The sequence below is a fragment of the Anaerobium acetethylicum genome (genome assembly GCF_900096945.1).
GTDB lineage: Bacteria > Bacillota > Clostridia > Lachnospirales > Lachnospiraceae > Anaerobium > Anaerobium acetethylicum.
Window position 1 is genome coordinate 57,672 of record NZ_FMKA01000004.1, and the last position, 57,671, is coordinate 115,342.

Below are 57,671 nucleotides of genomic sequence, written 5' to 3' on the forward strand. Positions count from 1 at the left end.
CAGATCAGGGATTCCGAATCCAGAGCCAGGCCGATGGTCTTCCCCTTGTCCAGGATGTCGTACATCTGGTCCAGCTTCTTATGGTTTTCAAGAATGGGATGGAATCTCACGAACTCGCTTACGATCTTCTTCTCCCTGCAGAGCCTGATGTATTCTTTATCGAGAAGCCTGATCTCTTCTTCTGATGTATTTCCCTCCAGGAGGAACCCGCCGTATCCATAGGGGGTCGCGATGTCATAGCATTCCCGGGGCTTCAGCACGTCGCAGAGCTCACTGCATGCCCAAAGCTCCCTGAGCATGACCACGTTGATTCCCTTTAGCCTGCCGTTGTTGTAGTAGAACAGACAGGGGTTTCCATCGCCGTGGAGCATAAATGCCTTTACATAGCCGCTGAAATAATAGATATCATGGTTTTTGAATGACCTTACCGTATCATCCCATATATCGCTCTCCTCTATGGAAATCATCTTTATATTCTGCATCTTCTCAACCCCTCTTGAATTTCTTCAAAACCTCAGCAAAATACACCATCTCCTCGTCGCCATATCTCTGGTCGCACACGAGGGACAGTTCCATCTCATAAAGCCCAAGAGCTTTTTCCGAATCGAACCTGTGGTATCCGGTCAGAGGCCAGTGCTGGGGGCAGTATATGCCCTTCTCGATCAGGTAGCGGCTCAGCTGCTTTCTCGTTTCGCTTTCTGCCAGGACCGGAAGGAACAGGGGACAGTCGTTTTCACGGATCTCCCCGAACAGAGGCCTGATTCCATCCAGCTCCCTGACGGCCTCCAGCAGGATGCCTGCATTCCGTCTCCTGCGTTCTGCCATCTTTTCCGTATCCGTATTGGCAAAGATGGACCTGGATTCCCGGTCCGCCCCGTAATTTTTGTAGTCCTTGTCCAGTATGGCCGTTGCTTCGCCATACAGCTTCAGATATGCCTCTTTTTCTCCCCTGGCGTCTTCTATAAAGGCCTGTTTTGCCCTTGCAGCCGCTTCCCGCTTCTCCACGTATTCGTGGTTGACGGCTTCCGGTTCTTCCAGACAGAAGGCCCCTGTATGCTTCCTTGCTGTTGCCAGCCCAGGCAGGTACATCCATTTTCGCAGGCTTGAAAAGCTGTAGTCCGGCTGGACTTCCATCCTGCTGCCCGTGAAGCAGGAATGGGTGGTGTCTTCGATGACGGCTCCCGCCTTCCGAAGCTTCTCATTCTGAAGCTTCTCCTTGTGCTGCTCTTCCTTGTGCTGCTCTTCTTTATGCAGCTCTTCCCCGGCAGCCGCCTGGCCGAATCCGAAATAGGTCATGACCAGGATGCCGTCATCACCGCCCAGGTCGGGATATTCCTGCACCAGATGTCCGCCTTCCACGTACACCGGATAAAATTTGATGCCGGCCCTGTTCTCCATAAAGGGAATCACCATCCACTCGCAGCAGTAGGTGGGAAGGTAGAACCTTTTGATATGCCTGTACCGTTCATCCTGCTTCATGTCCCGGAGTATGAAGTCAAGGGCCGTCCTTCCGGACAGCAGGCAGAAGGAATCAGGTGCAGAATGCATCTCTGCGCTTCCATCCTGCTTTATTCTCCAGAACTCACTTCCGATCTCCCTCATCATGCCACCTCCCCGATTCTTTCCTGTACAGGTCGAAATCCACATTGACCCCTTCGCCGCGTACAAGGATGTTGCTTCTCTTAAGCACTTTCAAAGCCGTCTGCAGGATGATCTTCATGTCCATCAGAAAGGACATGTTCTCTATGTATTTGAGGTCGTATGCAAACCGCTGGTCCCAGTCGATGAGGTTCCTTCCGCTGACCTGGGCAAGGCCCGTAAGACCCGACCTGACGTCATGCCTGCGCTTCTCGTCTTCTGTGTAATAGGGCAGATATTTGAGCAGGAGAGGCCTCGGCCCGACAATGCTCATGTCTCCCTTCAGTATATTGAGGATTTCAGGAATTTCGTCAAGGCTTGTGTTTCTCAGAAAGTATCCTAATTTTGTTATCCTCCTGTCGTCAGGCAGGAGCTCGCCCTTTTCATCCCTCTGATCCGTCATGGTCCTGAACTTATAAAGCCGGAACTCCTTCTCTCCCATTCCAAGCCTCTTCTGCCTGAAGAATACTGGGCTTCCCATATCCACCCTGACAAGGGCTGCCACCACCAGGAGCACCGGGCTCAGCAGGATGATTGCAGCTGCCGACAGCAGGATGTCAAAAGGTCTTTTTCCGAACCGGCTGTATATGCCGTCCTTGCCTTTCCAGATGGATTTTCCGATTTTATTTTGTTTTGCAGGTTGTTCTGTACCTGGTTTTACATGCGGTTCTGTATCTTGTTTTACATATGACTCTGTACCTGGTTTTACATATGATTCTGTACCTGTTTTCATATTTATCTCCACACCCCTTTTATGATGCCGGCGACCCTGTCCATCTGCTCTCCGGTCATCTTCGTATCGCTTGGCAGGCAGACGCCGTTCTCAAACAGCTGTTCCGCCACATGGCTTCCTACGAAGTCATAGCTGCGGAAGAAGGGCTGCATGTGGAGCGGCTTCCATACGGGCCTGGACTCGATGTTCTCCTTCTCGAGGGCTGTCATGATATCCAGGGGCCTTACCTTTCCACGGAGGGTAATGCAGCTCAGCCAGCAGTTCGGCTCATCCCAGTCATTTTGAGGCATGAAGCCTACGCCTTCAAGTCCTCCCAGTTCCTTCCGGTAAAACTCACAGATCGCTTTCTTCTTCGCGACCCTTTCCTCCAGGACCCTGAGCTGCCCCCTGCCGATTCCTGCGACGACGTTGCTCATCTTATAGTTATATCCAAGCTCCTCATGCTGATAATGTCTGGCCGGCTCCCTGCTCTGGGTCGCCCAGAACTTCACCTTTGCGATCCGCTCCTGGTCGTCCGACACCAGCATCCCGCCTCCGGAACTGGTTATGATCTTATTTCCGTTAAAGCTGAATATCCCGTAGTCTCCTATGCTCCCCGTGTATCTTCCCTTGTACAGGGATCCCAGGGATTCCGCCGCATCCTCGATCATCACGGCATTGTGTCTCCTGCAGATCTCTCCGATCCTGTCCATATCTGCGGAAAGGCCGAATATGTGGACCACGATCACGGCTTTTACATTCCTGTGGGTCTGGAAGGCCCTCTCCAGGGCTTCCGGGTCCATGTTCCAGGTCTCGTAGTCGCTGTCTATGAAGACAGGCACTGCATTCTGATAGATGATGGGATTTACGGTTCCTGCGAAGGTCAGGCTCGAGCAGAAGACGATGTCCCCGCTTCCCACTCCGGCCGCCTTCAGGGCCATATGGATGGCTGCCGTGCCGGAAGTCAGCGCAGCCGCATATTTCACGCCTGTCTTTTCCGACATCTCTTTTTCAAATTCGTCCACGTTCTTTCCAAGCGGCGCGATCCAGTTGGATTCGAATGCCTCGTGGACATACTGAAGCTCATAACCCTCATCGCTCATATGAGGCGACGATAAAAAGATTCTCTCTCCCATATCCATACCCCCCTTGTGGCCATCAGGATTCCATGCTGTGCAGGCAGATCTGCCTGCCATGGCCTCTGATGCCCGGCTAATACTGTCCGTAGTATTTTCCGTAATATTTTCCATAGATTCCCTTGTCTTTGTGCTCCACCTTGTTCAGCACGGCCCCAAGAATCCTGCAGTTGCTCTTTTCGAGCTGCTCCACGATCTTCTGGGCAAATTTGTAGCTGATGGCATTGGATTCGATGACGAGCACGGCTCCGTCGCTCTGTCCGGCGATTACCGCCGCATCGATGACCCTTCCCAAAGGAGGCGTATCGATTATGATATAGTCATACATCTCCCTGAATTCCGCTATCATGCTCTGGTATCTGCTGTTTCCAAGCAGCTCTGCCGGATTTGGCGGAACCTGGCCTGAAAATATGACTTGCATATTCTCCGCACTTGTAGTGCAAATTATGGAATCCAGGCTTTCCTGGCCCGACAGATAATGGGAGAGCCCTTTTAAGGACGTCTCCACTTTGTAGCGTCCTACCAGCACGGATTTCCTCAGGTCTGCATCTATGAACATGACTTTTTTCCCTGCCTCAGCCATAGAAACAGCCAGCCTAAAGGAGATTTCCGTCTTTCCTTCATTGGGCGTGCAGCTGGTAATGGCAATCACCTTGATATCGCTGCCGCAAAACAGGATATTGGTCCGCAGCCCCTTATATGCTTCATTACTTAGATAATCCATCTTCCGGTCGATATCTATCTTCACGTTCTGCATAGCCATCCTGTCCTTTCTCATATCGGGCGTCTTTGACTCTGGTATATTTCTCCTTGCTATACTTGTCCTTGATTTTTTTCGTCTTCCTGTCATGCTTCTCTTCCTCTTCCGCTATTGGAATCAATCCCAGAATGCTCAGATTCAGATACTCTTCAATATCGTTCTCATTCTTGATTGAGTCATCAAACATGTAGACCAGCAGGATGACAAAGCACGAAAGAACGATGCCTGCCATTCCGCCTATGGCCACGTTCATAAGGACATTAGGGCTCACCGCATAAATAGGAAAATTCCCTTCTTCCACCGTCTTAACCTTTTCAATGTCCATGATCGCAGCGATTCTTGCAGCGGATACATCAGCCAGGGCATCGGCAATACTTTTTGCCATTTCCGGATCCTTGTTTCTGACTGTGATCTGCAGGATGCGCGTATCCGGCAGTTCACTTACCGATACCATCTGCAGCACTTCCTCAACACCGTAGGACAGACCCAGCTTATGGATCACCTTTTCTATAACGGGCCGGCTCTGCACCATGACCTGGTAGTCCTTGGTCAGCTGGGCCGAGGTCTGAAGGTCGCTGAAGGTGGTCGTGGCTGTGTCCTCCCGGTTCAGCACATAGATCTTTGTGCTGGATTCATACACCGGATCGATCATGACCTTGGTGAAAATGTACATGAATAGCGCCATACCCACGGCTGCGAGCATGATGATCCAAAATTTTTCAAAGAGTATGAAAAACAGCTGCTTCAAATCGTAATTGTCCTCTGTCTTCTTTTTCTTCTCTCGCTCCATATCTCTCCCCCATTTATACAGAGTCGTCGCAGCGATTCAGCCCTCACGGCCAAAAGTTACAAGTCATCCTCTAATATTTTTCCCGGGTTGTCGATCAATAATGTTCTTACGTAGTCTTCTCCGTATTTCTTCTCTATTTTTCTGATGCACCTGTCCAGTTTCGGAGGCCTTGATTCTATGCCGTGGGCATCCGTAGCGACATAATGGACCAGATCCTCCCTCATCAGCCTGTTTACGAAAAGCTGTTTGAACAAGCCTCCCCCACCGCTGATGCTGGACGCATTGATCTGGATGCAGAAGCCCATTCTGACCAGCTCACGCAGATTGCGGATATCGTTCCTCAGGCAGCTGTATCTTTCCGCATGGGCCAAAACCGGACGATATCCCGCAAGGAGCAGCGCATGCAATCCTCCTTTTATCTGACGGTATTCCTCGCCAGGTGAAAATTCAATCAGAACGTATCTGCTTCCTCCAAGAGTAAGCAGCCTTTCGACTTCCAGTTTTTCCAGAACGCTTCCACTGTAATAGATTTCATTTCCAAGTGATACTGTTACGGGAATATCCGCTTCCCTGAGTGCCTCCACCACTTGTCCAAGTGCCTCCATGAGCTCTTCTACAGATCTTCCATACTGTCCCTGCCTGTAATGGGGCGTTGCTATCATATGGGTAATGCCTTCCGCATATGCGGCCCTTATGATAGCAACAGACCCCTCAATCCCTTTGGGACCATCATCCACGCCCGGCAGAATGTGGCTGTGTATGTCTATAAATCCATTCATGCCATCACCTTCCGCTTCAGCTGTCCCTGTGGTCGACATACAGTTTTTTCTTTGATGAAACCGTAATGGCTGACGCTCCGATGGCCGCGCCTACAAGGCATACCGTCAGAGCCTTATTCAGATCGATTCCATCCTCATACTTTTCGCTTGCCGATACTCTGGTGTCCGATGCGCCGTGTGCCAGTTCTGTATCCATATCTGTAGCCAGAAGTTCCTGATCTAATGTAGTTATAATGCCGTCCTTTTCTAATTCGTCCTGCGCCTGGTTGATGTACTCGTGAGGTATCTGAGATGAGATGCTGATTAGAGATGCATCTGCTTCCAAAAATTCTGGAATCCCTTTTTCCATTTTCTTTTCATCTAACCCTTTTACTGCAAATGCATCAGCATAACATAACGAACCCACAAGCATCACCAACAGCATTGTTAACATTTTCCGTTTTTTCATGTCAATTCCTCCCGAAAGTGTCAATAATCCCGTTACTGTATACTTATAGTCTATATATGAATGTTAGCACAATTCACTATTTTGTCAATTGTTTTTTGATTATTAGATTTTTTGCTTTGAATTTGCTGTTTTATTGCGGTGTCTGTAACTATGAAGGACTACCTCCTTCATAGTTACGTGTCTTTTTAATATTGTACCCTATCATATATTCAATCACGTCCACCAGATTCTCATCCTTATTCTCCACCACATGGCGCAGATGCTCGATTTTCCGTTCGAATTCCGGATCATATTCCGCTGGCTTGGCCACGAAGATCTTTGAAATATGGGTCGCGGTCAGCCCTTCCTCGGAAAGAAGGAGCTCTTCATAAAGCTTCTCTCCCGGACGCAGTCCCGTGAAGGTGATCATGATGTCCTTGTTCGGTTCATAGCCAGACAGCCTTATGAGGCTTGTGGCCAGATCCACGATCTTTACTGGTTTTCCCATGTCCAGGATGAAGATCTCGCCTCCCTTTGCCAGGGCTCCCGCCCGGATCACCAGCTTCGAGGCTTCCGGAATCGTCATGAAATACCGTATGATGTCCGGATGGGTGACGGTAACCGGGCCGCCCTGTTCGATCTGCTTCTTGAACAGCGGGATGACGCTTCCGTTGCTTCCCAGGACGTTGCCGAATCTGACGGCGGCGAATTTCGTGCTGCTTATGCTGCTGTAGTTCTGGATGATCAGCTCGGCTATGCGTTTTGTGGCCCCCATGATGTTCGTGGGGTTTACCGCCTTGTCAGTGGATATGAGGGTCATGCTTTCGACTCCGAATTCATGGGCCGTCCTGACTACGTTCAGGGTTCCGAACACGTTGTTCTTGAATGCCTCGTAAGGGCTTTCTTCCATCAGGGGCACATGCTTATGGGCCGCAGCATGGAACACGATCTGAGGGCTGTAGTCCCGGAATACGGATTCGAGCCTCTCTTTTTCCCTTACGGAACCGATCAGGGTCACCAGATCCAGGGAAGCCCCATAGGCCATCTTCAGTTCCTGCTGCAGGTTGTAGGCATTGTTTTCGTAGATGTCGAATATGATCAGCCTGCCGACTCCGAGCTTTGCAATCTGCCTGCAGATTTCCGAGCCGATGGAACCTCCCCCTCCGGTAACCAGCACTGTCTTGCCTTTTATATACTGGAACACTTCCGCATCGTTGAGGGAAATCTCCTCCCTGCCAAGGAGGTCGTAGATACTGACCTCTTTTACAGTCTTCATGGATACGTCCCCGTCTATGAGCTCATGGAGGGGCGGCGTCCGCTTGACCTTTTTCCCTGTCTGCATGCATATTTCTGCAATTTCCTTCTTCTCTTCAAGTGACGCGGAAGGGATGGCTATGATGATCTCATCCACCCTGTATTCTTCCACCAGCTTTGGAATCTCATGGCGGTCTCCCCTGACCCTGACGCTGTTCAGGCTGCTTCCGACCTTGTCCTTGTCGTCATCGACTACGACTACCGGGATATGTTTGCTTTTTGTTTCCATCATTTCCCTGATCAGGATGTCCCCGGTAGCTCCCGCGCCGATGATCATGACTCTTACACGGGGGCACTCGATGGTGTCCTCCCCGCCCTCTTCGTAGAGCTTGCTGCCAAGGAGCCTGTACAGCACCCTGATCATGACCGTTGACAGGAAGCAGGTCATCCAGCCGATCAGGTAGATTGAGACCGGCAGCTGCCAGCTGAGCAGATAGCCCCAGACTGCCGTCAGGACCGATGCCGCCACATTGCCGTAAAACACCTTCAGGAAGTCGCTGATTCCGGCATAGCCCCAAAGCCTGGTATAGAGCCCGAAGCCTATGAATGCCAATACATAGGTGGACAGTATCATGGGCATCTTATCTGCCAGCATATTTACATAATAGCTCGGAACACTTCCGTCAAACCGCAGGAAGAGTGCCGCAAAATATGCGACTGCGATAATCGATATGTCGACCAGCAAGAGACGCAATACTTTTTTGCATATGGCGGAAGCACCTCTCTTCAATGCTTCTAAAAACCTGTTTATCCATTTCCTTTTCATCCCTACACACCCCCATCTGACTCGTCAGCTCAGTCTTCATTTGAAATTCCACGAAGTCCTTAAATAGACAAAAAATCCGCGCCCAGAAACAAACGAAATATTCGGAAATATTCACCTTTGCATGGATGCGGATTTTTTTAGTATATGATTTGTCGGTATTATGTTGGTATTATGTCGATGTTATTTTGTGGTTGATACCTACGGATTGTTCCGCACTCTGTGCTCCCACAATCCTAAAAACATTCTTACTCAGGCATTTCGACTCTGATTTTATCAAGATGCCAGATCTCATCTATATATTCCTGTATGGTTCTGTCAGACGAGAATTTGCCGGCTCCTGCTATATTGAGTATGGAGCTTCTTGCCCAGCCTTCTTCGTTCCTGTAAGCCCATTCAACCCTCTTCTGGGCTTCGGCATAGGCCTTGAAATCCTTCAGAATGAAGTATGTATCCGGCCTGCCACAGTTCCTGCTGTTCAAAAGGGAATCGTAAAGATCCCTGAACAGTTCCGGATCGCGCGGCGAATAGTAGCCGTTTATGAGCTGCATCAGGACTTTCCTGATATCCTGGTCATTATTGAAGATGTCCATCGGATTGTAGCCGCCCTGGTTTTCAAACCTGATTACCTCGTCTGCGGAAAGGCCGAAGATAAATGCATGTTCCTCGCCTACTTCCTCGACAATTTCCACGTTGGCGCCGTCCATGGTTCCAAGTGTAAGCGCACCGTTCAGCATGAACTTCATGTTTCCTGTTCCCGAAGCTTCCTTGCTGGCAGTGGATATCTGCTCGCTCACGTCGCTGGCTGCAAAAATCATTTCCGCGTTGCTTACGCGGTAGTTCTCTATGAATACGACCTTGATCCTGCCTCCGATGTTTTTGTCGTTGTTGATGACATCTGCCACGGCATTGATGAGCTTGATGGTAAGCTTTGCGGTCCTGTAGCCTGCCGCCGCCTTAGCCCCGAATATAAAGGTCCTTGGATAGAACTCCATGTCCGGATGCTCCTTCAGCTGGTTGTACAGATGCATGACGTGCAGGATGTTGAGGAGCTGCCTCTTGTACTCATGAAGCCTCTTGACCTGAACGTCGAAGATGGAACGGGGATCGACCTCGATTCCGTTGTGCTCGCGTATGTATTTTGCAAGCCTGAGCTTGTTCTGGTATTTGATGTTCATGACTTCCTGCTGGGCCTTTTTGTCGTCTGCATAGATCGCCAGCTTCCTGATCTGGGACAGATCCGTGATCCAGTCGTTGCCGATATGATCAGTGACCCAGTCTGCAAGCATGGGATTTCCATGGAGAAGGAAGCGCCTCTGGGTGATGCCGTTTGTCTTGTTGTTGAATTTCTGAGGCATCATTTCGTAGAAGTCCTTCAGTTCCTGGTTCTTCAGGATCTCCGTATGGAGCCTTGCAACGCCGTTTACTGAAAATCCAGATACGATTGCAAGATGGGCCATCTTGACCTGTCCGTCATAGATGATGGCCATCTTCTTGACCTTTTCCTGATTGCAGGGATATCTTCTGTCGACTTCAATCAGGAATCTCCTGTTGATTTCCTCGACGATCTGGTATATTCTCGGCAGAAGCCTCGAAAACAGCTCGATCGGCCATTTCTCAAGCGCCTCTGACATGATTGTATGGTTGGTATAGGCGCATGCCCTGGTCGTAATGTCCCATGCCTCGTTCCATGTAAGCCCTTCCTCGTCCATAAGGATACGCATGAGTTCCGGAATCGCTACGGTAGGATGGGTGTCGTTCAGCTGGAACACCACTTTTTCCGGAAGCCTGTGGATGTCGTCGTGCTTCTCCTTGAATTTCGCAACCGCTCTCTGCAGGCTGGCTGAAATAAAGAAATACTGCTGTTTCAGACGCAGCTCTTTTCCTGCATTGTGGTTGTCGTTGGGGTAAAGCACCTCCACGATGGTCTGCGCGAGGTTCTGCTGTTCTACTGCCTTGTTGTAATCGCCTTTGTCGAAGGAATCGAGCTGGAAGGTATTGATCGCCTCCGCATCCCAGATCCTCAGGGCGTTCACCACATTGTTTCCATATCCCACAATCGGGATGTCGTAAGGGATTGCATTCACGGACTGGTAGTTCTCCTGAATGAACTTTTCCCTTCCCTGGCAGTCCCGCTCAACGCGGATGGTTCCGCCGAACCTTATTTCTGTCGCATATTCCGGTCGCTTCATTTCAAAAGGATTTCCGTTTTTCAGCCACATGTCCGGCACTTCCAGCTGATAACCGTTCTCAATCTTCTGTTCGAACATGCCGTAACGGTATCTGATTCCGCAGCCGTATGCCGGATATCCCATCGTAGACAGGGAATCCAGGAAGCAGGCTGCGAGACGTCCGAGTCCGCCGTTTCCAAGTGCCGGATCCGGCTCCTCGTCCTCTATGGAATTCAGGTCGAAGCCCAGTTCATCCATTGCCTCCTTCACTTCCGTGAAAGCCCGTTCATTGATCAGGCTGTTTCCCAATGCCCTTCCCATCAGGAATTCCATGGACAGGTAATAGACGGTCTTCGGATCCTGTTTTTCGATCTGTTTCTGCGTTGCCATCCACTGGTCAATAATGACGTCCTTTACGGCATAAGATACTGCCTGGAAAATCTGCTGCTTCGTCGCATCTTCTATGGTCTTGCGGTAAAGAATCTTCAGATTGTCTTTTACCTCTTTCTTGAATGATTCTTTTTCAAAAGCTTTGTTATACATAGGCAACCCCTCCATTTTTCCTGGCAATCTAGAGTCTCTCAACACCGAGCGTTACTATCTCCCCATTGATATTCCATTCTTTCGCAAATCCTCTGATCTCGCCCAAAACGATATCCCGGGCCAGTACCTCTGATTTGATTTCTTCTGTATGGTCTTTGAAGGTTCCGGCAATTTTTTCATTTGCAGCCTGGTAGACAACGATCTTGTCTGTCACTTCAAATCCTGCTTCTTTTCTCATGGTCTGGATCTTGCTGATCAGTTCCCTTACAAAGCCTTCTTCGATCAGTTCAGGAGTCAGGTTGGTATCCAGCACGACCGTGATTCCGCCGTAGCTGTCTGATACATAGCCTTCCATCTGGGCCGTTTCGATCAGGAGATCTTCTTTTGAAAGTTCAACCTCCACATCTCCGACTGTGAATTTCAGGAATCCTGTTTCATTCAGCTCGTCCATTGCCTTGTTTCCATCAAGTTCCGCAAGGGTCTGACGGATGCCGTTAAGCTGTTTTCCGTATTTCGGGCCAACAGTCTTGAGCTGCGGCTTGAAGCTGTATGAGGTGAAGTCCCTAACGTCGTCGGCGAAGGTGACAGCCTTTACGTTGAGCTCTTCCCGGATGATTTCCCTGTAGAATTCTGAAAGTTCAAAATCCGCCTTGATGAACATGTTGCCGATCGGCTGTCTGTTCTTGATATTTGCTGTGTTTCTGCAAGCACGGCCTAAAACGACTGTTTCAAGGACTGCTTCCATGTTCTTTTCAAGTTCTGCATCGATCCAGGCTTCATTTGCAACCGGGAAGTCGCACAGATGAATGCTTTCCGGTGCTGAAGGATCGATATTTACAACAAGGTTTCTGTAGATGTCTTCTGTCATGAACGGGATCATAGGAGCCGCCACTTTTGCAACTGTGACAAGGGCCGTGTATAAGGTCATGTAGGCATTGATCTTGTCCTGAGGCATTTCTTTCGCCCAGAAACGTTCCCTGCTTCTTCTTACGTACCAGTTGCTCATGTCATCTACGAATTCCTGGAGCGCTCTGGCAGTTTCGGTGATCTTGTAGTTCTCTAAATTGGTATCGACTGTTTTCACCAGTGTATTGAGTTTTGAAAGGAGCCATTTATCCATTACCGGAAGCTTGTCGTATTCCAGCTCGTATTTTGTCGCATCGAATCCGTCGATTTCCGCATAGAGCACGAAGAATGCGTAGGTGTTCCAGAGGGTTCCCATGAATTTACGCTGTCCTTCCACAACGGCTTTTCCGTGGAAACGGTTCGGCAGCCATGGTGCGCTGTTTGCGTAGAAATACCAGCGGATTGCATCTGCGCCGTATTCCTGGAGCGCATCGAATGGATCCACCGCATTTCCTTTTGATTTGGACATCTTCTGTCCGTTTTCATCCTGCACGTGTCCTAATACGATAACGTTTTTGAAGGGCGCTTCATCAAAAATCAGGGTTGAGATCGCAAGGAGGGAGTAGAACCAGCCCCTTGTCTGGTCAACAGCTTCACTGATGAAGTCTGCCGGGAAATTGTCTTTGAAGATCTCTTCATTTTCAAATGGGAAGTGCCACTGCGCGAAAGGCATCGATCCTGAATCGAACCAGCAGTCTATTACTTCTTCCACCCTGTCCATCTGCTTTCCACAGAGCGGGCACGGAATGGTGACTGCATCGATGTATGGCCTGTGGAGTTCGATGTCGTCAGGACAGTTTGAAGAAAGGCTCTTCAGCTCTTCGATGCTTCCGATTGCGTGCCTGTGTCCGCATTCGCATTCCCAGATATTTAAAGGGGTTCCCCAGTAACGGTTACGGCTGATGCCCCAGTCCTGTACGTTTTCAAGCCAGTCGCCGAATCTTCCTTTACCGATCGTTTCCGGAATCCAGTTGATCGTGTTGTTGTTCTTGATGAGGTCTTCTTTTACAGCCGTCATCTTGATGAACCAGGAGTCCCTTGCATAGTAGATCAGCGGCGTATCGCATCTCCAGCAGTGCGGATAGCTGTGTTCGAAATCAGGTGCTGAGAATAAAAGTCCTCTTTCCTTCAGGTCCTTTAAGATCGGCTTGTCGCCGTCCTTGCAGAACATGCCTGCCCATGGCGTTACTTCCGGTGTAAACTCGCCTTTTGAATCAACGAGCTGCACGAAAGGAAGATCATATTCCCTTCCTACATTGGCATCGTCTTCACCGAATGCAGGCGCGATATGTACCACGCCGGTACCGTCCGATAGTGTTACGTAGTTGTCGCAAGTCACATAGAATGCCTTTTTGTCCGGTTTTGCAAACGGGAATAACGGTTCGTATTCCTTGTATTCAAGATCCTGTCCCACATAAGTCTCTAAAACTGTGTATTCGCCTTCTCCAAGCACGGTGTCGGCAAGTTCTTCTGCAAGGTAGTAGACCTCGTCGCTGTAGCTTACTTTTACATATGCTTCGTTTGGATTTACGCAGAGGGCAACGTTTGAAGGAAGGGTCCACGGTGTAGTGGTCCATGCTAAAATGTATTCATTTTCTGCACCTTTTACTTTGAACTTCGCAATTGCTGATTTCTCTTTTACGTCTTTGTAGCCCTGGGCAACTTCGTGGCTTGAGAGAGGGGTTCCGCATCTCGGGCAGTAAGGAACGATCTTGTAGCCTTTGTATAAGAGTCCTCTTTCCCAGATCTGCTTCAGCGCCCACCATTCTGATTCGATGAAGTTGTTGTCATAGGTTACATATGGGTCGTCCATGTCTGCCCAGAAACCGACTGTTGCAGAGAAGTCTTCCCACATTCCTTTGTATTTCCACACGCTTTCCTTACATTTATCGATAAAAGGCTCCAGACCGTATTCCTCGATCTGCTCTTTTCCGTCAAGGCCAAGAAGCTTTTCAACTTCAAGCTCTACAGGGAGTCCGTGGGTATCCCAGCCGGCTTTCCTTAACACTTTGTAGCCCTTCATGGTTCTGTATCTTGGAATCATATCCTTGATGACACGGGTAAGCACGTGTCCGATATGAGGTTTTCCGTTAGCCGTCGGCGGTCCGTCATAAAATGTATAGGTTTCGCCTTCCATGCGTGTTTCAATACTCTTTTCGAAGATTTTATTCTCTTCCCAGTATTTTTGTGTGTTCTTTTCTCTCTCAACGAAGTTGAGGTTGGTCGATACTTTATTGTACACTTCTTTTCCTCCTCGGGCGCTGCCGATTTCTGACAATTCATGCCCTGTTCTGTATTTTTTGTTAAATTATGCATGGGTTAGTATTATTATATAGCTAATTGAGAATAATGTAAACAAAAAGACCCCCGTCCTGTACAGGACGAGAGTCATATATTCTCGTAAAACCACCTATCACAACATACCAGCATACGTGTTCCCTTTAACGGCGGAAAACCGTCAGATCCTACTTCCCGTTACGGGGTTCAGACTGAAACTCCGGAGTGATTTTCAGTGATCTTCTAATAGTATCGGGCTCGCACCAGGCCCCGACTCGCTGCGACGTTGAAAAATCCTTACTCTCTCCATCTGCGTCTTTAGATGTATTATATTTGAACATCCATATAGATAGGAATGTTCTTTTTTCGCAGCCACTCAGTCCAAGGTCCGTTATAGTCACGAACGACCGGACAGCTGCGTTTTGTTTATTATAATGTGCATCTGGAGAAATTGTCAAGAGGTTCGATGAAAGGATGGTACCTGACACCATAAATAAAAATTTATGGTGTCAGGTACCAATATGTAGTACCAATATGTTAACGCGAGGTGTTTTTTGTAAGTGCAGCGAAGCGAAAGCCACAGAAAACCCGAGACATACAGCGCGAAATGGTGCGTTCAGCACCATTTCTGTGCATCTCGCATTTGATTACTGGTCACAACGTGAGCAGGAATCAGGCGCGGAAGGTATCTCGCGGAAGGTACCTGACACCATAAACAAAAGTTTATGGTGTCAGGTACCAAATTAAATATCCAATGCCGCATGGTAGCCCTGGTATATGGCTGTGGTGATCGTGGATGCCTTTACGCAGTCTCCGATCGTCGCCACATGTGGTGCGCAGTCCATAAGTTCTTCGACCAGGTCTTTTCTTGGACGCTGTCCAAGGGCGCAGATTACGGTGCTGCCTGGAATCATGTGTTCGTTTCCATCGGCATCCGCACATACTACGCCTTCTGCCGAAACGCTGAGGCCTTTGTATCCTGTGTGGACCTGGATGCCGGACTTTTCGATTTCCCTGAGCATGATCGGGCGGTGCCTGATGTTTGCATCGGGAGCCAGTTCCTTTCTCATTTCCACGAGATGGACTGGTTTTCCTTCCTGGGCAAAATGAATTGCCGCTTCACAGCCTGCAAGTCCGCCGCCAAGCACGACCACGCTGTCGCCAACCTTCTCTTTTTCCAGGTAATAGTCGTTTACCACTACCACGTTGTTGCCTTCCAGGCCTGGAATCGGAGGAACGACAGGTTCTGATCCGACTGCGATGATCAGCGCGTCGGGTGCTTCTTTTTCTACATATTCTCTGGTGACCGGGGTATTCAGGCGGATGTCGACGCCGGCATCTTTTGCCAGCTTTCCGAGGGTGACGCCCAATTCATACATTTCATATTTAAAAGGAAGCGCCTGTTCGCCTTTCAGGATTCCGCCCAGCTGGCCGGATTTTTCGCAGAGGATTACTTCGTGGCCTCGTTTTGCGGCTGTCATGGCCGCTTTCAGTCCGCCGGGGCCTCCGCCTGCTACAAGGACCTTGCGGGGTGACAGGGAAGGCGTCACTTCTGTTCCGTCCATTTCACGTCCGATGAGGGGATTGACGGTGCAGCGCCTGGTTGCGGTCATGGCGCGTTCCGCCATGCAGGTAAAGCATCTCAGGCATTTGATGATGTCCTCGTCTCGGTTGGCCATGACTTTTTTCGGCAGTTCCGGATCCGCAAGAAGGGCGCGGGCCATTTCTACGACATCGGCCTTTCCGCTGGCGATGATTTCTTCCATTTCAGCCGGATCGTTCAATCCGCCGATGGTGGCAACCGGAACGCTTACGTGTTTCTTGATTTCTGCCGCAAGATATACGTTGCATCCGTGGGGAAGGAACATGGAAGGGTGGGTGATTCCGAAGCCCGTCTGGTAGGTGCCTGCCGACACGTGGATCAGGTCTACTCTTGACTCCACTGCCCTGGCGATTTCCACTCCGTCTTCCAGGTTATATCCGCCTTCGAACAGTTCCGATCCGCTCATTCTGAACTCGATCGGGAATCCCGGACCTACTGCCTCACGGACGCTGTCGAGGACTTCCTGTGCAAAACGCACCCTGTTTTCCAGGGGACCGCCGTATTTGTCGGTTCTCTTATTGAAATGAGGGGACAGGAACTGGTTGATCAGCCAGCCGTGGCCTCCATGGACCATGATCATTTCAAATCCGGCTCTTTTTGCAAGTCCGGCGCATGTTCCGTAAGACGCCACGATGTCATCGATGAGTTCCTGGGTAAGTTCTTTGACCGGAAGGCCATCCGGGCGGACGCCTTCGCTTGCTCCCCACTGGGCAAGCCCCTGTTTCCTGTTCTTGTCCGTGAGGTAAGTTCCGGCATACTGTCCCGAATGGGAAAGCTCCACGCTGGCGATGGCGCCATGACGGCGGATGGCATCTGCCGTGTAGGTGAAGCTTGCAAGGGATCCTACTGTCTGAAGGTCAAGATGGTACATGTGGGAGCCTTCCGTTTCAGGATGCACCACGCATTCGCTGACGGTGACTGAAGCGGCGCCGCCCTTTGCACGCAGTTCGTAGAAGGCGGTTGATTTCGGGCCGATGGTGCAGTCTGCTGTGATGTCTGTTCCGCCCATTGGTGCGCCGAACATTCTGTTCCGGAATGTCACATTTCCGATGGTAATCGGTTTACATAAGTTTGGGTATTTTCTTTCCATTTTCATTTCTCCTTATAGGTACCTGACCCTGTGAACGAGTTGTTCACAGGGTCAGGTACCGCTCTATTAGGCCAGTACCAGGGCTCCTACCGTGCCGGCAAATCCGGCTAAAATCATGCCGCCGGCAAACAGCAGGCCGCCGACGAAGATGACCTTTTTCGGGCCGAACATATCGTTGATCCGGCCTCCGGTGATCATGGTGATCGGGCCTACCGAATTTGTAACAATGAATATAATTGCCAGATTTCCCGGCGTCAGGGCAAGTCCCGTGACCTCGCTCAGGTACGCTGCCATAGGGGCAGAGAATACGCTCCAGGTGTAGATTGATCCGATACACAGATTGATAAAGCAGCTTGCGATGAGAATGATCCATCGTTTTTTTTCAGTTCCATAAATATCCTCCATTTCAACTTTGTTCAGTTTCTGGTTTCTTTGTTTTGTCTTGTTCATTTTGATTTGTTAATATTATCACAATGACATTTTCATGTCAATCTAAACATGTCAACATTTACATGTTTGTGCAGTATGCATCAACCCTGGTTTCCGCTCCCGCACGCAGCCGGTCCTGAACCTCCTTACATCAGGCCGTGGATGCTGCATTGGCAGCTGGTCAGTGCTCCTGTTTTACGAGGCATTCTTATGGTGATTTCGCATGAAAGTCTGCGTTATGGAAGGTCAAAATTGCCGGTTCTGCACTCTGTGTGCGCCATCTTTTTCCCTGACGGATGTGATCATTCATGGTTATCTGGATTGTTGATTTTGCACAATTGTGATATAATCAGCGAATAATAAGATATTAGTGAATGATGGTTCCGAATCGTTACCGGATGTCGGACACTTTCGGATTGGGGATATGAATTACATGAGAACATTGAAATACGCAATTTTGGGGCTGCTGAACAGAGAGCCTCTGACCGGTTATGATATAGCAAGGGAGTTCAAAAAGGATCTGGGCGAATTCTGGACCGCCACCCACAGCCAGATCTATCCGGAATTAAAAAAACTCCTCGCCGAAGGGCTGATCGTCTTTGAGGTACAGATCAGCGGCGAGGTGCTGGAAAAGAAGCTGTATTCTATTACCGGGCAGGGACAGAAGGAGTTTCTGACATGGCTGAAAAAGGATGAACCGATGGAACCTACGCCCAAAGACATCTTCCGCCTTCGGATGTATTTTTCCAACTATATGGACAGCGCCACCAGGCTGCAGCTTCTGGAGCACCAGCTTCAGCAGCACAAGGACAGGCTGTCCCATCTTCAAACTAACATGCTGCGCTACGACAGCGTTCCTCCGCTGGAGAGCGACACTTTCGGCGATTATCTGGTGCTGGACGGCGCCATCATACGGGAAAAGGCGACCATCCAGTGGCTTGAGAACTTTATCGCCTACTGCAGAAAATAATGCAGCTTTTCAGATATCACCGTGGCTATGAAGGACGTAGTCTCGAATAGCCGCAACATCATACGACAACCATTCAGGAAAGGAAAATATCGATATCTTCTATCTGCATATCGATACGGGCCGCATATGAGCACAATGAATTTGACTTTACTTACTGATTTTTACGAACTGACCATGATGCAGGGCTATTTCAAAAATAACGCCAACGACACCGTCATCTTCGATGCCTTTTACAGGACGAACCCTTCCGGAAGCGGCTACTCCATAACCGCAGGCCTGGACCAGGTCATCGACTATGTGAAGAATCTGCGTTTTACAGACGAGGATATCAGCTATCTGGAAAGCCTGCGGCTTTTTGATGCGGATTTCCTGGACTACCTGCGCAATTTCAGGTTTTCCGGAGACATCTATGCCGTGCCTGAGGGAACCGTCGTTTTCCCGCGGGAGCCCCTTGTAAAGGTCATCGCTCCGATCATGGAGGCGCAGCTTGTGGAGACTGCCATTCTGACGATCATCAACCACCAGAGCCTGATTGCAACAAAGGCGTCCCGCGTTGTCTATGCGGCAAAAGGCGAAGGCGTCATGGAATTCGGACTTCGCAGGGCTCAGGGACCGGATGCCGGCATCTACGGCGCCCGGGCGGCAGTGATCGGCGGCTGCATCGGCACCTCCAACGTCCTTGCAGGACAGCTTTTTGACGTACCCGTAAGAGGAACCCACGCACACAGCTGGATCATGAGCTTTCCTGACGAATACACTGCGTTCAAAAAATATGCCGAGCTCTACCCAAACCCCTGCATCCTCCTGGTGGACACCTACGACACGCTGAAATCCGGCGTTCCAAACGCTATCAAAGTATTCACGGAAATGCGCGAGGCCGGGATTCCTCTCGACTACTACGGAATCAGGCTGGACAGCGGCGACCTTGCCTACCTTTCTAAAAAAGCGAAGAAAATGCTGGATGCAGCCGGCTTCCCCGATGCTGTCATTTCAGCCTCCAGCGACCTGGACGAATACCTGATCGACAGCCTGAAGACCCAGGGCGCGACGATTTCCTCCTGGGGCGTCGGCACCAACCTGATCACGTCCAAGGACTGCCCTGCCTTCGGCGGCGTCTACAAGCTTGCCGCAGTCCAGAACGATCTGGGCGTTTTTATGCCGAAGATCAAGCTTTCCGAAAACACAGAAAAGATTACGAACCCGGGAAACAAGAAAATTTTCCGCATCTATGAGAAGGAATCAGGAAAGATCAAGGCTGATCTGATCACCCTCGCGGATGAGACCTTCTCTGAAGAAGACCCGCTTCTGCTCTTCGATCCAATCGAGACCTGGAAGAAGACCCTGCTGCAGCCGGGCACCTACACCATGCGCGAGCTGCTGGTCCCCGTCTTCCTGAAGGGCGAATGCGTCTATACCTCGCCAAAAGTAATGGATATCCGGGACTACTGCCAGCGGGAGCTGGACACCCTGTGGGATGAAACAAGGCGTCTCGTAAATCCTCATAAAGTCTATGTGGATCTGTCGAAAGAGCTTCATAAGATCAAAAGCGAACTGTTGGACCAGATGAGTTAAAAATGTACCTGACACCATAAACATTTGTTTATGATGTCAGGTACCAATATAAGGAGGAGCGCATATGGATAAGAAAAAAGTTGGTGTTTTTGCAGGAAGTTTACGTAAGGAATCCTTTTCCAGGAAAATCGCAGCTGTGCTAAAGGAAGTGGCACCGGACTCTCTTGAGCTGGAACTCGTGGATCTAGGGGCGCTTGAGATGTACAACCAGGACTTTGATGATGAAGGTAATGTACCTGCTTCCTGGACAGAATTCCGGGAGCGGGTAAAGAAATTTGACGCCGTTCTTTTTGTAACGCCGGAGTACAACCGGTCAGTTACTGCAGTGCTGAAGAATGCCCTGGATGTAGGTTCAAGGCCCTACGGAGAAAGTGTCTGGGACGGAAAACCCGGTGCGGTAGTCAGCGTCTCGCCGGGAGCCTTAAGCGGTTTTGGCGCAAACCATCACCTGCGCCAGGCCCTTGTGTTCCTGAACGTGCCGACCATGCAGCAGCCGGAGGCTTATATCGGAAATGTCGCAGCGCTGTTTGATGAGAATGGGGTCATGACAAATGAGAAAACCAAGGGATTTTTAAAAACCATTATGGATTCGTTTGGGGTTTGGGTGGAAAATAATTCGGCTTCTGAATAGCCAAAAAAGCAAAAAGGTACCTGACACCATAAACAAATGTTTATGGTGTCAGGTACTATTAAATTTCCATTAAATTATTTCTCTTCTGTAGTCTCTTCTGCAGCTGTCTCTTCTGTAGTCTCTTCTGCTGTAGTTTCTTCTGCTACGATGATCGGTTCATCAAATGTTATTGTTGCCCAAACTTCTTCGTCCAGTTTGAATTCAACTTCTTTTTCCCATGCTGCGTAGATGTCTGCGAATGCTGTATTCTGTCTTTCAGCAACGATTTCTTCTTTTCTTGTTGCTGTAGCTTCTGCGTCAGCTGTGCTTACCATCTTCACTACGTAGTATGCTCCGTCGCCTTCGATCACATCTGAAACTCCGCCATCTGTCAGTGCGTCTGCTGCTGCGATTAACGCTGCATCAAGATCAGTTGAATCTGCGCCGTAAGAATCGTCATATACTGTGTATCCTGCGCCTTCTACTGCTGCCTGGAAATCTCCGCCTGTCTTTGCTGTGTCAGCGATTGTCTGTGCAGTTACTTTGAGAGCTGCTTTTTCGTCATCTGTCAGAGCTGTAGTTGTTCCGTCTTCAGCAGGTGTTCCTGCTGTTGAAATGAATGCATAGGAAATGGATTTCTGAGCTGCTTCTTCGTCTGATACTTCTGTATCCACGTCAGCGATTGCTGCCTGGTATACTTTATCAGCGAGTGTGCTGTATCCTAATAATTCGATGAGGTATTTTTCATCTGCGCCTGTGGCTTTGATTAACGCATCGTCCCAGCTTTCCATGATGCTTGCTGCTGTTTCTTTGATTGTTTTATCATCATCTTCTGTAAGTTCAACCTTGTATTCTTCTGCGTGAGCTGCCATTAAATGAATCTGTTTTACGTTTTCGATTGTGGAATCTTTTACGTTTGCTTCAAGTGTGGATCCGTCTCCGCTCATGTCTACTGTCCACATCTCTTCGCCAAAATATGCCATATATGCTGACTCATACTGTGCCTGAGTTACTCTTGCATAAAGATTTGCTTCTTTCAGATATATTTTTTCGTCCCCAAGTGTTGCAACGACTTCCCCTTTGTCTGATGCTGCAGTTTTGCCACATCCTGTTAATGAAGCCGCTAACATCATTGCTGCTGCTGCGATCACTAACATTCTTTTCCCTAAATTTTTTCTCATGATTTCCTCCTAAAGTTTTAAACGACTAAAACCAATTATAGTCCTTATTTACTGTTCAATCAATAACTTTATGGCATTTAACACTTTTTTCACATTTTCCAGAACGTCCTCATTTGCGCCCTTCAGGCTTTTTACCTTCCTGTAAATGAAGCATGGATTCTCACCCATTACAAATTTCAGGCTGCCCTTGAAGGATTCGATCAGCTCCGGAATTTTGACAGGATTGATCTGGGCCTTCTGGTAGAGGACGAATTTCAGTTCCTCTGCATTGCCGGTGACTTCGGTGACGTACACGCTGTGGGCAAGGGCACGCAGGCTGGAAATGATCAGGAGGTTGTCGACGGATCTCGGCATGTCGCCAAAGCGGTCGATCAGCTCTTCGAGCATATCCTGGTATTCCTCGTCGTTTTCGATTCCGGCGATCCGCTTGTAGATGTCGAGCTTCTGCATTTCGCTGGAAATGTATCTGGATGGGATATATGCGTCCACGTCCAGGTCGATTACTGTCTCGTACTGGTCTGCCGGTTCCAAGCCCTTCAGCTCTTTGACCGCCTGGTTCAGCATCTTGCAGTAGAGGTCGTAGCCCACGGCTTCCATGTGGCCGCTCTGCTGCTCGCCCAGAAGATTTCCGGCTCCGCGGATCTCAAGGTCACGCATGGCGATCTTGAAACCTGAGCCCAGCTCGGTAAATTCGCGGATGGCATGCAGCCTTTTTTCCGCGGTCTCCTTCAGCATCTTGTTCCGCCGGTACATGAGGAACGCATAGGAGGTCCTGTTGGATCTTCCCACGCGGCCCCTGAGCTGGTAGAGCTGGGACAGCCCCAGGTTGTCGGCATCGTGGATGATCATGGTATTTACATTGGAAATGTCGAGGCCGGTCTCAATGATCGTGGTGGAAACAAGCACGTCGATCTCCCCGTTTATGAAGCCGTACATGATCTTTTCGAGCTGGTGCTCCTTCATCTGGCCGTGGGCAAATGCCACGTTGGCCTCGGGAACCAGCTGGGCTATCTTGTTGGTGATTTCGTCTATATCGGTGACGCGGTTGTATACATAATACACCTGCCCGTCCCTTGCAAGCTCCCTGTTGATGGCTTCCCTGACCATTTCCTCGTTGTATTCCATGACGTAGGTCTGGATCGGGATACGGTCCATAGGCGGTTCTTCCAGGACGCTCATGTCCCTGATTCCGATGAGGCTCATGTGGAGGGTCCTCGGAATAGGCGTCGCCGTCAGGGTCAGAACGTCCACATTTTCTTTCAGCTTCTTGATCTTTTCCTTATGGGTAACTCCGAACCGCTGCTCCTCGTCGATGATCAGGAGTCCCAGGTCTTTGAATTCGATTTCTTTTGACAGCACCCTGTGGGTTCCGATCACGATGTCGACGAATCCTTTCTTCAGGCCTTCCATTGTCTTCTTCTGCTCCGAAGGCGTCCGGAACCTGCAGAGAAGGTCCACCCTTACCGGGAAGTCTTTCATCCTCTGGACGAAGGTGTTGTAATGCTGCTGGGCGAGTATGGTGGTCGGCACAAGGTAGACGACCTGCTTGCCCTCCTGGGCTGCCTTGAATGCCGCCCTGATGGCCACTTCCGTCTTTCCGTAGCCTACGTCGCCGCAGATGAGCCTGTCCATGATCTTCCTGCTCTCCATGTCCTGCTTCGTGGCTTCAATTGCCTGAAGCTGGTCGTCGGTCTCATCGAAAGGGAACATCTCCTCAAATTCCCGCTGCCATACGGTATCCGGGCCGTAAATATACCCGTTCTTCTCGCGGCGCGCCGCATAGAGGGCCACCAGATCCCTTGCGATTTCCTGGACGGCGCCCTTTACCCTGGCCTTGGTCTTGCTCCATTCCTTGCTTCCGAGCCTGTTGAGCTTCGGCTTTCTGGCATCCGCTCCCGCATACTTCTGTATGAGGTTCAGCTGGGTCGCCGGAATATAGAGGTTTCCGTTGGCCGCATATTCTATCTTGATGTAATCCTTTTCTACCTTGTCTACTTCGACCTTTTCGATGCCCTTGTAGATTCCGAGGCCGTGGTTTTCGTGGACTACATAGTCCCCGATTCCCAGCTCCGTAAAGCTCTGGATCTTCTGGCCCTCGTAGGTGGTCCGCTTCTTCTTTTTCTTCTTTTCGCCGCCGAAAATATCGCTTTCTGAAATGACGACGAATTTGATCAGGGGATATTCGAAGCCCTTGTGGATGCTTCCGTAGGTCACCATGATTTCGCCGGGCTTGATCTCCTTGTCAAGGTCTTCGGAATAATAGCTGTTGAGTTCGTAATCCCGCAGATCCTCGGCCAGCCTGTTGGCCCTGGTCCTGGAACCGGAAATGAGGACGATCCTATAGCCCTGTTTCTTCCATTTCTGGAGGTCCTTTGTGAGGATCTCGAAGGCGTTGTTATAGGGGTTGACGGATTTGACGACCACATGGTAGCTGTCGTTTATCTTCCATTCGCCGGGGCGCTGCTCCAGCGTTGAAAGCGCCAGCCCGTTGCGCATGTTCAGCTTTGCCGCAATTTCCTTGTAGCTGTAGAGGGCCGCCGCCTGGCTCGGCAGAATGTAGCCTTTTTCAAGGCGTGTCATCATGCTTTCCCGGAACTCCAGTTCCGCAGCCTGGCCTTTTTCGCTGAGCCGGACGGGCTCGTCCAGAAACACCAGGGTCTTGTCCACTGGAAAATAATCGATAAAGGAAACCGTGTCCTCGTAAAAATACCCGATAAAGCTGTCGGCACCTACGATTCCGCTGGTCTCCCGGAGGCTTTCCTCCAGCTCTTCCACAAGGCTCTTGATCCTGTGGGCTTCCTCTGTCTTCATCTCTTTGCGCAGGCGCTCCCAGCAGGCCTTCTTCTCCGCTTCGATGGCCTTGATTCCTTTTTCCAGCCGTTCTCTGTCCAGGATGATCTCCGTCGCCGGATAGATCCTGATTTCCGACAGATTTTCGATGGAGCGCTGGCTCTGCACGTCGAAGGTCCTGATGGAGTCCACGTCCTCGTCCCAGAGCTCGATACGGAAGGGATTTTCCTCTGTCAGAGGGAAAATGTCGATAATGCCTCCCCTGACGGCGAACTGTCCCGACCCTTCTACCTGTGCCGCCCGTTCATAGCCGAGGCTGATCAGGTCCGCCGAAAGCTGGTCAACGGAAACGGTATCCGTGCTCCTGATCTCTATGACTGACGCCCTGATTGCCTCCAGGGACATCAGATGGTCCATGAAGCCGTCGATGGTAGTGACGACAGTGACCTCATCCGATTCCAGGATTGCCTTGATGGCGGAAATCCGCTCCTTTACCATCAGGTTTCCATGAATATCGGCCTGATAGAAGATCAGATCCTTCGCCGGATAAAGGACCGTATTTTTGTCGAAAAACCTGTATTCCCCATAGATTTCCCGGGCTTTCAGCTCACTATAAGTAACGATGATCCTGTAGGGGAAACCATCGCTCATGCTGTATATCCAGTGGGCCTTCTGGGAATCGATACATCCCGAAACCTGTATCAGCCCGCTCTTCCTATTCAGTTTGTTCCTGATCTCTCCGTATTCATTCAGTTCTTTCAGAGGATTTATAAACGTATTCAAACAATCACCTTCTCTGCTATGCTTCTGGCTTCTTGTTGTAGAGGTTCATGGCCGTGTCGGCATTCGTCGTCACGATTGCCTTCGCCGCCTCCGCAGCAAAGCTTACAGCCTTTTCAGTAAGGGGCTTCTCTGTCTTGCTGAAATGCCCCAGGACATAATCTGCAAGGTCATAGCCTTTCGGCTTGTCGCCCACGCCCACTTTGATCCTTGTGAATTCCTGCGTCCCCAGATGGGAAATGATGCTCTTGATTCCGTTGTGGCCGCCGGCGCTTCCTTTTTTACGGATGCGCAGCTGCCCGATGTCGAGGCTGATGTCGTCGTAAATGATGATCAGCTCTTCTTCATTTACCTTGTAGAAATCCGTCAGCTCCCTTACGCTTTCTCCGCTGAGATTCATGTAGGTCTGCGGCTTGGCAAGTATGACCTTGTATCCGTCGATGGTTCCTTTTCCATATATGGCCTTATGCTTTTTCCCATCCATGGAAATGCCGTTCTGCCTGGCAATTTCATCAATTACCTCAAACCCGATATTGTGCCTGGTTCCCGCATATTCTTTTCCCGGATTCCCAAGTCCGACTATGATATACATGTTTCTTACCCTATCCTTTCCTATTAGACGCATTTTCCTTATTGATGCATTTTCTCTGTTTGATGTCTTATCCCTATTAGATATCTTTTCCCTATTAGATATCTTTTCCCTATTAAATATCTTTTTCCTATTTGACGCTTTTTCCTGACAGCCGCCTTACTTAATTAACAGTCAGTCCTCGCCCGCATGACAGCCTCAGCTTCTGCAAGCTGCTCAGGCGTATTCACTCCCGCAATCTCGGAGGCATCCGAAATCGACATGGCATCTGCCTTCACCCCCATGTCCTTTATGACCGTCAGCGCGTCTGGAAGATAGTATTCTCCCTGGACGTTGTTGTTCGTTATTTTTCCCAACGCTTCCGAAAGCGCCTTCGAATTGAAAATATACATTCCCGAGTTGATTTCTTTTGACTTGCGTTCCTCGTCATCCGCATCCTTGTGCTCCACGCTCTTGACGAATCTGCCTTCGCTGTCGCGGATGATCCTTCCGTATCCGGTCGGGTCGTCGATGATCGCAGTCAGAACCGTCACAGCGTTTCCGTGTTCCCTGTGATGGTCCGCCAGCTTCTTCAGGGTCTCCCCTTTAATAAGAGGCGTGTCACCGCAGAGGATGATCGTATCTCCGTCGTCCCCGATGAAATCCTTTGCGCATTTCACTGCATGTCCTGTTCCGAGCTGCTCCTCCTGGATCCTGTAGACCACATCCGATTTCACTTCCTTTTTTACCTCGTCGGCCATGTAGCCAACCACCAGGCAGATCTCATCTGCACCTGCGGCTTTTGCCGCTTCTATAGAATATTCCGCCATCGGTTTTCCCATAACCTTGTGTACGACCTTTGGCAGATCCGATTTCATTCTTGTTCCTTTTCCTGCCGCTAAAATAACTGCCTTCACCTTATTCATCTTCCATTTCCTCCATATATAAGTCCTTATTTGGAAAAAACCGGTCTCCCCCTGTTTTTTGCCATTTATCCGTAAAGTTCATTTTACATGAATTTTTTTTCTTTGTCACCCATTTTAAAAGGCGGAATTATGTGCTCCAATGACCATTACTGTTCATTTTGTGAACAGCGGCAGTGCGCCATTCATCTGTCTTCCATAAAATGTAACAAACATTGTGCCGTATAATGTATCATTATACAAAAAAACTTTCTTTTGTATGCGATTCATCAAAAACAGATGCAAAACAACTCTAATACACCCTAAATCATGCGGCTTTTTCTTTGTGTCTGAAAATGCACAAATTTTACATGTTGATTTCGTAAAATTTATTCACTCATTCGGAAATATGTGGTATAATAGCATCACATCAAAATGCATAAGGGGTGATTAGCTTGATTAAAAAAGAAATGATAGCTATGCTACTAGCTGGAGGGCAGGGAAGCCGCCTTGGAGTTCTTACTTCAAAGGTCGCAAAACCTGCAGTAGCATTCGGTGGAAAATACAGAATCATTGATTTTCCATTGAGCAATTGTATTAATTCCGGTGTGGATACGGTCGGCGTACTTACTCAGTATCAGCCGCTCAGGCTGAATACCCATATCGGCATCGGCATACCGTGGGATCTTGACAGAAATATCGGAGGCGTGACTATCCTTCCTCCATATGAAAAGAGTACCAACAGTGAATGGTACACTGGTACTGCAAATGCAATCTACCAGAATATCGATTATATTGATACCTACAATCCTGATTACGTACTTATTTTATCAGGTGACCATATCTATAAGATGGATTATGAAGTCATGCTGAACTTCCATAAGGAGAACAATGCTGATGTTACTATTGCCAGCATGCCTGTTCCTCTTGAAGAAGCAAGCAGGTTCGGTATTGTTATTGCCGATGAAGAAGGCCGCATCACCGATTTCCAGGAAAAACCGGCTGTTCCAAAGAGCAACCTTGCTTCCATGGGAATCTATATATTCAACTGGCCTCTTCTGAAAGCCGCGCTGCTGGAAAAATCAGACCAGATGAACTGCGATTTCGGAAAGCATATCATTCCGTACTGCCACGAAAACGGCAAACGGCTGTTTGCGTACGAATTCAACGGCTACTGGAAGGATGTAGGAACATTGGAGTCCTACTGGAGAGCTAATATGGAGCTTGTCGACATCATTCCTGAGTTCAACTTATATGAAGAATTCTGGAAGATCTACACCAAGAGCGACACGCTTCCGCCACAGTATATTTCCGCAGACTCCGAGATTGAAAAGAGCATTGTCGGCGAGGGAGCCACAATTAACGGGGAAGTATACAATTCTGTAATCGGAACGGGAGTAACCATTGGAAAAGGCAGCGTCATACGCGATTCCATCATTATGAAGAGCGTCGTGATCGGTGAGAACACCATGGTCAATAAATCCATTATTGCAGAAAAAACTGTCGTAGGTTCTAATTCTGAACTTGGAGTAGGGGAATCCCTTCCAAACAAGACAGATCCTAATATCTATTCCTTCGATCTTGTTACGGTCGGGGAAAGCTCTTCTATACCTTCCAATGTAAAGATTGGAAAAAACACTGCCATTTCCGGCATAACCGCAGCGGAAGACTATCCGGACGGAATACTTGAAAGCGGCGAGACTTTGATTAAGGCAGGTGATAAATAATGAGGGCAGTAGGTATTGTTTTAGCCGGCGGTAACAGCACCAAAATGAAGGAACTTTCAAACAAGAGGGCAATCGCGGCAATGCCTGTGGCAGGCAGCTACAGGAGCATCGATTTTACGCTCAGCAACATGTCGAATTCCCATGTTCAGAAGGTGGCTGTGCTTACACAGTATAATGCAAAATCACTCAACGAGCATCTGAGCTCGTCAAAATGGTGGGATTTCGGAAGAAAGCAGGGTGGACTTTTCGTATTCACCCCGACCATTACTTATGACAACAGCTGGTGGTACCGCGGTACAGCGGATGCCATCTACCAGAACCTTTCCTTCTTAAAGAACAGCCATGAGCCATATGTAATCATTACTTCAGGCGACGGCGTCTACAAGATGGATTACAACAAGGTTCTGGAATACCATATTCAGAAGAAAGCCGATATCACTGTCGTGTGCAAGGATCTTCCGGCAGGTGAAGATGCAAGCCGCTTCGGCATCCTCAAGATGAACGAGGATCACAGGATCGAGGAATTCGAAGAGAAGCCGATGGTTGCAAAATCCAACACGGTTTCAATGGGAATCTATGTAATCAGAAGGCGCCAGCTGATCGAGCTGATCGAAAAATGCGCACTGGAAGGAAGACATGATTTCGTTAAGGATATCCTGATCCGCTACAAGGGCCTTAAGAGAATCTACGGATTCAAGACTACCGGCTACTGGAGCAACATCTCCACAGTAGAGTCATACTACAAGACCAATATGGACTTCCTGAAGCCGGAAATACGCAACTTCTTCTTCCATCAGTATCCTGACATCTACTCGAAAGTGGATGATGCTCCGCCTGCAAAATACAATGTAGGTTCGAAAGTCAGGAACAGCCTCGTTTCAAACGGATGTATCATCAACGGGCAGGTGGAGAACTCCATCCTGTTCAGAAAAGTATTTGTTGGAAATAACTGTGTGATTAAAAATTCCATCATTTTAAATGATGTGTATTTGGGCGATAATACCCACATAGAAAACTGCATCGTTGAAAGCCATGATACGATTCGGGCAAATTCGTACTATTCCGGCGATGATGGGATTAAGATAGTTCTCGAGAAAAACGAGAGATACGTACTGTAAACGAAAAAATGCTTTCTATTTACACAAAAAAACAGACATAAGAAAGGGGTTCGTCTAACATGCAGATAACTGATGTACGTGTACGAAAAGTTGCTAAAGAAGGGAAAATGAAAGCCGTTGTTTCTATTACAATTGATGATGAATTTGTAGTTCATGATATTAAGGTAATAGAAGGCGAAAAAGGATTATTTATCGCAATGCCAAGCAGGAAGGCTTCTGATGGAGAATACAGGGATATTGCCCATCCTATCAACTCATCCACGAGGGAGCGCATCCAGCAGATTATCCTGGATAAATATGATGTTGCAGTTCTGGAAGAGGAAGAATCAGAGGGAGCTGGTTCCGACGAAGCATAATCCAGACTGCCCGAAACCTTAACCAAATGAATTTTCCAGCAAAAAGCCTGCAGCTTTGTTCTGCAGGCTTTTTGTTTTCGGCAATTAGGACGCGCTGGAAAACATGTTCATTCGCAGCGCGCTCTCGCTTAGATGAAGACGTAGTGGTACGTAAGGCCGCAAAATACGCGGCCCAAGTACCAACGTCTTCATAAAGCTGCTCATTGAATCATGTTTTCCATCGCTGCGTGTTGGAGGGCAAATGTGCAGCTTGACGAAAGCAAACATTACAAGGAGGCTTTTGACCGACTGATCCATATAGAAAGCTTCATGATTTCTGGCCGCCGAGCGGGCAGTATCGCTGCATCGTTACTATTCACACGTTGTTTGCGCAAGGTGTTTTTTGTGAGTGTAGCAAAGCGGAAATCACGAAAAACCCGGGGCTTGCAGTGCGAAATGGTGTATTTCAACCATTTCTGTGAACAGTATCGCTGCATTTGATAAGCTCGAAACGCTCCGCAAATATAGGTTGGTTTTTTTTTCATATATGGTTATAATATTATATGGCGTAGTTCAACAATAAAGAGTCTGCCTTGGCAGACTCTCGCGCCTGGCACGGTCGCTTTTACGACACAATTCGTATCGCGCGAGTGCGCTTTCACGCGGAGCGTTTTTTATCTTATAGGATGAACTTTCCTATGAGATAAAAAACAAGTTTTCCTGACGGAAACTACCATTAACAAACTTAGAATAGGGAGTGTCTTTTATGTATAAAATCGACTTTAAAAAACCGGTTCATATTCATTTTATCGGTATCGGCGGAATCAGCATGAGCGGGCTGGCCGAAATTCTGCTGAAGGCAGGATTCACGGTATCCGGTTCAGATTTGAGGGAATCCGAGCTTACCAGAAGGCTCGAGGAGATGGGAGCCAAAGTATATTACGGACAGAGGGCGTCGAACATCACCGACGACATCGATGTTGTGGTTTATACTGCAGCCATCCACGAAGACAATTTTGAATTCAGGGCAGTCCTTGAAAAGGACATCGACACCCTTACAAGGGCAGAGCTTCTTGGACAGATTATGGCTAACTACGAGACAGCCATCGCAGTTTCAGGAACCCACGGCAAGACGACTACAACCTCTATGATTTCCCAGATCCTGCTGCAACACCATGCAGACCCTACCATTTCCGTAGGGGGCATCTTAAAAAGCATAGGCGGCAATATCCGTGTCGGAAAGTCCGAGACCTTCATCACAGAAGCCTGTGAATACACAAACAGCTTTTTAAGCTTCAATCCGACTGTCAGCATCATACTCAACGTCGAGGAAGACCATATGGATTTCTTCAGCAGCATCAATGAAATCAGGAATTCCTTCAGGCTATTTGCCGAACGGCTTCCGGACAACGGCCTGCTCATCATAAATGGCGATATCGACAATTACGAAGAGCTGACAAGAGGCCTCACATGCCGCGTAATCACATACGGCTCGGCTCCATCCAACAATTACAGCGCAACAAACATCACCTTTGACGAACTGGCAAGAGGAACCTTTGACCTGGTGAAAGACGGGGCTGTTACGGACAGGATCACCCTGGGCGTTACGGGGCTCCACAACGTCTCAAACGCCCTGGCTTCCATTGCCCTGGCTCTTGACCTGGGTATCCCTATGGACACCATCAAAAAAGGCCTCCTTGCATTTTCAGGCACTGACAGACGCTTTGAATACAAGGGTGAAATAGGCGGAATCACGGTTATCGATGATTATGCGCATCATCCGACCGAAATCACGGCAACCCTGACTGCAGCGGCGAATTATCCACACAAGAACATCTGGTGCGTATTCCAGCCCCATACCTATACAAGGACAAAGGCTTTCCTCAAGGATTTTGCAAAGGCATTATCCCTGGCAGACAAGGTCGTGCTTGTGGACATTTATGCTGCCCGCGAGACGGATACCCTGGGCGTCAGTTCGAAGGATCTGCTGAAAGAACTTACGGATTTGGGTGCTGAAGCCTACTATTTCCCTTCTTTTGATGAAACAGAAAACTTTTTATTAACAAATTGTATGCACGGTGACCTGTTGATAACTATGGGTGCCGGAAACGTATTAAAAATCGGGGAAAACATCCTCGGCAAATAACTTATCCACATTATCCACATATTTATCAACAATTTTATGCGTTGAGGTATGTGGATTTTTTTGTTTACATAATATATTTTCCATTTTATGTAAGATACTGGTTTTATAGGGCTTCCAAGGGTCTTTCGAGTTTCAAATAATATTATGTCCACTAGTTATCCACATTATCCACATTTTTATCCACTGTATAACTATCCGCCTGTGAATGACTATCCACCCAAAAATGCGGTTCTCTTTTAAACTTGCTTATGCTATAATACAAGTGTTTTTAAGAAACTTTAGCAAGGCAAAGGTGGTACAAATGGCTCAGATCAAACTGAAACTCAATGCACGTCCAAGCACGACCATGGTGTCGAATCATTTTATCGATGCGTTCATGGCTGATGCCAACGGCGAGTATGTAAAAATATACCTCTATCTTTTACGGTGTGCAGGTTCCGAAGATAGTTTCCTGTCGATTTCGCAGATTGCGGATAAGTTCGACCACACGGAGAAGGACGTGAAGCGCGCCTTAAAATACTGGCAGAAGGCCGGTCTTTTAAACCTGGCGTTTGACGAGAATAAGAACCTTACAGGCGTGGACTTCCTGGATGTCTGTGACGGAATCCAGAATTCTGCTAATGACCAGGCATCGGACAGCACGGATTCCTACGGCGCTGCTGCCGATTCCGCCTATTCCGCATCCCACGGATCTGATCCTGACGCAGCTGCGGCTGCTTCTTATGGGTCTTCTGCTGCTTATGGGTCTTCTGCTCCCGATGCTGTGTCCGGAGCCGGAAATGCGTCTGCGTCTGCCATGAATTTCTCGATTCCGGCAACTCCGCAAGTCGTTATTCCTGCGAAGCCTTCCTATTCCGCCGACAAACTGGCATCCATGCAGAACGACGATGGCCTTTCACAGCTGCTGTTCATTTCAGAACAGTATCTTGGAAAGCCCTTAAGCAAGACCGAGATGGAGACTATTTTCTACTTCTATGACGAGCTTCATTTTTCAATAGACCTGATCGAATATCTGATCGAATACTGTGTTTCCAAGGGCAGCAAGAGCTTCCACTACATCGAGAAGGTGGCGCTTGCCTGGGCTGAAGACCAGGTCAGGACGGTGGAGGACGCAAAGAAATCCACTACCCTTTATGTCCGGAACTGCTTCACGATTCTGAAGGCTTTCGGAATCAAAGGGCGCAATCCCATCGATGCCGAAGTCGGCTTCATCAAAAAATGGCTCGACGACTACTGCTTCGGGCTCGATATCATTATCGAGGCATGCAGCCGTACGGTTCTTTCCATCAACAAGCCAAGCTTCGAATATGCAGACAGCATCCTGTCCAAATGGAAGGAAAAGGGCGTCAAACATGTTTCTGACATCAGGACCCTGGATGCCCAGCATCAGATCCAGAAACAGAAGAACGCCAGCGCGGCGGCTCCAAAAGGAAAGCCCGCTTCCACCAACAAATTCAACAATTTCAACCAGCGTACCTACGATTATGACCAGCTGGAGAAACAGCTTTTGAAAAACAACAAGCAGCCTTCAGCCGATCGTACTGAACCGCAGCACCAACAGTAAATGAAAGGATATCTCCCATGGCGCTAAAAAATTCTCAATATGATGCAATTATCAGGGAATACAACCAGAGACAGCTGCAGTCCAGGCATGTGCAGGACCAGCACCTGAAGGAAATCTACAAAGTCCTTCCTGAAATCCAGGAACTGGATGCCTCCGTCTCCTCACTTTCCGTTGCCGGCGTAAAAAGCATCCTGAACGGAAATGAAAGCGCTCTTGCAGCTTCCAGGGAAAAGATCGAACAGCTTTCCAGGAAAAGAAAGGAACTCCTTCTGGCAAACGGCTATCCGGACGACTATCTGGATCTGCATTATTCCTGCAGCGACTGCATGGATACGGGATATATCGGAAATGAGAAATGCCACTGCTTCAAGCAGGCAACCATTGACATGCTCTATACCCAGTCAAATATCAAAGACGTTCTTAACAGGGAGAACTTCAACACCTTCTCCTATGAATACTACTCAGATGATCAGATCAATCCTTCGACCGGCCTCTCCTCTCTGGAGACGATCCAGTATGCCGTAAAGGAATGCCGCAACTTCATAGATACCTTCGACACAAACTTCCGTAACCTGCTTTTCTACGGCGATACGGGCGTCGGTAAGACTTTCCTTTCCAACTGCGTCGCAAAGGAGCTCATTGATTCCGCCCACTCCGTTATCTACTTCTCGGCATTCCAGCTGTTTGACATTCTGGCAAAAAGCACCTTTGGCAAAGATGCGGAAGCCGATGACATGAACCAGTATATTTTTGACTGCGACCTGCTCATCATCGATGATCTCGGGACCGAACTCACGAACTCCTTCGTTGCATCACAGCTTTTCCTGTGCGTGAACGAACGGCTTCTCCGCAAAAAATCTACGATTATTTCAACCAACCTGCCTATCGACATGTTCATTGAGACCTATTCAGAAAGAACCTTTTCAAGGATTTCCAGCAACTATACCATGATCAAATTAATCGGAGATGACATCCGTATAAAGAAGCGGCTGCGCTAGCTTACCGTTCACTCCGTGAACAGCAGCTGCGGCAGGGTCTCTGAAGGGCTGCCTGAAACTTTTCGGTCCCCGACTGAACGTTTACCCCTTGACGTTTCGTCCCTGTAGTGTTATAAATGTATCTGGTAATTCTCTGTTTTTACGGCAAAAACGGGTCCTCAGAGCCTGTTTTTCCTTTCATACGTAACTTTTAGCCGGCTCCATCCCGGCAGTTAAACTATAAATCAGGTGGCGCTTCCGTCACCAATATAAAAAATTGTACAAACATATGGAGGTAAGGATTAATGTCCCAGCGCGATGAAATGAATTATGAAACGATACCTGTAGGTTCACTTGGTATCATCCCATTGGAAGGATGCAAGACACTTGGCCAGAAGGTTGACGAATACCTGGTTAAATGGAGAACTGAACGCGACAGCGAACACAAGACTACCATTGCTTTTTCAGGCTACCAGAGAGACAGCTATATACTGGGTGCAAAGGTACCAAGATTCGGCTCAGGCGAAGCAAAGGGCATCATCAGTGAATCCGTGCGTGGAGACGACTTATACTTACTTGTAGACGTTGCAAATTACAGCCTTACCTACTCCTTATGCGGTTATACAAACCATATGTCTCCTGACGACCACTATCAGGATCTTAAGCGTATCATCGCTGCTGTAGGCGGAAAGGCACGCCGCATCACGGTAATCATGCCATTCCTCTATGAAAGCCGCCAGCACAAGCGCAGCTCAAGAGAATCCCTCGACTGTGCGCTTGCATTACAGGAATTGGTGAACATGGGCGTTGACAATATCATCACCTTTGATGCCCATGACCCACGTGTCCAGAACGCAATTCCTCTCAGCGGATTTGAGACCGTACAGCCTGCATACCAGTTCATCAAGGGGCTTCTGAACAACGTTCCTGACCTGAAGATCGACAGCGAGCATATGATGATGATCAGCCCTGACGAAGGCGGAATGAGCCGTGCAGTGTACCTTGCAAACGTTCTCGGCATCGATATGGGTATGTTCTACAAACGCCGTGACTATACGACCATCATCAATGGACGTAATCCGATCGTGGCTCATGAATTCCTCGGCTCTTCCGTGGAAGGAAAAGACATGCTCATCATCGACGACATGATCTCTTCAGGCGAAAGCATGCTTGAAGTTGCGGAAGAACTCAAGAGAAGAAAAGCCGGCAGGATTTTTGTCCTTTCGACTTTCGGACTGTTCACAAACGGACTCGAAAAATTCGACGAAGCTTATGAAAAAGGACTGATCGACCGCGTCCTGACTACAAACCTTGTTTACCAGACGCCTGAGCTCCTTTCACGTCCTTACTACATTAACTGCGACTTGAGCAAATATATCGCCCTGATTATAGACAATCTGAACCATGATGGTTCAATCAGCAGCCTCCTGAATCCTAACAAACGCATTCAGACCCTTCTCGAAAAATACAAAAAAGGCGAACTCAGCAAATAAAGGACGTGATGAAAAACATGTTCATTCGCAGCGCGCTCTCGCTTAGATGAAGACGTAGTGGTACGTAAGGCCGCAGAATACGCGGCCTAAGTACCAACGTCTTCATAAAGCTGCTCATTGAATCATGTTTTGCATCACTGCGTGTTGGATGGCTGATGGGCGCATTGACGACGCATTCTGAATGAGGGATTTTGAAGCTTGGATCAAGATGGAGAGATACGTAGGGCTGCAGAAGATGCAGCCTACGTACCGCTACATCTTCATGAAGCTGCTTGTTTTTAGATGCTTGTATACAGAATTTGAAAGCAGGTGCTTTCCCGGGATTGTTCCGGGGAGGCACCTGCTTTATTTTGTATTCCTGCTTTGTTCCTGCTTTATTCTTGTTCTATTTCTGCTCTGTTCCTGCTCTGTTCCCGCTCTATTCCTGTTCTATTTCGGCTCTGTTTCTGCTCTGTTCCTGTTGTATTTCTATTCTGTTTCTGCTCTGTTCCTGTTCTATTTCTGCTCTGTTCCGGCTCTATTCCTGTTCTATTTCTGCTCTGTTCCGGCTCTATTCCCGTTCTATTTCTGCTCTGTTCCTGCTCTGTTCCTACTCTATTCCTGTGCTGTTTCTGCTCTGTTCCTGTTGTATTTCTGTTGTATTTTTGTTGTACTTCTATTTTCAGTGCTGTCAGCTGTTTTTGGGTGAGTGGGCTTTCCGCGGCGGGAGGCTATTCTTCCACATAGGGGAGGAATTCCCTGATCTCAAGGCCGTCGTGGATGGCGTCCATGTACTGCTTCCAGATCCGTCCCGGGTAGGTTGCGCCGTAGAGGTTCTTTACCTTTTCCGGCTGATCGCAGCCGACCCAGACGCTGGTTGTATAGTAGCTTGTAAATCCGACGAACCAGCCGTCTTTGCTGTCGTTTGTGGTTCCTGTTTTTGCTGCGGCCGGCATTTTGGAGGACAGCCTGCAACGGTATCCTGTTCCGCTTGTCAGAACGCCCTTCAGGATGTCTGTCATCATCCTTGCGGCATTCTGCTTGTATACAGGGGTCTCCTCTCCCGTTTCTGCGTATAGTTCCCTTCCGTCAGCATCGGTTATCTTTACGATACAGGTGGGATTCCTGAAGTTTCCGTCGTTTTCTATGCATCTGTAGCCGGAAGCCATTTCTACCGTCGTTACGCCGTTTGTGAGGCCTCCTATGGCAGATGAGAGCACGTAGTCGGTTTCCGTTATTTCGGCAAAATCCATCGTCTTCAGATAGGAAAGGCCTTCCCTGGGAGTCAGTTCCGCCAGGATCTGCCAGGCAACCGTATTTCTTGATTTTTCCACAGCCTTCCTGAGGGTCATCCTTCCTAAATATTTCCCGTCGGAATTTTCAGGGCCGTTTTTGATTCCATGGTCGTTCACTATGGTGGTGGGCAGATATCCTCTCTCAAGGGCGGGTGTATATACGATCAGGGGCTTTATGGTGCTTCCTGGCTGCCTGTAGCTCTGAAATGCCCGGTTAAGGGTATATTCGCTTGTCTCCTGGCTTCTGCCACCTACGATTGCCACCACGTATCCCGTCAGATTGTCGATGCAGGTCGCTGCCCCCTGAAGCTTGTATACGCCGGTACCGCTAAGATCCGTAAAATCTTCCAGCTGCTCATCCACTGCTGCCTGGAGAAGCTGCTGCCTGCCAAGATCTATGGACGTATATATCCTGTAGCCTTTTGTATACAGGTTCCGTTTGCATTCCCTGTAGAGGGCATCGTATGCCTCGTCGTAGATTTTCTCTTCAACCTCGTTCCCGAACTCGTTGCGAAACGCAAAGCCCTGCCGTTCCATCAGGGCCACGACTGCGCAGTGGTAGACGTAGGTCTCCACGTAATTGTTCCTTGTGGATGTCTGAACCTTTATTTCCACCGGCTCCCCGATTGCGGCATTGTAATCCTCAGGTGAAATTTTTCCGTCCTGAAGCATTTCGCCAAGGATCCTGTTTCTGCGCCCGATCGTATCGTCCATGCTGTCCACGGGATTGTAGAGGGTCGGATTATTGGGGATCGCACACAAGAACGTGATCTGGGCCAGGCTCAGGCCCCCGGCATCCACACCGAAATAGCCCTTGCTGGCGGCCTGTATGCCATAATAGCCGTTGGCAAAATAGATATTATTGATATAATATTCCAGGATTTCCTCTTTGGAGTATCTTTTCTCCAGCTCCAGAGCTATGAAGATCTCCTCCACCTTTCTCTCCCAGGACACCTGGTGGGTAAGGAATACATTCCTGCTGAGCTGCTGGGTGATGGTGCTGGCTCCCTGGGTGATTTCCCTGTCTTCGATTATGGTCTTCGCTGCCCGGACGATGGCCTCCAGATCGATTCCTATATGGCTGTAGAATTTCTTATCCTCTATGCTTATGAAGGCATCCTTGACCTGGTCGGGGATCTCTTCCGATTCCAGATAGTAGACGTCCTTTTCGCCCTTCAGGGTGGAAAGCAGATTTCCGCCCGCATCATATACAAGGCTCGTCTGCGTTGACCGGAACGTTTCCTCCGACGAGTGTTCGGCAAATGATACAGCCTCCCTGTAGAGCGCAATCACCGTCTCATCAAAACCGCACCTGTAGAGAAAAGCTCCCGCCACCAGGGCAAGCACCATAAGGAATACCTGCAGCTTCACGAAGCCCCAGAACAATCTATGTCTTTTTTTCCCGTTTTTCCAGTTTATTTTATCTGCCATAGTTTACCGACCGCTCTTCCTTTTCTGTCCTTATTCATCCTGTTATTGAGTACGGCTTGCAGCGCGAAATGGTGTATTTCAACCAGTTCTGCGCATCGCGCAGTATGTTATTATTCACGGAGTTATTAGTAATAGTATATCCCATCCTCCGCCCCGGTGCAAGAGATCGGGCTTTACAGTGCCGCCAGTTTCCTTTATAATGTTACTGTTCACTCTGTGACAGGTAACTTTAATAAACGATGTTGTGTTCGAGACCTTCCACAACTAAAACAAAACTAAAGGAGAATTTAATCATGCAGAACAAAAAAGTGCTGTTCCTCACACAGGCAGCCATGATTGCAGCCATCTACGTGGTGCTTACCTTCGTATTCCAGCCGTTCAGTTTCGGCGAAGTGCAGGTGCGTATTGCAGAAGCGCTGACAATCCTGCCTTTCTTTACCCCGGCGGCAATACCGGGACTATTTATCGGATGCCTTATCGGCAATTTTCTGGGAGGGGCAATCGTCATCGACGTCATTTTCGGCAGCCTCGCAACCCTGGCCGGAGCCATCTTTTCCTATCTTTTAAGGAAAAACAAATACCTTGTTCCCTTGCCTCCAATTATCGCAAATACCCTCGTTGTCCCTTTCATCCTGAAGTTCGGCTATGCAGTTCCACTGCCCATCCCCTTCATGATGCTTACTGTGGGAATCGGGGAAATCATATCATGCGGCGTACTCGGAATGATACTGCTGACCACGCTCAATCAGTACAGGCAAGTCATATTCCGTCAGCAGGTTTAAGAACAATTTCATTCCCGCATGCCCGCAGGAACTCATTCAAACATAATCTAAGGTCAACAAAAGCCCAGCCGGTTCAACGGCTGGGCTTTTGTTATGGAATTCGTGTATCAAGGCTATCTTGTAACATTCGGCTTCGTCAATCAGCACTTTCACCCGCCAACATACAGTGATACAAAACATGATTCAATGAGCAGCTTTATGAAGACGTTGGTAACTATTCCGGACTACGTCCTTCATAGTTACATATGATGCACACAAATTGCAGGAACTGCAATTTGGCGCATGCAAAACTCGGATTTTTATGCAAAAGCAGCATAAAAACACCTCGCGTCACTTGACAACTGAACAGTCAAACCATTAGTACTTAAGACTGCTGAATGCGAGGCCTTACGTACCACTACGTCTTCATCTAAGCGGGAGCGCGCTGCGAATGAACATGTTTTTCATCACGTCCTGTTTCCAGAAAGCCATCCAACACACAGTGATGCAAAACATGATTCAATGAGCAGCTTTATGAAGACGTTGGTACTTAGGCCGCGTACTCTGCGGCCTTACGTACCACTACGTCTTCATCTAAGCGAGAGCGCGCTGCGAATGAACATGTTTTTCATCACGTCAGGTTTCCAGAAAGCCATCCAACACGCAGTGATGCAAAACATGATTCAATGAGCAGCTTTATGAAGACGTTGGTACTTAGGCCGCGTACTCTGCGGCCTTACGTACCACTACGTCTTCATCTAAGCGAGAGCGCGCTGCGAATGAACATGTTTTTCATCACGTCAGGTTTCCAGAAAGCCATCCAACACGCAGTGATGCAAAACATGATTCAATGAGCAGCTTTATGAAGACGTTGGTACTTAGGCCGCGTACTCTGCGGCCTTACGTACCACTACGTCTTCATCTAAGCGAGAGCGCGCTGCGAATGAACATGTTTTTCATCACGTCAGGTTTCCCGGATTAAGGCATTCCAGTTCCGGAATCACGAATTGCCCATCTTTTCTGATCAGAACATCATCGAAGTAGATTTCGCCTCCGCCGAATTCAGGCGTCTGGATCAGTACCAGGTCCCAATGGATCGAGGATACGTTTCCGTTAGGCGCTTCGTCATAGCAGTTTCCGGGAGTGAAGTGGATTGATCCCATTATTTTCTCATCAAAGAGCGTGTCTTTCATAGGCTTCAGTATGTAAGGATTTACACCGATGGCAAATTCTCCAACATATCTTGCTCCCTCGTCTGTATCGAACACCTTGGTGATGCGTTCCGTATCGTTTGCAGTGGCATTGATGATTTTTCCATCCTTGAATTCCAGGCAGATGTTTTCATAGGTAAAGCCCTGGTATACGGAAGGCGTGTTGTAGCTGAGCTTCCCGTTGATGGAATCCTTTACAGGCGCCGTATACACTTCGCCGTCCGGGATATTCAGTTCTCCCGCACAAGGAACAGCCGGAATTCCTTTGATGGAAAACGTAAGGTCGGTTCCCGGTCCTTTGATGTTCACCTTGTCAGTACGGTTCATGAGAGCAACAAGCGGCTTCATGGCCTCTCCCATTTTGCTGTAATCCAGGTTGCATACCTGGAAATAGAAGTCTTCGAAGGCATCAGTGCTTGAATTTGAAAGCTGTGCCATTGCTGCATTCGGATAACGGAGAACGACCCATCTTGTCTTTGGAACCCTGATGTCATGGTGTACCGGGGTTGCATAAAGCTTCTCATATAATGACATCCTGTCCGCCGGAACATCGGAAAGCTCTGAGACGTTGTCCGTTCCTCTGATTCCGATGTAGCAGTCCATTTTTGACATCTCAAGACAATCTACTTCTGCCATGATCTTCAGCTGCTCTTCTGTCGTATTCAAGAGGATTTCCCTCTGAACCCTGCTGCTTGTAAAGTGTACAAACGGAAGCCCTTTGACCGCATAAACCTCTTTGATGACCTGTCTTGCCAGATCTTCCGTCGCTTCTCCTATGTAGTGGATGTAAACTTTTTCGTTCTCTTTTACCTTGCATGAATAGTTTACAAGATTGTAGGCAAGGGTTTTGATTCTTTCGTCCATTTTCAGTCCTTCTTTCTTTATTTTTATCCGGCTGACTTCCTGCCGGAATCTTATGCCGCAACTATTCAGGACTGTGTCCTTCATAGTCTCTGTGATGTATTGCTTTTCACGGAGTGAACAGTCACTATGATGCTTCTCTATCTATCTGATATAGCTGATAAATCTGTTTCCTGCTGCCTGGAACATGGCTGCACTGTCCTTCATCCCGACTTTGTAGGTGGTTCCCGTAGCCGGGTTCATGATGATCGTATTCAGCTCGTCGTAGCCTGTGATCAGCACTGCCGATGCGGCATCCGTCATGGCCAGTACCGGCGTTCCGCGGCTCACATAATACAGGGCCGCATCAAGCTCGCAGCCGGTGAGGTCTATCACCTGCAGCCCCAGATTCTCCGAAAGGATGGCCGCCGGCGTCTTTCCTTCGTTCAGCAGCTGCGCCGCATCGACGCTTACGCCCTTGTGCATCATCATCAGGTTCAGGCACACAGCCGTGCTGCTATGGGATGCGTCAACCGTTCCACTGCCAATACCGTCGATCTGGGTCCTGGTCTTGCGGTTGCCCCGTTCCCAGACGTATTCCTGGGTGTCGGTAACGACTACCCCCGACAGCTGCGCGGCCCTGGCGATTGCGCTTCCCGCATTGAAATAGATGCCCTCCATGGCACCTTTCGCATATACGTAGTACTTATCGGAGCTTTCTCCGGTTTTTTCAAGGGCGACTTCCCTTGAGCCTTCGTAGATGATCTCTTTCGGCGTCAGGAATTTCGGCGTCAGATCCTCTATCCCGTTTTCAAAAACAAGAAGGATCTCCTGCTTTTTCTTATCCGAAACGGCAGAATCAACCCTTATGCTTCCGGCCTCTTTTTCCCTGTTGCTGACTATCTGGTCATCGGAAGCCGCCGCGTAACCTGCTCCGCTTTTCGTGACCCTTGTCAGGCGGATCATGTTGTCTTCTATGGCTGCCGCAGTTATGTAAATGCCCTCCTGGCTGTATTCCTTGATGAGCGTACCGCCATTCTGTATTTTCACAACGTACATGGGGAAAACTGTGTTCCCGGCCATATCCTGCGCGATGTCTGCCTGTCTTGCTATGCCGTAGATGAAGTCCTCCTCCATGAAGCCGAGGGGCCTGATCCTCTCGTCAGGATTGCAGGCGATCATCTGTTCCTCGTCCGTATCCAGGTTCCGGATATGCACGATTGTAGAATTATCGGCCTGCTTTTCTTCCTGCCATGCGAGCAGATGGTTGTCGGCGGAAATGACGAAGCTTCCTTCGCCGAGTCCGGATACGGCTTCCTGGTATTCCATTGTGGCCAGGTCGATGCTGTATATGGTGCTGTTCATCATGATGTACACCACATTGTTGTTATTTATGTAACAAAGCTTTCCGATGTCTTCCTTCAAAAGCTGAAAGGATTTGGTAGAAGGTATGAAGACCTTTTCCTCGATTGCATTGATGGCGCTGCTGTACTGGTAGACGGCAACTCCCACGGAACCCTCGCGGATTCCCCTGTTCATATAGCCGTATACCATGAAGACGGCATTTCCGGCCCCATCCATGCTCACCAGCTTTATGCCATGCTGGTCATAGGTGTTTCTGATGTCCCATTCCCTTTCGTCCATGAACGTATAGACGGAAGACAGCTTTCCCTTCTCGCTGTCGTAGCACCAGAGCTCGCCATTCTGCACGAAGCAGACGATGGTCCCTTCGGCATTTGACAGATAGTCAGGGTCTTCCCCGACAATTCCCAGGTTGACGCTTTTTTTCGTGAATACATTGTTCTCATAGCTGAACATCTGGTCCATGGTCCTTTCGAAATCCAGGAGGTACATCCTGCTCTCGGTATATCTGACCCTGTAGAATTCCCTGACTTTGTAGTAGTCTGTCTCACCGCTGTCGTTCAGGCAGGACACAAAATATGATAATACTACGGAAGCCGTCGAGCTGTCAATCTCCGTTATGGCCGGCACCGGTTCTGTCACCTTTTCAGGCGCCAGGCTTCCCCAGGTGACCATATCGAACTTGGAATTGATGGTGACCTTCTGAAAGGATGCATTGCTCGTGCTGGCTTTCGGCTCAAGATATTTTACGATGTCCCTGGCCGTTTCCTTATTGAACGTCTTTTCGTGGAAATCCTTTATGAAATCCAGCTTTTCTCCCTCATGGAGCTTTTCTTTTCTGATGATTCTTGTGTAGTAATAAATCTTTTCCTCGTTGTCCGTTTCCAGGATTATGTTCAGCAGATATTCCGTTCCCTCATCCAGAAGGTCCTTGATCTGCAGGTCTGCCTTTATATATCCGTTTTCTGTCTTTTTGTTTCCTGCCTCTGTCTCCTCAACAAGCCTGGTCGAATCGATGCTCCTTACTTCATAAGAAACTGTTTTGATTTCCGTCTTGTTTTTCTTTATGGAAATGGAAAGGCCCCCGTCTTCGGAAATCGGGGCGATCGTGTCTCTGACATAGCTTCCCTGCATTTCCTGTCCGTAGCCGTGGAGGGTGTTGGCCTTCCCTCCGTCCAGCTCCATGTAGATGACCGGATAAGTGGCGGATCCCATTTCTGCCGTCGAATCCGCATTTCCCTCATTTGTTATGCCGCTGATAATCAGCAGTGCCGCCATAAAAATCACGCTGAGCACGACTGCCTTGATGATGATTTTCTTCATTTATCAGAGGCCTCCGTTTCCCGGCTCAAGAAGCTTTTCGAGGGTTGGAGATACACCGAAAAAATCCCTGCAGGCTGCGTAGCTGTCCAGTTCGGGAGCTTCGCTTTTTCCGTTTTGGGCTGTCTTGTCATCCTTAACAGCCCTGATCAGAATATTTTTTGGCGTATGCTCCATGTCTATGAATTCCAGAAGCTGGACCTGGTATCCGTTCCGCTCCAGAAGTTCGCCCCTCAGTCCGTCCGTGACAAGGGCCGCAATCCGTTCCTTCAGGATGCCGTACTTCAGAACCGGCTCCAGGAGCTCATTTCCAATCTGGCCGTTCAGCTCATGCTGGCAGCATGGAACGGAAAGGATGACCTGCGCCCCCCATTTTACCGCCTTGGCAAGGGCATAGTCAGTAGCCGTGTCGCAGGCATGGAGGGTCACCACCATGTCGACGCTGTCGGTGCCTTCATAGGATGCGATATCGCCCTGCAGGAATTCCAGATCGTCAAACATGTATTTGTCCCTGAGGCCGCTGCAATGGCTGATGACGTCCTCCTTGAGGTCAAGTCCCGTGACCCTGATGTCATAGCCCTTGAGCTCCTTCAGATAGTAGTACATGGCGAACGTCAGGTAGGATTTTCCGCATCCGAAGTCTATGATCCTGACCTGCCTGTCCTTCGGAAGCTGGGGAAGGATATCCTCCACAAATTCCAGGAAGCGGTTTATCTGCCTGAATTTATCGTACCTGGCCTTCACGATCTTCCCCTCTTCCGTCATGACGCCCAGGTCCACAAGGAACCCGACCCTTCTGCCCTCCTCGAGGATATACTCCTTCTTCCGGTTATGGGAAAGGCTTGTGATGACCTTTGTCACCTCCCTGCGCTTTCTGCTGATGGTGACTTTTCCTTTTTTGCTTACGAGGACAGTAGCCAGGCTGTGCTGGGTCTCCGCCTGGAGCTGCCTGTACTTTCCGCCGAGCATCTCCTCAATCTTTTCAGCCATCCTGTCCTTCTCGTAATTAAGATGGTAGATTTTTGTCCCGACGTATTCAGAAGCCTGAAAATACAGCTTCTCCTTGATCATGACCGGCCTGATTTTTACTTTAAGGCCCTGTTCTTTGTCTCTGGGGTTGCTTATGATAATCTGAAGAAGCTCTTCGTTCAGGCATTCTTCAAGCAGTTTATTTAAATCACTCATATAAGTGCGTCCTTTCTATTTAAGGCGAATCTCTGTTTCACGGGATACCTGCGGATTGTTACGCACTTCGTGCTCCCACAATCCTGAAAACATGAGAAATCCGCCCTGGTCGGGCTTCTTTCTCATGTTTTGGCGGGTCCCAAGGTCATGCTTTTTCATGCAAGCATGAAACCTCTGTTTCACGGGATACCTGCGGATTGTTACGCACTTCGTGCTCCCACAATCCTGAAAACATGAGAAATCCGCCCTGGTCGGGCTTCTTTCTCATGTTTTGGCGGGTCCCAAGGTCATGCTTTTTCATGCAAGCATGAAACGCATGACCTTTTGACCCTGGTATCCCTATATTGTAAAGCCTTTGCAAAAAAACTACAACTAAAATAACTATAAAAGTTGATGGTCGCTCTGTGAGCAGCAGTACCTGGCGTTAACCAGGGTGTGGACAACTGCCTGTCGCATCTTCTATGGAAATCCCATGGTTCAGATAGACATTTTTTGTTGCGATTGCTATAATATAGTAACTGTTCAGAACCCCTGTCCCGCAAGGTGTTTTTATGCTGAATTTGCATAAAAACCCGAGACATGCATGCGCCAAATTGCCGATTTTGCAATTTGTGTGCATCATCTGTGACTATGAAGGACGTAGTCCTGAATAGTTACATAATATATTGCATAACACCCTGTTTATCACCTGAAAATGGATATTTTCTGTTGCAGCCCGAAAGGAGCCTTCCAGTGAAAGCGTTTCATGAAGTACGAAATTATGCCTCCGACTTTATGGTGTGGCATTCCAGTTATACAAACATAAGCTTCCTTGCCCATTGGCACAACGAAATCGAACTCATCTATGTGCGCTCGGGTTCTGCAAGGATCAGCATAAACGACCAGTGCTTTACTGCCGCCGCAGGTGATCTTGTCATCTGCGACAGCGGAAATATCCATTACAGCGATTCCTATGATGCGGACAACTGCCTGGATTTCATCATCTTCGATCCCGGCCTCATCAGCTCCCTCTATCAGAATTCCCATTTCGCCCATCCCCTGGTAACAGGGACGCAGCTGGGGGAATGGGGCCTGAAGGAGCCTCTGGAGATCCTCATCGATACGGTGAACCTGGAACTGGAAAGGAAGGAACCTTATTATCAGGATATCGTCAAGGCCTCCCTGCGGAACTTCTGGTATCTGCTGAAAAGGAAGATGCCGCGAAGCAATTTTGATATGCAGAGCCAGAACCGGAGACAGAACATGCTCTACGATCTGCAGCAGCTCCTCTCTTACCTGGACGGACATTATGCCGACGACATCACCCTTGCTTTTGCGGCCGCGAAGATGAACTTCAGCGACAGCCATTTTTCAAAGGTCTTCAAGAAGCTGACCGGCATCCATTTCATCAACTACCTGAACATGATCAGAATCGAGCAGGCGGCCTGGCAGCTTCAGAAGACCCCTCAGAAGATCACCGATATCGCCCTTAACTGCGGCTTCAACAATATCAGGACCTTTAACAGGGTTTTCAAGGACATCACCGGATATACGCCGACAAAATTCGCAGCCCTTCCGGATATGGAATCCGATATTTTTTCATTCTATAAGCAGAAATCTCCCGAACAGCAGTTTGTGGAGAACGATTCGCTGACTCTCATCAAAAACAGCGAAAAAAGAAACCAGATGCTGTGAACAGTTCACGGCTTCTGGTTTCTTTTTATGTTAAACGGAAAACTGGATTTCCCTGCCTGTCCTCTGGTACTGGTAATACCTCACCCCTGACGAATCAAACATGCGTTTTGATGCGATGACCGACGGCGTGTCGGCATATTTGTCGGAGTCGTACACCACCGTCTTGATCCCGGACTGAATGATTGCCTTGGCACATTCGTTGCACGGGAACAGGGATACATAGAGCTTGGAGCCCTCAAGGCTTCCTCCCCTGTAATTCAGGATCGCATTGAGTTCGCTATGGGTCGTATAAAAATATTTGTTTTCAAGGGGATCGCCCTCCTTTGTCCACGGAAAATCATCGTCCGAGCAGCCTCTCGGCAGGCCGTTGTATCCCATGGAAAGGATCTTGTTATCGTTGCTGACTATGCATGCGCCGACCTGGGTGCTTGGATCCTTGGACCTCATTCCCGAAAGGATTGCGACTCCCATGAAGTATTCGTCCCAGGTAATATAGTCTGTTCTTTTTGTACTCATATGACTCCTCCATATTACGTCTCAAAAAAACCTATTTTGTTCCAAAAATCCTGTCTCCCGCATCTCCGAGGCCTGGTACGATATATCCGTGGCTGTTCAGCTTTTCATCACGGGTTCCCACATAGATATCTACATCCGGGTGTTCCTTCTTCATTCTTTCGATTCCTTCCGGCGCTGCCACGATGCACATGAAATGGATCTTTTTTGCACCCTTCTGTTTGAGAAGCTCAATTGCAGCCGCTGCCGATCCGCCTGTGGCAAGCATCGGATCTACTACATATACTTCCCTTTCCGCTATGTCTTCCGGAAGCTTGCAGTAATATTCAACCGGTTCAAGGGTTTCCGGATCCCTGTAAAGTCCGATATGACCTACTTTTGCTGCAGGAATGATGCTGAGCATTCCTTCCACCATTCCGAGGCCTGCCCTTAAGATCGGAACCACCGCAAGTTTCTTTCCTTTGAGCTCCTTCACGACCGCTTTGCAGATCGGAGTCTCAATGTCAATCTCCTCCAGCTTAAGGTCTCTTGTGGCTTCATAGCACATGAGCATTGCGATCTCGCTGATCAGCTGCCTGAAATCCTTCGATCCTGTTTCCTTTTTTCTGATGATGCCGATTTTATGCTGTATCAGCGGATGGTCCATTACTACTACTTTTGACATACCATTCTCCTCCTTCTAACCTTCAATTTTCCTGATTCTGTTTATGTGTCTCTCATCATTTGAAAATTCAGTATTCAGAAATGTTTCTACAATCTTGATTGCAAGGCCTGCGCCTACAACCCTGCCGCCAAGGGCAAGTATATTTGCATCGTTATGAAGCCTTGTTGCTTCTGCAGTGAAACAGTCTGTACATAATGCCGCACGGATTCCAGGCACTTTGTTCGCCGCTATGGAAATTCCGATTCCTGTGCCGCAGATGATAATGCCTTTTTCACATTCTCCGCTGACTACGGCCTCTGCAACCGCCTTTCCGTATTCCGGATAGTCGCATGCTTCACACTCATAACATCCAAAATCCCTGTATTCATATCCCTTTGCGTTCAGATATCCCATGATCTCCTGCTTCAGTTCATATCCGCCGTGATCGCTTCCAATTCCTATCATCTTAAATTTCCTCCCTGTTTATGATTTCCACAAATTTTTCAACAATTGCATATATTTTTTCATAGCATGCTCCGTATTCCTTCAGTTCTCCGCCGTAGGGGTCTGGTATATCCCCCTCCTCGCCGACAGCTTCCGTCAGGGTGTATACATTGGATGCATCTTCATGAAGTTCGAGAATCTTCTGTTTCTGCTGTTCTTCCATGACAAGAACCAGACAGTCCTCTGCCAGATCTTCTTCCGACAGAAGTATCGACACGTGCCCGTCAATCTCAAGCCTGTTGCTCTTCATGATTGCAACGGCTTTCTGGTTTGGCGGCTCGGGAAACAGTACCACCAGTCCCCTGGATCTGATCTCTAAAGGTTTCTTAACCAGCATGCTTCTCATAATCCCTGCGGCCATGGGCCCCCTGCAGGTATCGCTGGACGAAACAAAAACAACTTTATTGTAATAACTCATTCCTGCTTCTCCTTAAATTCTGATTATCTGATGTCCTGCCGCCTTCAGCAGCCTGTTCATAATGGCCTGTCCCATCTGCGGCGTCTGGAAGGCTTCCGTATAGATGAAATCGACATCCGAATCATCGAATTCCCTCAGTATCCTGTACAGGTGTTTTGCTATGGATGCTTCCTCTTCTCTGGACCCGATGCTTTTTACGATTCCAGCCCTGTATTCCGCAACGGTTTCCTCTGTGCCTATAATCCCGACTTTCATACCGGTATTCTGCTTTTCCTCTGCAAGCCTGTTTATCATCTCAACCACCTGGTCAACAGGCCCTTCCACGATCACCAGCTCTGCCTTTGGTGCGTAATGCTTATATTTCATTCCCGGTGCTTTTGGCTTCAGTCCGCTGTCGGGCGCTATCAGCGCCTGATCGATCTCTACAGGGCCGATCACCTTTTCAATCATTTCCCTGTTGATATACCCGGGCCTGAGGATTGTCGGTGGTTCTGCGCTCATGTCCACAATTGTCGACTCCAGTCCGATATTCACGGCGCCGCCGTCGATTACCATGTCGATTTTTCCATCCAGATCTTCTATTACATGCTGCGCCAGCGTGGGACTTGGACGTCCTGAGGTATTGGCGCTGGGGGCTGCAACATAGCCTCCTCCGGCTTCAATGAGGGCAAGTGCCACAGGGTCGGAAGGCATCCTCACGGCAACCGTGGACAGGCCTCCTGTCGTCCCTAATGGAACTGCTTCGCTTTTATTGAATACCATTGTGAGCGGTCCCGGCCAGAAGGCATCGGCCAGCCTTTTTGCCGCCTCCGGTATTTCTTTTGTAATCTTTTTCAGGTCTTCGTATTTAGCAATATGTACAATCAGCGGATTATCCGATGGCCTTCCCTTTGCCGCGTAGATTTTAGCCGAAGCTTCCTCCTGCAGGGCATCTGCACCAAGTCCATATACGGTTTCCGTAGGAAAGGCAACAAGCCCTCCCCTGCGGAGTATCTCTCCCGCCTCCGACAGGATTTCTCTGTCGATGCATGCTCTGTCTATTTTCTTAATTATTGTCTTCATATTGACCTCTTATCTGTCCCTTCCGGGTAACGATATCGAACTATGTCCTTCTCCAAAAAATTACCCTTCCGGATAACGATACGGGACTACGTCCTTCTCTGAAAAGTTACCATTCCGGCACAATCATCCTGCCTGTTATGCCTGCTGTAATCATGTCATACGACGTTTATTATACCACCACCCGGCCTTAAGTGAAACATTTTTTTGTTTTGCGTCTTTTTTCAGGTAGCGCGACTGCCTTGGCAGACTCTCTATCTGATGGTGACCACTTCTGCGACATATTCCTCCTGCATATCATACACATCCACGTAAAGCATTTTAGTTTATAGGAAGTCCAAGAAATTCTCCATAAAAACCAGGGCGTCAAAAGCCCTCTTCCAACGTTCCGCTTAGTCAATTTGCACATTCGCCAGTTGCAACACAGTGATACAAAACATGAATTGATGAGCAGCTTTAGAACAAAGTGGTTTCACCCCCTTCCGCTCTGCTAACCTAAAACTTGAAGGCGAAAGCACTTTGCAGTGCGGAGGGCTGATTGACGATAGTCAATCAACTACCATAAGCCCGACTGCACATCCCCCGGAGGGTTTTCATATCATAGGACGAACTCACCTATGATATGAAGACGTTGGTACTTAGGACGCGTACTCTGCGTCCTTACGTACCACTACGTCTTCATCTAAGCGAGAGCGCGCTGCGAATCAACATGTTTTGTATCACGTCCTCATTCTAAAAACTTGTGCAAATTGACGAATACCCTACTGTAAATGGGCTTTTGACACTCCACTCCTATAAATTAAAAACAGGCCCCGGACCAGGTCCGGGGCCTTAAGTAGATCTATGCTGTTATTCTTCGTATCCGTTAGGATTGTTCGACTGCCATCTCCAGGAATCTTCGCACATTTCCTCGATGCCTCTCTGGGCTTCCCAGCCGAGCTCCGCTTTCGCTTTTGCAGGATCTGCGTAGCAGGTAGCGATATCGCCAGGTCTGCGGGGTTTGATTTCATATTTGACAGGCTTTCCGCATGCCTTTTCAAAGCTCCTGACCATGTCCAGAACGCTGTATCCTTTTCCGGTTCCGAGGTTATAGATCAGGAGGCCTTTCTTTTCGCTTACTTTCTGGATCGCTTTGACATGTCCGATTGCCAGGTCTACGACATGGATGTAGTCACGGACGCCGGTACCGTCAGGCGTATCATAATCCGAACCGAATACGCCGAGGCATGCCAGCTTTCCAACTGCAACCTGTGCAATGTAAGGAAGAAGGTTGTTCGGGATTCCTTTTGGATTTTCTCCGATCAGACCGCTCTTGTGGGCTCCGATCGGGTTGAAGTAGCGCAGAAGTATGACGTTCCACTCAGGATCTGCTGCCTGGATGTCTGTAAGGATCTGCTCGAGCATAAGTTTCGTCCTGCCGTAAGGATTTGTAGCTGACAGCGGGAAGTCTTCCGTGATCGGCACTGTATGAGGATCTCCGTAAACAGTTGCTGATGAGCTGAACACGATATTCTTAACGCCGTGATTTCTCATGACATCGCACAGGATAAGTGTTCCCGTTATATTGTTATGGTAATATTCCAAAGGTTTTGCAACTGATTCTCCAACAGCCTTAAAACCTGCAAAATGGATTACCGATTCGATTTTTTCTTTCTTGAATATCTCTTCTAATGCTTCTCTGTCGAGGATATCCGCTTTGTAGAATTTCGTCTTTTTCCCGGTTATCTGCTCAACCCTTTCAAGGGATTTCTCGCTTGAGTTGCTGAGATTATCCACAACTACAACTTCATAACCTTCATTTAATAGTTCCACACATGTGTGGCTTCCGATATAACCAGCCCCGCCTGTTACTAAAATCGCCATATTCTTTACCTCCTGAAATAGTCTTTACCATTATCCTATAACTATTTCCCGAACTTTTCAACTACTTTTTTTATTTTAATTCATTTTTCTTATTTTTAATGCGATTTTACTATTTTGCATATTTTTTTACTATTCTGTTCATGATTTCCCACTTGTTTTCCATGTCCGCAACCAGCCTGAACTGCGTGCGGCAACGCTCCAGATTGTGATTTTCCCTGTGGATCTTGAAGTATACGTCTCCCTGCAGATAGTCGATCAGAAACCTGATTCCGCATTCAAACGTCATAAGCTTTGCACCCATGGGCATCATCTCTATTTCCTTTTTTGTAAGCTTTCCTGCACAGCCTTCCAGATATCCTCTCGTGTAAATTTCAAACAGGATCATATCGCAGGATACTTTGCTCAGATCCTGTTCGTCCTCTGCTGCAGTGCTGGCGCCAAAACGTATCGAATCTCCAAAATCATATACAGAAAGTCCCGGCATCACTGTATCGAGGTCTACCACGCAGAGGCCTTTTCCTGTCGTATCATCTATCATGACGTTGTTGAGCTTGGTGTCGTTATGGGTTACCCTGACAGGAAGTTCGCCTCTTTCAGCCATTTCTGTCAGCACATGAGCCTCTTTTTCCCGTTCGATGGCAAAATCGATTTCCTCCTGTACACCGGATGCCCGGCCGCACGGATCTTCCGCAACCACTTTCTTTAGCATCTCCAGTCTTTTCGCAGTGTTATGGAAATCTGCAATGGTCTCATTCAGATTCTCTACCGGGTATTCCGACAGAAGTCTCTGGAAATTGCCGAATACGATTGCACTCTGGTAAAAACACTCCGGATCTTCAACCCGGTCATAGGCTGTTGCACCCTCTATGAAGTCATATGCGCGCCAATAGCCTCCCGTCAAATCCCGGCAGTAAGGTTTCCCATTTTCTGTAAGAATGATGTTGAGGGTCTCCCTCCTTGGATCCCCTCCCCTTTTGATTGCCTGCTCACGAATATATGCGGTTACGTTCTGTATATTTTCCATCACTGCCTCAGGCCTTTTGAATACTTTATGATTCATCTTCTGAAGAAGTATTTTTTTTCTGCTTCCTTCCCCATGCATATACTCTATGACGAAAGTATCATTGATATGGCCGGTTCCATAAGGCCTGTCTGAAATAATCCCGTCTTCTATTCCATATGCAGAAAGCACTTCCTGTTTTTCCATGTTATTATCCTCCGTTCTTTTCAGCATGATAACTGCTCTGAACAGTCACTTCAAAAAGATTTTGTCTCACATAGTTGTTATTATAGTGTACCCCTAAATTTTAAGCTTTGTCTGATTAGTTAGAATATTTGCAGAATCATGTTTTTCTCTTTGATTTTATCGCCTTTTTAAGTTATCATATAAGTACAACACGCCGGTTCCACCAACTGCCGCGTGTCCCTGTACGTGAATTTTGTCCGATTTTTTCTTTTTTTGTTCTTTTTTTTTCGTTATGGTCCGATAACTATAATAACTCCCCCCAGAGTTTCAATTTCGATCATTACGGAAATTCTATTCAGCACGAAAACATCATAAAGGAGATTTATTATGTCTTACGAATCCATCTCGTTGAAACAGGAGCTTGTAATAAATCAGATCGTGACTATCCATTATTTTGAATATGCAAGTGATTTTTCTTATTCTGGCGAAAGCCATGATTTTTGGGAAATAATGTGCGTAGACAAGGGTGAAGTGCATGTTGTCGCCGATGACAGGTCATACACCTTAAAAAAAGGGGACATCATTTTTCACAAGCCTAACGAATTTCATGCGCTGAAGGCCAATGGCCAGATTGCGCCAAACATTGTTGTTCTTTCCTTTGTCTGTAATTCAGAATGTATGCGTTTTTTTGAAAACAAGGTGCTTTCTATTTCCGAGGCTGAACGCTACCTTCTGGCACAGATTATCGTCGAAGCAAAAAAAACATATAAGAGCAAACTCAACGACCCCTTCCTGGAAAAGCTGATGCATGCCGACCATGTTCCTTTCGGATCAGAACAGCTGATCAAGCTTTTCCTGGAGCAGTTCTTCCTTCAGCTTTACAGAAGATATACGACCGTTGAGGAGATGAACAGCACGCTTCCAAAGACCCTCAAAAAGAAAAATGAAAACCAGCTCTATTCCTGTATCATAAACTATCTTGAAAACAACATACAGAAGCATCTGACCATAGAGCAGATCTGCAAAGATAACATAATCGGACGTTCCCAGCTCCAGAAGCTCTTCCGCTACAAGCACAACTGCGGTGTGATCGACTATTTCTGCAAAATGAAAATCGATATGGCAAAGCAGCTGATCCGTGACAACCACATGAATTTCACCCAGATATCCGACTACCTGGGATACACCTCGATCCATTATTTCTCGAGGCAGTTCAAGCAGGTGACCGAAATGACGCCTTCCGAGTACTCGTCGTCCATCAAAGTTCTGGCTGAAAAGTCTAAATGCCAGAGCAGCTATCAGTCTTTTTATTGCTGATATTTGCGGGTGAAAAAATGCACACATGCCTTTCAGCATGTGTGCATTTTTTAATTTACGTATTTGATGATGGTATCCCAGATACTGCTCTTTTCAAGCCCAAGCTTCCATGATGCTACTCCGGCGAGCTCGTATTCCGTTATCAGCTTCATCTTTTCTTCAATCGATTTTTCCTCTTCCAGCCATACCTTGTAGGTGGCGCCGTCCTTTGCGTACTCGCCATAGTACTGGCCTGTCGTCTCATCCCACACCGGCGTCACTCCATTGCTGCTGAGTCTTGCCTGTGCTTCTCCCATTCCGAGGGCTTCACTTGTTATGGTGACATTGTCCCCTTCTGTCACTTCCTTCCATACTCTTGTATAGAAAGGAACTGCATTGATGACCTTCTCCTTCGGAACTTCCTTCAGCGTGTTCTCGATTCCCCTTTTTACGAAACCAAGGGACGCTACGGATCCGCTTTCCTCCGATCCGGCGAAGTGTTCGTCATATCCCATTATGATTACGTAGTCGGCAACAATGCCCTGCTCTCTTCTGTTATAATGGTTGGAATATGCTTCCGGAACATAATTATCGACGGAAAGGATGATTCCATTCTTCCTGCACTTGATTGAAAGTTCCCTGATGAACTGGATAAACGGTTCTCCTGCCTCTGTACTCAGCTGCTCGAAATCCACGTTGATCCCATCCAGATTATATTCAATCGCTGCTGCAATCAGCTGGTTGGTCAATTTTTCCCGTTTAGAAGTATAGCTCAGAACCTGGTAGGTATCTACACCTTCCTTGAAATTATCCACCAGTCCCCATACTTCAACACCGATCTGATGGGCATGCTCTACATAGGAGGTGTTTGCCAGATTCGATATATCCCCTTCATTATTCGAAAGCGAGAACCATGTGGGCGAAATGGTATTTATGCCTTTTGTCTCTGCAAGCAGGGTGAGCATTGCATTATTGGCTGCCTGGTTCGTCACCTGATGCCACACCAGATTGATCTTGTAATCCTTTGAAATGCTGGTGTATACAGGCTCTGTAAATTCCCTGCTGGTTTCCTTTGTCTTTTCGCCTGTCAGCTTTTTGTTCTCTATATATCCGATATATCCGTCTTCAGTATGGACCTTCGCCCATTTTTCACCTTTTTCTATTACGAATACGCTGCTGCCTTTTTTGACTTCTGTCAGGATCGGGCTTTTAATCCCGCCCTTCAGACGGACGCTGCCATCTTTTTTTACCTCTGCATAGGCAGTCTCACCCCATTCATGGGTAATCTGCACGCGGTTCGGTTCCGCAAGGTATTCATATTCCAGGTTCGTATATTTCTGGACAAAATCAATGGCTACATAAGCCTTTTCTCCGTCCATCTTGAAAATATCATAATTCTCGCTTACTTTTTCTTTTGTAATGTAATAATCCTTGCTGCCAAGATCTGCTCTTATCACATCATCAGGGGTTGTATACAGCAGCAGATTTTCGTTGCTGTCCCAGTAGAATCTGGAATTAAGATATGTTTTTACCGTTTCATAATCAATGTATACCGTTCTATCCACTATCAGGCCTTTTGCCTCTAAAAGTTCGTTTCCTATTATAACTGCGGTCTCGTCCTCTTCCGACAGTGAAAAATATTCCTTCAGATCCGCCCTGTCTTTTGTCGGCGTATATTTTTTGATCAGACTGCCCACAACCATCACTGTTGCTGCCAAAATAATCAATGCCAGTGCGACCAGTATCGGAATTACCTTTTTTCTCATTTTTGAGCACCTCCCTAACTGTATCTATTATAGCATTGATTATGGGCAACGTCATTACGAATCTCTACATTATTTCCTGATTTTGCAGCATGTTGTTACTGTTCACTCAGTGACCAGTAACAGCATGTTACTGCTCACAAGGTGAACATCAGCAACTTTCCCTCCCACGTATAAACGCTTCCCTTTCAGCTTTCAGGCCACTGTATTACATGAATCTTATCTCTTAAATATCCAATTCATCCACTCCACTGTCCTTCCAAGAACTTCGGTTCTGCATAGAGGGGCTTCTATAACCGTTTGTTTATGGGGACAAAATGGCCTTCTGGCTTTCCCTTTCGCTGCTTTGAAAATTTATGGCTGGTGTTTCTTATTATGATTTTTTGATCTGGTTCTTTGATCTGGTTCTTTGATCTGGTTCTTTGATTTGTCTTTTCTCTTTGGCTTGAAATTATGGCTTTTGATCTCAGGCCGTGTTATGGCTTTTTCGTTGGCTTATTCTTGTTGCTTTTTTGTGGTTTTTTTGTGTCTTTTACGATTTCTGCTAGATATTGATTCTGTCGAACCTGATCTGCAGCAGTTCACCCTTCTCATTCATTACATAATCCATCATATACGGATTGTCTTCCCTGAGCAGGCAGGCCTCTGCCGCCTGATAAGAGCTCCACTTCTCCTCCCCGAAACTCAGATAGATGCCCCGGTTCTCGTATTGTCTGAACATATCCATCATATCTGACATTTTTTCCATGGCTGCTTCTTCCATTTTCAGAATTTATCTCCCCTTAGATTTTTGCGTGCCTGCAGGCTTTTCCTTTTGCCGGACAAAGAAGGTAACTGCTTTTCATTCTATATTTTCGTGATATATTTCCTGCTCCGGTCGGCCCTCTGCACCTTATTCAAAAAATTCTATTTCTTCAGGACCCTTATCCTCTTTTACGGCATACTCCCCTGAGGCATCTGCTCCGTTTCCATTCAGACTGACGTCCGTTTCCGGGTTTTCTACGCTCCGCAGAACGCTGCCCAGAGAACCGTTCAGATATCCTGCTATGTTGCCGTTCAGGGTCTCCCTCCTCTTCTCCTCTCCTTCAAAATAAATCTTTTCTCCCATGTTCGGATCCCAGCCCATAAGGCCAAACACCTGCGGATTCACAGGATAATTGGTTTTTGCCGGCTTCTGGAATTCCTCGACATATTTTATCGCATACAATTCTGCATCCGTATAAAGCACCGTGTCGACATAAGCACTTGCCAGCCTGAGAATCTCCTCTTCTGATACGCAGAGGCTTACGGACTCTGT

At 48.1% G+C, this 57,671-nt stretch carries 44 protein-coding genes (2 of these 44 cut by a window edge); 13 read left to right on the forward strand and 31 right to left on the reverse strand.

The features are described 5' to 3' along the window. The 13 genes from BJR36_RS05575 to BJR36_RS05640 form a co-directional block, all read right to left on the reverse strand. Positions 1-482, reverse strand: the 5' end (the start) of a protein-coding gene (locus BJR36_RS05575) for a GNAT family N-acetyltransferase (protein WP_091231322.1). 583 nt of this gene lie to the left of the window's left edge; only the first 482 of its 1,065 coding nucleotides appear in the window; the start codon lies at positions 480-482; its stop codon lies beyond the left edge, outside the window. A 4-nt stretch (positions 483-486) separates the two neighbouring features. After that, entirely contained in the window at positions 487-1,602 is a 1,116-nt protein-coding gene (locus BJR36_RS05580) for an aspartate aminotransferase family protein (protein WP_091231324.1), read from the reverse strand. Next, positions 1,583-2,371: a sugar transferase gene (locus BJR36_RS05585; protein ID WP_091231327.1), complete on the reverse strand. Its 789-nt coding sequence runs from the start codon at positions 2,369-2,371 to the stop codon at positions 1,583-1,585. The genes BJR36_RS05580 and BJR36_RS05585 overlap by 20 nt, the downstream gene beginning before the upstream one ends. 2 nt (positions 2,372-2,373) lie before the next feature. Continuing rightward, positions 2,374-3,600 carry a DegT/DnrJ/EryC1/StrS family aminotransferase gene (locus BJR36_RS05590; protein ID WP_330387824.1) on the reverse strand — a complete coding sequence of 409 codons (1,227 nt, stop codon included), beginning with the start codon at positions 3,598-3,600 and terminating at the stop codon, positions 2,374-2,376. Further along, positions 3,563-4,243, reverse strand: coding sequence for a polysaccharide biosynthesis tyrosine autokinase (locus BJR36_RS05595; protein WP_091231712.1), 681 nt, complete (start codon positions 4,241-4,243; stop codon positions 3,563-3,565). Before BJR36_RS05595 ends, BJR36_RS05590 begins: the two co-directional genes overlap by 38 nt. Then, positions 4,194-5,036 carry a YveK family protein gene (locus BJR36_RS05600; protein WP_091231329.1) on the reverse strand — a complete coding sequence of 281 codons (843 nt, stop codon included), beginning with the start codon at positions 5,034-5,036 and terminating at the stop codon, positions 4,194-4,196. Before BJR36_RS05600 ends, BJR36_RS05595 begins: the two co-directional genes overlap by 50 nt. Before the next feature lie 56 nt (positions 5,037-5,092). Continuing rightward, positions 5,093-5,854 (reverse strand): CpsB/CapC family capsule biosynthesis tyrosine phosphatase, encoded by a 762-nt coding sequence (locus BJR36_RS05605; RefSeq protein ID WP_091231332.1) that lies wholly within the window; start codon positions 5,852-5,854, stop codon positions 5,093-5,095. Continuing rightward, on the reverse strand, positions 5,832-6,263 hold the full coding sequence (locus BJR36_RS05610) for a hypothetical protein (RefSeq protein WP_091231334.1): 432 nt from the start codon (positions 6,261-6,263) through the stop codon (positions 5,832-5,834). Before BJR36_RS05610 ends, BJR36_RS05605 begins: the two co-directional genes overlap by 23 nt. Positions 6,264-6,411: 148 nt before the next feature. Continuing rightward, entirely contained in the window at positions 6,412-8,322 is a 1,911-nt protein-coding gene (locus BJR36_RS05615; protein WP_091231337.1) for a polysaccharide biosynthesis protein, read from the reverse strand. Between the two features lie 245 nt (positions 8,323-8,567). Further along, positions 8,568-11,033, reverse strand: a complete 2,466-nt coding sequence (locus tag BJR36_RS05620; protein WP_091231340.1) for a glycogen/starch/alpha-glucan phosphorylase — start codon at positions 11,031-11,033, stop codon at positions 8,568-8,570. A gap of 28 nt (positions 11,034-11,061) precedes the next feature. Next, positions 11,062-14,181, reverse strand: a complete 3,120-nt coding sequence (gene ileS / locus BJR36_RS05625; RefSeq protein WP_091231342.1) for an isoleucine--tRNA ligase — start codon at positions 14,179-14,181, stop codon at positions 11,062-11,064. 778 nt (positions 14,182-14,959) lie between these two features. Beyond that, a complete protein-coding gene (locus BJR36_RS05635) occupies positions 14,960-16,909 on the reverse strand; it encodes an oxidoreductase (protein ID WP_091231346.1) in 1,950 nt (649 codons plus the stop codon). Between the two features lie 66 nt (positions 16,910-16,975). Further along, on the reverse strand, positions 16,976-17,359 hold the full coding sequence (locus BJR36_RS05640; protein ID WP_242875472.1) for an MFS transporter: 384 nt from the start codon (positions 17,357-17,359) through the stop codon (positions 16,976-16,978). 412 nt (positions 17,360-17,771) lie between these two features. Between BJR36_RS05640 and BJR36_RS05645 the strand changes: the two genes are divergently transcribed. The 3 genes from BJR36_RS05645 (at position 17,772) to BJR36_RS05655 (ending at position 20,511) form a co-directional block, all read left to right on the forward strand. Continuing rightward, positions 17,772-18,308 (forward strand): PadR family transcriptional regulator, encoded by a 537-nt coding sequence (locus BJR36_RS05645; RefSeq protein ID WP_091231349.1) that lies wholly within the window; start codon positions 17,772-17,774, stop codon positions 18,306-18,308. Between the two features lie 126 nt (positions 18,309-18,434). Further along, positions 18,435-19,880, forward strand: a complete 1,446-nt coding sequence (locus BJR36_RS05650) for a nicotinate phosphoribosyltransferase (protein ID WP_091231352.1) — start codon at positions 18,435-18,437, stop codon at positions 19,878-19,880. A 64-nt stretch (positions 19,881-19,944) separates the two neighbouring features. Continuing rightward, a complete protein-coding gene (locus tag BJR36_RS05655; protein WP_091231354.1) occupies positions 19,945-20,511 on the forward strand; it encodes an NADPH-dependent FMN reductase in 567 nt (188 codons plus the stop codon). A gap of 74 nt (positions 20,512-20,585) precedes the next feature. Here BJR36_RS05655 and BJR36_RS05660 read toward each other — a convergent pair whose 3' ends face one another. The 4 genes from BJR36_RS05660 to BJR36_RS05675 all read right to left on the reverse strand — a co-directional run bounded on the left by BJR36_RS05660 (position 20,586) and on the right by BJR36_RS05675 (position 26,735). Beyond that, positions 20,586-21,671, reverse strand: coding sequence for a peptidyl-prolyl cis-trans isomerase (locus BJR36_RS05660; RefSeq protein ID WP_091231357.1), 1,086 nt, complete (start codon positions 21,669-21,671; stop codon positions 20,586-20,588). 48 nt (positions 21,672-21,719) lie between these two features. Continuing rightward, positions 21,720-25,244 carry a transcription-repair coupling factor gene (mfd, locus tag BJR36_RS05665; RefSeq protein ID WP_091231360.1) on the reverse strand — a complete coding sequence of 1,175 codons (3,525 nt, stop codon included), beginning with the start codon at positions 25,242-25,244 and terminating at the stop codon, positions 21,720-21,722. A gap of 16 nt (positions 25,245-25,260) precedes the next feature. After that, on the reverse strand, positions 25,261-25,833 hold the full coding sequence (gene pth, locus BJR36_RS05670; RefSeq protein ID WP_091231363.1) for an aminoacyl-tRNA hydrolase: 573 nt from the start codon (positions 25,831-25,833) through the stop codon (positions 25,261-25,263). Between the two features lie 164 nt (positions 25,834-25,997). Beyond that, entirely contained in the window at positions 25,998-26,735 is a 738-nt protein-coding gene (locus BJR36_RS05675; protein WP_091231365.1) for a sugar phosphate nucleotidyltransferase, read from the reverse strand. A 431-nt stretch (positions 26,736-27,166) separates the two neighbouring features. Between BJR36_RS05675 and BJR36_RS05680 the strand changes: the two genes are divergently transcribed. The 7 genes from BJR36_RS05680 to BJR36_RS05710 all read left to right on the forward strand — a co-directional run bounded on the left by BJR36_RS05680 (position 27,167) and on the right by BJR36_RS05710 (position 36,071). Continuing rightward, the gene (locus BJR36_RS05680; RefSeq protein ID WP_091231368.1) at positions 27,167-28,438 is read left to right on the forward strand and encodes a glucose-1-phosphate adenylyltransferase; all 1,272 of its coding nucleotides are present in this window, start codon (positions 27,167-27,169) and stop codon (positions 28,436-28,438) included. After that, positions 28,438-29,556 (forward strand): glucose-1-phosphate adenylyltransferase subunit GlgD, encoded by a 1,119-nt coding sequence (glgD, locus tag BJR36_RS05685; protein WP_091231371.1) that lies wholly within the window; start codon positions 28,438-28,440, stop codon positions 29,554-29,556. The genes BJR36_RS05680 and glgD overlap by 1 nt, the downstream gene beginning before the upstream one ends. 59 nt (positions 29,557-29,615) lie before the next feature. Next, a complete protein-coding gene (gene spoVG / locus BJR36_RS05690; RefSeq protein WP_091231376.1) occupies positions 29,616-29,912 on the forward strand; it encodes a septation regulator SpoVG in 297 nt (98 codons plus the stop codon). Between the two features lie 745 nt (positions 29,913-30,657). Further along, on the forward strand, positions 30,658-32,037 hold the full coding sequence (gene murC / locus BJR36_RS05695; protein ID WP_091231380.1) for a UDP-N-acetylmuramate--L-alanine ligase: 1,380 nt from the start codon (positions 30,658-30,660) through the stop codon (positions 32,035-32,037). Between the two features lie 301 nt (positions 32,038-32,338). Beyond that, positions 32,339-33,601: a DnaD domain protein gene (locus BJR36_RS05700; protein WP_091231383.1), complete on the forward strand. Its 1,263-nt coding sequence runs from the start codon at positions 32,339-32,341 to the stop codon at positions 33,599-33,601. A gap of 17 nt (positions 33,602-33,618) precedes the next feature. After that, on the forward strand, positions 33,619-34,599 hold the full coding sequence (locus BJR36_RS05705) for an ATP-binding protein (protein WP_091231387.1): 981 nt from the start codon (positions 33,619-33,621) through the stop codon (positions 34,597-34,599). 284 nt (positions 34,600-34,883) lie between these two features. Further along, positions 34,884-36,071, forward strand: a complete 1,188-nt coding sequence (locus BJR36_RS05710; RefSeq protein ID WP_091231389.1) for a ribose-phosphate pyrophosphokinase — start codon at positions 34,884-34,886, stop codon at positions 36,069-36,071. A 710-nt stretch (positions 36,072-36,781) separates the two neighbouring features. Here BJR36_RS05710 and BJR36_RS05720 read toward each other — a convergent pair. Further along, positions 36,782-38,776 (reverse strand): transglycosylase domain-containing protein, encoded by a 1,995-nt coding sequence (locus BJR36_RS05720; protein WP_091231395.1) that lies wholly within the window; start codon positions 38,774-38,776, stop codon positions 36,782-36,784. A 293-nt stretch (positions 38,777-39,069) separates the two neighbouring features. Between BJR36_RS05720 and BJR36_RS05725 the strand changes: the two genes are divergently transcribed. After that, positions 39,070-39,558 carry a QueT transporter family protein gene (locus BJR36_RS05725; RefSeq protein WP_091231399.1) on the forward strand — a complete coding sequence of 163 codons (489 nt, stop codon included), beginning with the start codon at positions 39,070-39,072 and terminating at the stop codon, positions 39,556-39,558. A 938-nt stretch (positions 39,559-40,496) separates the two neighbouring features. Here the strand turns inward: BJR36_RS05725 and BJR36_RS05730 are convergent. From BJR36_RS05730 to BJR36_RS05740, 3 genes are all read right to left on the reverse strand, one after another. Further along, positions 40,497-41,612 carry an aminopeptidase gene (locus tag BJR36_RS05730; RefSeq protein ID WP_091231714.1) on the reverse strand — a complete coding sequence of 372 codons (1,116 nt, stop codon included), beginning with the start codon at positions 41,610-41,612 and terminating at the stop codon, positions 40,497-40,499. Between the two features lie 141 nt (positions 41,613-41,753). Then, positions 41,754-44,273 (reverse strand): cysteine peptidase family C39 domain-containing protein, encoded by a 2,520-nt coding sequence (locus BJR36_RS05735; RefSeq protein ID WP_091231401.1) that lies wholly within the window; start codon positions 44,271-44,273, stop codon positions 41,754-41,756. Between the two features lie 3 nt (positions 44,274-44,276). After that, positions 44,277-45,455 (reverse strand): class I SAM-dependent methyltransferase, encoded by a 1,179-nt coding sequence (locus tag BJR36_RS05740; protein ID WP_091231404.1) that lies wholly within the window; start codon positions 45,453-45,455, stop codon positions 44,277-44,279. 732 nt (positions 45,456-46,187) lie between these two features. Between BJR36_RS05740 and BJR36_RS05745 the strand changes: the two genes are divergently transcribed. Further along, complete coding sequence (locus tag BJR36_RS05745; RefSeq protein ID WP_169823602.1) at positions 46,188-47,129, forward strand: AraC family transcriptional regulator; 942 nt, start codon at positions 46,188-46,190, stop codon at positions 47,127-47,129. A gap of 30 nt (positions 47,130-47,159) precedes the next feature. On the opposite strand, the gene BJR36_RS05750 is transcribed toward BJR36_RS05745, so the two are convergent. The 7 genes from BJR36_RS05750 to BJR36_RS05780 all read right to left on the reverse strand — a co-directional run bounded on the left by BJR36_RS05750 (position 47,160) and on the right by BJR36_RS05780 (position 53,336). Further along, positions 47,160-47,645 (reverse strand): deoxycytidylate deaminase, encoded by a 486-nt coding sequence (locus BJR36_RS05750; protein WP_091231410.1) that lies wholly within the window; start codon positions 47,643-47,645, stop codon positions 47,160-47,162. Positions 47,646-47,676: 31 nt separating this feature from the next. Next, entirely contained in the window at positions 47,677-48,306 is a 630-nt protein-coding gene (gene upp, locus BJR36_RS05755) for a uracil phosphoribosyltransferase (RefSeq protein ID WP_091231413.1), read from the reverse strand. Positions 48,307-48,321: 15 nt separating this feature from the next. Then, the gene (rpiB, locus tag BJR36_RS05760) at positions 48,322-48,750 is read right to left on the reverse strand and encodes a ribose 5-phosphate isomerase B (RefSeq protein ID WP_091231416.1); all 429 of its coding nucleotides are present in this window, start codon (positions 48,748-48,750) and stop codon (positions 48,322-48,324) included. 1 nt (position 48,751) lies between these two features. Further along, entirely contained in the window at positions 48,752-49,207 is a 456-nt protein-coding gene (locus tag BJR36_RS20550; RefSeq protein WP_091231419.1) for an arsenate reductase/protein-tyrosine-phosphatase family protein, read from the reverse strand. 12 nt (positions 49,208-49,219) lie between these two features. Beyond that, the gene (locus tag BJR36_RS05770; RefSeq protein WP_091231421.1) at positions 49,220-50,269 is read right to left on the reverse strand and encodes an L-threonylcarbamoyladenylate synthase; all 1,050 of its coding nucleotides are present in this window, start codon (positions 50,267-50,269) and stop codon (positions 49,220-49,222) included. An 846-nt stretch (positions 50,270-51,115) separates the two neighbouring features. Continuing rightward, positions 51,116-52,129 (reverse strand): UDP-glucose 4-epimerase GalE, encoded by a 1,014-nt coding sequence (gene galE / locus BJR36_RS05775; RefSeq protein WP_091231424.1) that lies wholly within the window; start codon positions 52,127-52,129, stop codon positions 51,116-51,118. 109 nt (positions 52,130-52,238) lie between these two features. Next, entirely contained in the window at positions 52,239-53,336 is a 1,098-nt protein-coding gene (locus BJR36_RS05780; protein WP_242875473.1) for a phosphotransferase enzyme family protein, read from the reverse strand. Between the two features lie 366 nt (positions 53,337-53,702). Here BJR36_RS05780 and BJR36_RS05785 point away from each other — a divergent pair, with 366 nt between their 5' ends. Further along, positions 53,703-54,632, forward strand: a complete 930-nt coding sequence (locus tag BJR36_RS05785; protein ID WP_091231430.1) for a helix-turn-helix domain-containing protein — start codon at positions 53,703-53,705, stop codon at positions 54,630-54,632. A gap of 50 nt (positions 54,633-54,682) precedes the next feature. On the opposite strand, the gene BJR36_RS05790 is transcribed toward BJR36_RS05785, so the two are convergent. The 3 genes from BJR36_RS05790 to BJR36_RS05800 form a co-directional block, all read right to left on the reverse strand. Then, the gene (locus BJR36_RS05790; protein ID WP_091231433.1) at positions 54,683-56,377 is read right to left on the reverse strand and encodes a glycosyl hydrolase family 18 protein; all 1,695 of its coding nucleotides are present in this window, start codon (positions 56,375-56,377) and stop codon (positions 54,683-54,685) included. Positions 56,378-56,918: 541 nt separating this feature from the next. Continuing rightward, on the reverse strand, positions 56,919-57,122 hold the full coding sequence (locus BJR36_RS05795; RefSeq protein WP_139133515.1) for a hypothetical protein: 204 nt from the start codon (positions 57,120-57,122) through the stop codon (positions 56,919-56,921). A gap of 144 nt (positions 57,123-57,266) precedes the next feature. Further along, positions 57,267-57,671: the 3' portion of a hypothetical protein gene (locus BJR36_RS05800; protein ID WP_091231441.1), read on the reverse strand. Its footprint extends 564 nt past the window's final position; the window shows 405 of its 969 coding nt (coding positions 565-969); its start codon lies off the right edge, out of view; its stop codon occupies positions 57,267-57,269.

Bases quoted from the DNA above. Each gene is read 5' to 3' on its own strand.
- BJR36_RS05580 (WP_091231324.1), bottom strand. From the start codon at position 1,602: ATGAGGGAGATCGGAAGTGAGTTCTGGAGAATAAAGCAGGATGGAAGC.
- BJR36_RS05585 (WP_091231327.1), bottom strand. From the start codon at position 2,371: ATGAAAACAGGTACAGAATCATATGTAAAACCAGGTACAGAGTCATAT.
- BJR36_RS05590 (WP_330387824.1), bottom strand. From the start codon at position 3,600: ATGGAAAATATTACGGAAAATACTACGGACAGTATTAGCCGGGCATCA.
- BJR36_RS05595 (WP_091231712.1), bottom strand. From the start codon at position 4,243: ATGCAGAACGTGAAGATAGATATCGACCGGAAGATGGATTATCTAAGT.
- BJR36_RS05600 (WP_091231329.1), bottom strand. From the start codon at position 5,036: ATGGAGCGAGAGAAGAAAAAGAAGACAGAGGACAATTACGATTTGAAG.
- BJR36_RS05605 (WP_091231332.1), bottom strand. From the start codon at position 5,854: ATGTCGACCACAGGGACAGCTGAAGCGGAAGGTGATGGCATGAATGGA.
- BJR36_RS05610 (WP_091231334.1), bottom strand. From the start codon at position 6,263: ATGAAAAAACGGAAAATGTTAACAATGCTGTTGGTGATGCTTGTGGGT.
- BJR36_RS05615 (WP_091231337.1), bottom strand. From the start codon at position 8,322: ATGAAAAGGAAATGGATAAACAGGTTTTTAGAAGCATTGAAGAGAGGT.
- BJR36_RS05620 (WP_091231340.1), bottom strand. From the start codon at position 11,033: ATGTATAACAAAGCTTTTGAAAAAGAATCATTCAAGAAAGAGGTAAAA.
- BJR36_RS05635 (WP_091231346.1), bottom strand. From the start codon at position 16,909: ATGGAAAGAAAATACCCAAACTTATGTAAACCGATTACCATCGGAAAT.
- BJR36_RS05640 (WP_242875472.1), bottom strand. From the start codon at position 17,359: ATGAACAAGACAAAACAAAGAAACCAGAAACTGAACAAAGTTGAAATG.
- BJR36_RS05645 (WP_091231349.1), top strand. From the start codon at position 17,772: ATGAGAACATTGAAATACGCAATTTTGGGGCTGCTGAACAGAGAGCCT.
- BJR36_RS05650 (WP_091231352.1), top strand. From the start codon at position 18,435: ATGAGCACAATGAATTTGACTTTACTTACTGATTTTTACGAACTGACC.
- BJR36_RS05655 (WP_091231354.1), top strand. From the start codon at position 19,945: ATGGATAAGAAAAAAGTTGGTGTTTTTGCAGGAAGTTTACGTAAGGAA.
- BJR36_RS05660 (WP_091231357.1), bottom strand. From the start codon at position 21,671: ATGAGAAAAAATTTAGGGAAAAGAATGTTAGTGATCGCAGCAGCAGCA.
- pth (WP_091231363.1), bottom strand. From the start codon at position 25,833: ATGTATATCATAGTCGGACTTGGGAATCCGGGAAAAGAATATGCGGGA.
- BJR36_RS05675 (WP_091231365.1), bottom strand. From the start codon at position 26,735: ATGAATAAGGTGAAGGCAGTTATTTTAGCGGCAGGAAAAGGAACAAGA.
- glgD (WP_091231371.1), top strand. From the start codon at position 28,438: ATGAGGGCAGTAGGTATTGTTTTAGCCGGCGGTAACAGCACCAAAATG.
- spoVG (WP_091231376.1), top strand. From the start codon at position 29,616: ATGCAGATAACTGATGTACGTGTACGAAAAGTTGCTAAAGAAGGGAAA.
- murC (WP_091231380.1), top strand. From the start codon at position 30,658: ATGTATAAAATCGACTTTAAAAAACCGGTTCATATTCATTTTATCGGT.
- BJR36_RS05700 (WP_091231383.1), top strand. From the start codon at position 32,339: ATGGCTCAGATCAAACTGAAACTCAATGCACGTCCAAGCACGACCATG.
- BJR36_RS05705 (WP_091231387.1), top strand. From the start codon at position 33,619: ATGGCGCTAAAAAATTCTCAATATGATGCAATTATCAGGGAATACAAC.
- BJR36_RS05710 (WP_091231389.1), top strand. From the start codon at position 34,884: ATGTCCCAGCGCGATGAAATGAATTATGAAACGATACCTGTAGGTTCA.
- BJR36_RS05720 (WP_091231395.1), bottom strand. From the start codon at position 38,776: ATGGCAGATAAAATAAACTGGAAAAACGGGAAAAAAAGACATAGATTG.
- BJR36_RS05725 (WP_091231399.1), top strand. From the start codon at position 39,070: ATGCAGAACAAAAAAGTGCTGTTCCTCACACAGGCAGCCATGATTGCA.
- BJR36_RS05730 (WP_091231714.1), bottom strand. From the start codon at position 41,612: ATGGACGAAAGAATCAAAACCCTTGCCTACAATCTTGTAAACTATTCA.
- BJR36_RS05735 (WP_091231401.1), bottom strand. From the start codon at position 44,273: ATGAAGAAAATCATCATCAAGGCAGTCGTGCTCAGCGTGATTTTTATG.
- BJR36_RS05740 (WP_091231404.1), bottom strand. From the start codon at position 45,455: ATGAGTGATTTAAATAAACTGCTTGAAGAATGCCTGAACGAAGAGCTT.
- BJR36_RS05750 (WP_091231410.1), bottom strand. From the start codon at position 47,645: ATGAGTACAAAAAGAACAGACTATATTACCTGGGACGAATACTTCATG.
- upp (WP_091231413.1), bottom strand. From the start codon at position 48,306: ATGTCAAAAGTAGTAGTAATGGACCATCCGCTGATACAGCATAAAATC.
- rpiB (WP_091231416.1), bottom strand. From the start codon at position 48,750: ATGATAGGAATTGGAAGCGATCACGGCGGATATGAACTGAAGCAGGAG.
- BJR36_RS20550 (WP_091231419.1), bottom strand. From the start codon at position 49,207: ATGAGTTATTACAATAAAGTTGTTTTTGTTTCGTCCAGCGATACCTGC.
- BJR36_RS05770 (WP_091231421.1), bottom strand. From the start codon at position 50,269: ATGAAGACAATAATTAAGAAAATAGACAGAGCATGCATCGACAGAGAA.
- galE (WP_091231424.1), bottom strand. From the start codon at position 52,129: ATGGCGATTTTAGTAACAGGCGGGGCTGGTTATATCGGAAGCCACACA.
- BJR36_RS05780 (WP_242875473.1), bottom strand. From the start codon at position 53,336: ATGGAAAAACAGGAAGTGCTTTCTGCATATGGAATAGAAGACGGGATT.
- BJR36_RS05785 (WP_091231430.1), top strand. From the start codon at position 53,703: ATGTCTTACGAATCCATCTCGTTGAAACAGGAGCTTGTAATAAATCAG.
- BJR36_RS05790 (WP_091231433.1), bottom strand. From the start codon at position 56,377: ATGAGAAAAAAGGTAATTCCGATACTGGTCGCACTGGCATTGATTATT.
- BJR36_RS05795 (WP_139133515.1), bottom strand. From the start codon at position 57,122: ATGGAAAAAATGTCAGATATGATGGATATGTTCAGACAATACGAGAAC.